A 55848-nucleotide genomic window follows, 5' to 3' on the forward strand; every position below is an offset into this window, starting at 1 on the left:
CCCCAGATGGCGATCTCCTCGCCGCTGCGCGCGCAGCCGAGGCAATAGCCGCTCGCCGGGTCGATCCGGCAGAGCCCGGTGCAGGGGCTCCCCGGGCGTCGCGCCGCCCCCGGCTCCGTCGTTTCGAGAGGTTTGGAAAGGTCGCGCATGGTCCTTTGCGTCCGTCGCGCTCGCTCAGGCATGCGCCTCTTCCGCCACCTCTCGCAGGAGCGCCGCAAGCCGGGCAAGGCGTGGATCGCTCGGTCGGCAGAGCTGCGAGCGCCGAAGCTCCTCACAGGCGGCGTCGGCGGGATCGGCGCCATCGGGCAGCCAGAACAGCCATGCAAGCAGGATCTCTTCGGCAGAGGGCGTCTGGCTCTGGGCAGGTGGGGGCGGCGCGATCATGGAATGTCCTTTCAAGGGCCGGGTGAAGTCGCAGATAACAGCCTTGCCCGCGTGCGAGCGGTGCGTTCGTGTCGTGGTTCGTGGCACGCCGGCGATTCTCCAGTCCTCGCCGAGGCGATGAAGGGTTTCCACCGTCTTCTCCGCCAGGCAGACGATCCTTTCGGGCGGATAGGCGCACATCGTCACCAATCCAGCGTCGGACGGGAGCGAGCGGTCGCAAAAGGCACGATCCGGCCCTGGCCGTTCGCGATTCCCGGCTCGCTTTCCTCCAGAAGCGGTTCGCTCCAGGATCCGGAGGTGCGTTGCCAAGGCACGATGAAACGGCGGCCGCCGTGCACGCCGGTGAGCGAGCGCACCCCGTAGCATTCGGCAAGGTTGTTGTCGGTGAGAACGTCGTCCGGCGCTCCCTCGGCGGCGACCCGGCCGCCACTGAGAAGGATCAGGCGGTCGCAGAAGCGCGACGCGAGCGTCAGATCATGCAGGACGACGACGATGCCCGTGCCGCGATGCGCCGTCCGCCGCAACAGCTCCATGACGTTGAGCTGATGCAGCGGGTCGAGCGCGTCGGTTGGCTCGTCGGCGAGCAGGATCTCCGCCTCCACCGCAAGCGCGCGGGCAAGCAGCACCCGCGCCCGCTCGCCGCCTGAGAGGCTCGTGAACGCGCGCTCAGCGAAGGCGAGGACGTCGGCGGCCTGCATGGCGCGCTTCACCGCGTCGGCGTCGGCCTCGCGGTCCCGAGCCGAGAAGACGCCGGCATGCGGCAGCCGGCCGAGGGCGACGATTTTCTCCACCGCGAGCGGCCAGTCCACCTTGGCGCCCTGCTCAAGGTAGGCGAGGCGACGCGCGAGCTTGCGGCGGGGCACGGAGGCGGCGAGCCTGCCGTCGTAGAAGACATGGCCGAGATCGGGCTTGCGCAGGCCGGCCATCACCTCAATCAGCGTCGATTTCCCCGCGCCGTTCGGTCCGATGAGGCCGACCATTTCGCCGGGGCGGGCGACGGCGTGGACGCTTTCAAGGATGGTGGCGCCGCCGCGTTTCACGCCGATGCCGGAAGCGGAGATGATCATCGCATGTCTCCACGCAGGCGCCAGACGAGCGAGAACAGGAAGGGCGCGCCGATGATGGCCGTGACGACGCCGAGCTTCAGCTCCGGCTGGGTCGGCAGGAGCCTGACTGCGATGTCGGCGGCGAGCGTCAGGACGGCGCCGCCGAGCGCGCTTGCCGGCAGAAGAAGGCTCGGACGGTAGGCGACGAGCGGGCGCAGGATATGCGGCACGACGAGGCCGACGAAGCCGATGGCGCCGCTGACGGCGACCGCGCCGCCGACGGCGAGCGCCACGCCGGAAATCAACAGGATGCGCGTCACGCGCAAGTCGAAGCCGAGGCTCGTTGCCGTATCCTCGCCGAGCGCCAGCGCGTCGAGCGCCCGCGCCGTCGCAAAGAGTGCAAGGCATCCGGCGGCGATCGGCGGAAAGGCGATGGCGACATGCGTCAGGCTGCGGTCGGCGAAGGAGCCCATCAGCCAGAACATGATCTCCGTGGCCGCGAAGGGATTGGGCGAGAGGTTGAGGGCGAGCGAGACGAGGGCGCCGGCGAGGCTGTTCACCGCGATGCCGGCGAGGATGAGCGTTGCCGTGCTGGCGTTCCGCCCGGCGACGGCGAACAGAAGCAGCCCCGCAACGAGTGCCGCCGCGATGCCCCCGACCGGCAGGAGCAGCGAGGAGGCGGCTGCGAGCCCGGAATAGAAGACGAGAACGGCACCGAAGGCGGCAGCCCCGGAGATGCCGATGATGCCGGGCTCGGCGAGCGGGTTGCGCAGGAAAGCCTGCATCACGGCACCCGCCAGGCCGAGCGCGAAGCCGACGAAGAGCCCGAGAAGCGCACGCGGCAGCCTGATTTCCAACAGCACCAGCGCCCCGAGGCTGTCGCGGCCGGAGAGGACATCGGCGAGCGCGGCGGCGAAATCGAGCTGTCCGTAGCCGATCGCCAGCGACAGAAGGAAGGCGAATAGCGCTGCGAGCGAAAGGCCGGCGAGGAGAGCGCGGTAGCTTATTTCGGTGCGGGGAGGGGCGAAGGTCACGTCCGTCACGGTCGAGCCCTCGCTTCCGCCGCCGCCTGGCGCAGGATGTCGACGGCGGCAAACATGTCCGGGCCTGGGCATGCCCAGAGCCGCGGCGGCACGGCCGCAATGTGCATCGGCCGCGGCATGTGCGACAGCACCGGGTGGCGGACGAGCTCCGTCGCGAGCGACGGGAGGCCCCGCGGCGTGCCGACGACAAGCACGTCCGGCGACAGCGCGACGAGCGATTCCAGCGGCAGCCGTCCGTAATTCTGCATGCCTTTTTCCGACGCGAGGTTCTCAAGCCCGGCGAGCGCGAGCAACTCGTCGATGAGCGAGCCGGCACCGACCGTGTAGCCGTTCGGTTCGTAGACGATCGCCGTCGGCCGCTGCGAGGCGTTTTTCTCTTCGGCGGCGGCTTTCATGCTCGCCGCAATCTGGCCGACCAACCGTTCCGCCCGCGCTTCTTGGCCGAGCGCCTCGCCGAGGAGCCGGATCTGCGCCTCGACCTCTTCCATGGTGCGCGGCACGTCGAGCTCCAAGACCGTCACGCCGATCCGCTTCAACAGATCGACGGTGACGCGTTTGGTGTAGCGACCGGCGAGAACGAGGTCGGGCCTGTAACGCATCACTTCCTCCGCAAGGCCGCGGTTTGCCTGAAAATCGCGGGCCGTTTCCGCGAGGTTCGACATGGAATTGTCCCGCGCGAGATAGGTAAGGGAGGCGATCTGCTCCGGGTCTGCCAGTCGCATGAGGAGCTGGTCGGCGCACAGATTGATGGAGACGACGCGCTGCGGCTTTGCCGCCGCCGCCGCGGATGCGGCGGCGGTTGAGAGCAGAAGGACGGTCAGAAAGAACCGCAGCATCAGAAGGTCAGGCGCAGGCCGGCATAGGCGCCGATGCCTTCCGCCCGATAGCCCCAGACATCGTAGTATTCCTCGTCGAGAAGGTTCTGCACGCGCCCAAAAAGCTGCGCGTTTTCGTTGAGGTCGTAGGAGGCGGCGACGTCGACGAGCGTGTAGGCGTCGAGCGAAATCGTCTGCCGGTTCATGTAGAACGGATCGGTCCAGACCCAGTCCTTCCGCTCGCCATTGTACTCGACGCTGAGATTGACGTTGGCCCGCCCGCCGAGGAGGGCATAGTTGACGACGAGGCTTGCAAGGTTCTGCGGCCGGCGGATGAGTTCCGCGCCGGTCGAATCGCGCGCATCGGTGTGGGTATAGGAGCCGGTGACGGTAAGCCCCTCCATCGGCCTTACCGTGAGCGCGACCTCCACGCCGTCGATCTCCGATTCGCCGGGCAGGTTGATGGAGGTTTGCCCCGAACCCGTGATGAGGTTCGATATCTCCTGGTTGAAGTAGGTGACATCCAGCGAGGCGATCTCGCCCCACAGCGCCTGCGTCACGCCGATATCGAAGCCCTTCGCCTCTTCCGGCTGAAGGCTCGGATTGCCGCGATAGGTGTTGGTGAAGCCGTAGAGCTCAAAGAGCGTCGGGTTCTTCACGCCCGTTCCGTAGGAAGCGTGCAGCTTGGTGCCGGTGGGGCGGAAATTGTAGGCGCCGGTCAGCCGGTAGGTGGTGGCGTCGTCGAAGATATCGTTGCTGTCGTGGCGGAGGCCCGCGGTCAGCGACAGGTCCTCAAACAGGCTCAACTGATACTGCCCGATGAGGCCGGTGGAAGCCACCGAACGGTCGAAGGAGGACTAGACGCTTTCGGAAACCGCGCTGTCTTCGTCGCGTTCCACGGCGAGCGTCACGGTATGCGCCGCATCGGCGATTGCCGGCGTATCGAACATGAAGCTCGACCGGTAGTCGAGATGGACGCGCTCGCCTTCGTAGGTGGTGGTGACGACGGTAGGCTTGAGGTCGCGGTAGTCGCGGTTCTGCTGGGCATAGGCGATACCGGCCACCTGCTCCCAATGGCCGTCCAGCAAGGTCACCTTCGCCTGTGCGCGCGTGAAGAGCTGGTCGCTTTTGGCGTCCTGCTTGGCATCGAACGGACCGGTATGGCCGACGGCGGGCAAGAAGCCTTCCGAATCGAGATCGGAGCGCGAGCGCGTGTAGCGCGCGACGCCTGAAAGGTTCAGCCAGTCGGTGACGTCGACGCCGCCCTTGGCGTAGAGCGTGCCGTTCTCGTAGCCGTCTTTCTCCCTATTGCCGAGCCGCTCGTCGGCGATGGAGGTTCCCTCGGTGCGGATACCGCTCGCGCCCGCCAGGAAATCGAAGCGCTCGCCGCCGGCGCTCAGCGAAGCGTTGCCGCTGGCGGTGCCGTGCGAACCGCCTTCGATGCGGCCGGCAAGGCGGGTCCCGGGCGCGCCGCGCCGGGTGACGATGTTGACGACGCCGCCGATGGCGTCGGAGCCGTAGAGGGCGCTCTGCGGTCCGCGCAAGACCTCGATGCGTTCGATATCGTCGACCAGGAGATGGGCGAAGTCGAACTCTGAGCCGCGTGCCGGATCGTTGACCGCAATGCCGTCGATGAAGACTTTCGTCTGGTTGGATTCCGAGCCTCGGATCCTGAGCTGCGTGAACTGGCCGCGCGGCCCGCTCTGGCTGACGGCGACGCCCGGCACCTGGCGCAGCGCTTCGCCGACATAGCGGATTTCCTGCTCTTTCAGCTCCTCGCCGGTGATGATGGTGACGGCGCTGCCGACCTCAGTCAGCGGCGTTTCGGTAAGGTTGGCGGTGACGGATATCTCAGGGAGCACCACCATGTCGTCCTGGGCGAGAGCCGGGGAGGCGACGGCGAGCGCGAATGCGCTGGCGGAAAGGCAAAGGGCAGCGGAAAGCTGCAACAACGCGCCACGGCGCGGCGGGATGGAAAGATACACTGAAAAATGACCTCGATGCGGGCACATGGCCAGATGGCATGTCACCGCGATCGAGGATGCTCCATGCGCTGGGGGCGCATGGATCCACTCCCATCGGCACACCCCGACCGATGTGACCGCGCGTGACCACGGCTGACGGCAGGTCTCCTGACTTGCGGGTCATCATCGCGTCGCCGCCTTCCCGGCGCCGAAGCACCAGTGGCATCGTGACGAGCGATTCGCCGCTCACAGTTGCGGGGACAGTCGCGGCCTTGGGCTTTGCCCGCACCGCGTTCCCTTTTCAGCCTCAAAGAGGCACCGTCGCCATGAACGGATCACGATCTGGCTTGTTTCGTCAAGATGATTTCCCGGGCGCGTCGAACGCCCGGGGGGAAAAGCCTGGCCAGGCGTCAGGCCGATTTCTTCGCGCGGGGAGCCCAGACATCGTCGGCGGCGCCGTTGTCGTTGAGGCGGCGGCTGGCGATGAACATGAAATCGGCGAGGCGGTTGAGATAGGTCAGGACGTTCGGGTTCACCTCTTCCTCCAGCGACAACGCCACGACGCGGCGCTCGGCCCGGCGTATCGTGGTGCGGGCCACATGCGTATGGGCGGCGGCAACCGTGCCGCCCGCCAGCACGAAGTTGGTGATGCGCGGCAGGGCGGCGTTCATCGCTTCCAGCTCCGCTTCGAGGCGCTGAAGCGGCTCCTCGCCGACGCGCAGATGCTCCCCGTGCTTGCCCGGCATGTGCAAATCGGCGGCGAGGTTGAAGAGGTCGATCTGGACGTTGCGGAGCATCTGGCACAATTCGGCGTCCTCGCTGGCCAGCGCACGCACGAGGCCGATCTGCGCGCTCGCCTCGTCGATGGTGCCATAGGCCTCCACCCGCTTGTCGTTCTTCGACACGCGCACACCCCGCCCAAGCGAGGTCTCGCCCTTGTCGCCGCCGCGGGTCACGACGCGCGTCAGGCGCACGCGCTCGCTCTTTTCCTCTCGGTTCTCGTTCATCTCTGGCCTCCGTGCCGATGTGTCGCAGATGAGATCGCTTCCAGCGAACCGCCTTGGCTCGGGGCTCGGCGGGAAGAATCTCCTATCAGGATGCGGGCCGCGCTCCGATTGACAAGCTGCGACGTTCCGGCCGAACGCGCCTGGAGCGCCTCGGCGAGCCCGGCAAAATCGGAGCCGAGACGGGCGGGCGCCGATCCGGTCGAGATGGCTCTAAGCGGCTTGCCTCACCCCGATCGGATGCCAGCAGGCTGCCGCCTGTCGGCCCGCGATCGGCTGGAGCGAGGGGCCCTTGCTGCGGCAGATGTCGCTCGCGGCACGGCAGCGCGAGGCAAAGGCGCAGCCGGGCGGGGGATTGAGCGGGTCGGGAAGCTCCCCCGGCTCTTCCTCCGCCTCGATACGCTTTGCGCCGAGCGCCGGCGCCGAGCGCATGAGGAGCGAGGTGTAGTGATGGCGCGGCTGGCCGTAGATGTCGCGCGCCCTGCCGATCTCCACGATCCGACCGAAATACATCACCGCCACGCGGTCGCAGATCGACTCCACCACGCTGAGATCGTGGCTGATGAAGATGTAGGTCAGGCCGAACGCGCTCTTCAACCGGTCGAGCAGGTTCAGGACCTGCGCCTGTACCGAGACGTCGAGCGCGGAGACCGGCTCGTCGAGCACGATGATGCGCGCATCCGCCGCGAGCGCCCGGGCGATGCCGATGCGCTGCGCCTGGCCGCCGGAGAACTCATGCGGGTAGCGCTCCAGAAATTCCTCGCGCAGGCTGACCGCATCGAGAAGCTCCTTCAGCTTCCTCTCGCGCGCATCGCCGCCGAGCCCCAAAAGCCGCCGCATCGGCGCCTCGAGCGTCTGGCGGATGGTCTTGCGCGGATTGAGCGAGGCCACCGGATCCTGGAAGACGTACTGGATGTGCCGGCCGAGAGCCTTGGCGTCGCGGCCGGCATAGGCGCTTATGTCCTGGTCCCCGAGCCGGATCGTGCCGGCGGTCGGCCGGTCGAGGCCGACGAGCAGGCGCGCGAGCGTCGACTTCCCGCAGCCCGATTCTCCGACGATGCCGAGCGTCTCGCCCGCCTCCACGCGCAGATCGGCCTGCTGCACGGCGTGCACCGCCCGCTTCGGCTTGCCGAGGATCGTCCGCCCGCCGCCGAAAGTCTTGGTCAGGCTTGCCGCTTCAAGCGCCGCGCTCATCCAACCTCTCCCGCCAGGGGCTTGATGCAGCGCGCCTTTCGGCTCTCCGCAACCTGCATGAGGGCGATGTCGCCCTCCCGGCAGGCGAGCTCCACATGCGGACAGCGGTCGGCGAAGGCGCAGCCATGCGGCAAGCGGTCGGCCGCCGGCGGCAGGCCCTCAATCGCGTCGAGCCGCCTTTCCGGCTGGCCGAGGATCGGCACGCAGTCGATCAGCTTCCTGGTATAGGGGTGAGCGGGGTCCTTCAGTACCTCCCGCGTTCGCCCGATCTCCACGATGCGGCCGGCATACATGACGGCGACGCGGTCGCAGAGCTCCGACACCACGCCGAAATCGTGGGTGATGAAGAGCACGGCCGAGCCCTGCGCCTCCGACAATTCCCGCATCAGCTTCAGCACCTGCGCCTGCACCGTGACGTCCAGCGCGGTCGTCGGCTCGTCGGCGATGATGAGTTCCGGCGCGTTGGCGAGCGCCATGGCGATGCACACGCGCTGGCGCATGCCGCCCGACATTTCGTGCGGATAGGCGTTGAAGCGCGCCTTCGCGGATGGGATCTGCACCTTGTGGAGGAGCTTCAAGGCCTGCTTCTCGGCCTCGCGCTTCGATACCTTCTGGTGCGCCCGAACCGCCTCGGCGATCTGCTGGCCGACGGTGAATAGCGGGTGCAGCGTCGTCAGCGGATCCTGGAAGACATAGGCGACCTTACCGCCGCGCAGGCCCCGCAGCTCGTCCTCGCGCGCGGCGAGCTGGTCACGGCCTTCCACCAGGACACGTCCGCCCGTGATGGTGCCGGGCGGCGTCGGCACCAGGCGCAGGAGCGACAGCGCCGTCACCGACTTGCCGCAGCCGGATTCGCCGACGAGCCCGACCCGCTCGCCGGGCTTCAACGTCAGATCGACGCCGCCCACCGCCTTGTAGACCCGCTCGCCGATCCGGAACTCCGTCTTCAGCCCCGTCACGTCCAGCACCGCCTTGGTGCTCTCGGCGAGCGGCACCGCCTCGCGCTTCACCGCCGTCGCCGCTCCCGGCGCGGCGAGCGCGCCCGATTTGAGGCGCGGGTCGAGGACGTCGCGCACCCCGTCGCCGACGAGATTGATCGACATCACCAGCGCGAAGATCATGAGGCCCGGAATGACGGAGACATGCGGTGCGGTGAACAGCAGCTTCCGGCCTTCGCCGAGCATGGAGCCGAGATCGGCCTGCGGCGGCTGTGCGCCGAGGCCCAGGAAGGAGAGACCAGCCGTTTCCAGGATCATCCAGCCGACCGTGGTCGACATGGTCACGACGATCACCGGCAGGACGCTCGGCAGGACGTCGCCGAAGAGGATCACCGGATGCGAGGCGCCCGACAGCCGCGCCGCGTCGACGAATTCGCGTCGGGAAAGCCCGAGCGTGATGCCGCGAATGTTCCTGGCGAAGAAGGGGATGTTGACGATGGCGATGGCGTAGAGCGCGTTGAGGAGGCCGGGGCCCAGAACCGCGACGATGCCGAGCGCGAGCAGGATGTAGGGAAAGGCCATGACGAGGTCGATGCCGCGCATGAGCACGCCGTCGATCCGGCCGCCGGCGTAACCGGAGATAAGGCCGATGAGCGAGCCCACGAGCGCGGCGATCAGCGTCGCCGACAGCCCGACGAGGATGGAGATGCGCGTGCCGAACAGCAGCCGCGAGAGGAGGTCGCGGCCGAGCTCGTCGGTGCCGAGGAGGTGTCCCTCCGCGCCCGGCCGCAAGAGGCGCTGCGCCGGCTCTGTCGCGTTCGGGTCGGGCAGGGGCAAGAGCGGCGTGACGAGCGCCAGGACGAGGATCGCCAACAGCATGACGAGGCCGGCCGCCGAGAGGCGGTTGGCGAGGAGGAGCTGGAAGGAGGACGGGCGCCCGCCGCGCGCCTTCCTCGCCCGGCCGGGAAGTGCGAGCGACACCATGGTCAGGCCCTGCCTTTGACGCGGCGAAAAGCTTGCCGTCGGCTCGGCGCATTCCCTCCAAGGCGGGAATCCGGCGCCCTCCAACGAGCGCCCGCGCCGGGATTGCCGGATCCCGGCCCTCGTCGGCAGGCGCTGCGTGTGGGGCTCGCAGGTAACATGCCTTGAGCCGCTAGCGCAGCCTCGGGTCGACGATCGTCTGCGCGACGTCGGCCAGGAGGTTGAAGACGACGTAGCTCGCCGCCACCACCAGCACGCCGCCCTGCACGAGCAGGAGATCGCGCGTCGAGATCGCCTGGACGAGCATCCGCCCGATGCCGGGCCACTGGAACACCGTCTCGATATAGACCGCGCCGCCGAGCACGAAGCCGGCCTGGATGCCGATCACCGGGATCACCGCCACGAGCGCCGCCTTGAAGGCGTGCCGGTAGATGACGCCGCGTTCCGACACGCCCTTGGCGCGGGCGGTGCGGATATAGTCCTGCCGCAGGACCTCCAGCATCGACGTGCGGGTCAGCCGTGCGATGACGGCGGTGGCGACGATGGCGAGCGTCACCGCCGGCATGGCGAGATGCCTCACAAGGTCGAGCGGCCCGCCGCCGCCGTAGATGGCGTACATGCCCGAGGCCGGCAGCCACTGAAGCTGCACCGCGAAGAGCATGATGAACAGGAGCCCGAGCCAGAAGGACGGCGTGGAGATGCCGATCAGGACGAGGAAGGTGACGATACGGTCCGTCCAGCCGAACTGTCTGACCGCCGCCGCGATCCCGCCGACGAGGCCGAAGATCGAGGCGAGGATGAGCGAGGCACCCGCCAGGATGAGGGTGGCTCCGAAGCGCCCGAACACCTCCTCGGCGACGGGGCGGTTCAGCGAATAGGAGCGCCCCATATCGCCCTGCAGGAGATTTCCGAGCCAGGTCAGGTACTGCCGCGGCAGCGACTGGTCGAGCCCGAGCTGCCGGTTGAGCCGAGCGACGTTCTCCGGCGTCGCGTAGGAGCCGAGGATCGCCGTGGCCGGGTCGCCCGGGATCAGCGCCATCATGGCGAACACGATGACGGAGAGCCCGAACAGGATCGGGATCATCATCAAGAGGCGCTTGAGGATGTAGGCCCACATGCCGGCTCACGTCATGGCGGTGGCGGCAAACGGCTTCAGCCGGCCGGCCGGTGGTGCGTCGACCCGCCGGCTGCGGGCTTCAATTCTTCCTCACGTCGTGCAGCAGCAGGAAGAACGACGGCTGCAGCTCGAAATTCTCCACGCGCGCGCTCGCCGCGGCGTTCTGCTTCCAGTTGGCCACGAATGCCCACGGCGCGTCCTCGTGGACGATCTCCTGCATCTGCTTGTAGAGCCCGGCGCGCTTTTGCTGGTCCGTTTCCCGGCGGGCCTGCTCCAGCAGTCTGTCGACCTCTTCGTTCGCATAGTAGCCGGAATTGAAGCCGCCATTCTCCGGCATCGCCTCGGAGCGCAAGGTCAGATAGGGCAGCGTGTCGGGGTCGTTCGTCATCCACGCCATCTCGGCCATGTCGGCCTTGCCCTCAAGGCCGGGATTCACCTTGCCGAGGAAGGTGTTCCACTCATAGGTCTCGATTTCGGCGTCAAGGCCCACCTCGGCAAGATCGGCCTGGATGGCCGCGCCCATCGCGACGGGATCGAGCATGCCCGAGCCGCCCTCCGTCACGTAGAAGGTTAGGTCGGCGCTCTCCACGCCCGCTTCGGCGAGAAGCTGGCGCGCCTTGTCGGGATCGTGCCGATAGGGCTCAAGGTTCTCGTTGTAAGCCCAGGCGAAGGCCGGCGGCGTCGGCCCGGCGGCGACCTCGGCCGTGCCCTGCAGCACGTTCTCCACCAATGCCTGCTTGTCGATCGCGTAGTTGACCGCCTGGCGCACGCGTTTGTCGGCGAAGGGCCCTTCCTTCGTGTTCAGGATCAGGAACCAGACATGGGGGCCGGCTTGCTCGTGCACGGTGAAGTTGGCGTCGTCGGCGAACTGCGAGACGTTGTCCGGCGGCACCTCGACCATCAGGTCGACGCCGCCCGACAGCATCTCGGCGACGCGCGTATTGGCGTCGGTGATCGGGCGGAAGACCACCGCCTGAAGGTTCGGCGCACCGTCCCAATAATCATCGTTGGCTTCCACCACGACGCGTGAGTTCGATTCCCATTCGGCGAACTTGAACGCGCCGGTGCCGCTCGGATTGCGGCCGAAATCCTTGCCGTGTTCCTGTACCGCTGCCGGCGAGACGATGAGGCCCGTCGGATAGGCGAGGTTGGACAGGAAAGGCGCATACGGCTCCTTCAGGTTGAACACCACCGTGCGCGCATCGGGCGCCTCGATCGTCTCCACGCTGGAGAAGAAGAAGGCGAGCGGGAACGGGCCCGTGTCGTGAAACGGGTGCTCTTCGTCCAGCATGCGCTCGAAATTGAACTTCACCGCCTCCGCGTCGAACGGCGTCCCGTCGTGGAACGTCACGCCCTCGCGGAGCTGGAAGGTGTAGGTCTTGCCGTCGGGCGAGATCTCCCAGGCGGTCGCGAGCGCCGGCTCCGGCTCCAGCGTGCCCGACTTGTAGCGCACGAGCCCGTCATAGACGTTCATCAGGATGCGGAAGTCATTGACGGCGGTGACGGCATGCGGGTCGAGCGACTTCGGTTCGGCGATCTGCGCCACGATCAGCACGCCGGGCGGCGTCTGGGCCTGGGCGCTCGCGTGGAAGGCGACGATCGCGAGCGCGGCGGCGCATGCGATACGGCGGACGTGGCTGAGCATCGGGCGGTCCTCCTGTCGGCACGTCGGCTTGAGATGGCGCAACCATCCGACATAAAACCTGAGAGGTCAAAGACGGCGACAAAGGCGGCTTCCGGCCGCCTCCGCCAGCCGCCCCGGGAGAGTCGATCATGGGCGAGAACGCCGCCGCTTGCCTGCGGATCGATCCGGCCCGCCTGAAGGCCGACATCGAAGCCGTCAACGAGATCGGCCGCATCGAGGGCCTGGCCGGCATCAACCGCGTCAGCTTCTCTGACGAGGACATGGCGGGCCGCCGCTGGCTCATCGGTCGGCTCAAGACGGCTGGGCTCGCCGCGCAGATGGACGGCGTCGGCAATGTCTTCGGTCGGTGGAACGTGGGCGCCGGCCCGGCCGTGCTCGCCGGCTCCCATCTCGACACGGTGCCGATGGGCGGGCCCTTCGACGGCACGCTCGGCGTCTGCGCCGCGCTGGAGGCGGTGCGGGCCATGAAGGAGGCGGGGCTCGCGCCGCGAAGGCCCGTTGAGATCGTCTGCACCGCCGACGAGGAGGGGCGCTTCGGCGGCATGCTGGGCAGCCAGGCGATATGCGGCGAGGTCGGGGCGGACTGGATCGCGTCCGCCGTCGACGACGACGGCTTGCCGCTCGCCGAGGCGCTGCGCGCGCAGGGCCTCGACCCGATGGCCGATGTCGCGCGCGATCGCCGCGAGATCGCCGTCTTCCTCGAACTGCACATCGAGCAGGGGCCGGTGCTTGAGAGGACGAAAGACGAGGTGGGCGTCGTCGATGTCGTCTCCGGCGTCTTCAACTGGACGGTGACGCTCTGCGGCGAGGCCAACCATTCCGGCACCACGCCCATGAGCATGCGCCGCGACGCTTTTCGCGGCCTGGCCGAGTTCGGCGCGGGGCTGTCGGAGATCGTCGACCGCCTCGGCGGCGAGCAGACGCGCCTCACCGTCGGCAAGGTGGCTCTCAGCCCCAACTTCCCGCACTCGATCGCCGGGCAGGCTGTTTTCTCGCTCATCGGGCGCGACACGGACGAGGACGTGATGCGCGCGCTCGCCGACGCCTGCCGCGAGAAAATCGCTCGTGCCGCCGCGCGCCACGGGCTCAAGGTCGATATCGCGCAGCAGAGCTGGCTGCCGCCGACCGCGCTCGATCCGCGCGTCGTGGAGGAGATCGCGCGGCTTGCGCGGGCTGGCGGCCTCAAGGCGCGCATCATGGCCTCCGGTGCCGGCCACGACGCCCAGACCTTCGCCCGCCACGTGCCGGCCGGGCTGATCTTCGTGCCGTCGCTCGGCGGCATCAGCCACGCGCCGGAGGAGTGGACCGCCTGGCCCGACATCGAGCGCGGCGCCACGCTCTTCGCCCGTGCGATCGCCGCCAGCGCGCTCGCCTAGCCGCGATTTCCGTGTGCGGATATCGTCGCCAGCCGGCCGGGCCGACCGGCTTCCTCTCATCGCGAGACGTGCTTGTGCTCGCCTGTTCGGCGCCGCCGCGCGCGTGATCGCGCCTTTTCGCCCTTTCTCGCCTGCCCATGCGCAGGATGCCGCGCCTGCGATGCGCCCGCGCTTGACGGATGGGAGAGCGCTATGCAAAATTCCGTAAAACAATACGAAATTTCGAAAATCGAAACCTTGATGGAGTGGGAAAGATGTCCATTGGGAAGAAGCTATCGTCTCTTGCGCTCGCCGTGGCCGCCTTTGCCGGCCTTTCCTCAGCGCAGGCGCAGGAGGAATTCCGCTGGCGCATCCAGAGCAACCTCAATCCCGGCGAGCCGGGCTATGTGGCGCTGGAGGAGAAGTTCGCCAACCTCGCCACCAAGATGTCGGGCGGGCGCATCACTTTCGAGATCTTTCCCGTCGGCGCGCTCTATTCGGTCAAGGACGGGCTTGAGGGCGTCGGCTCCGGCGTGACGGAGATGGCCGTTTTGACCGGCGGCTACTATGCCGGCAAGCTCGGCCCGATCGCCAATCTGGAAAGCGGCGTGCCCGGCTCTTTGCGCACCCCGATGGAGCGCTTCAACTTCTTCTACAAGCAGGGCTTCATCGACATCGCCCGCGAGGCCTATGAGCCCCACGGCATCTATTATCTCGGCCCGCAGCTCTCCCCCTCCTGGGACATCATGTCGACCAAGCCGATCACGTCGATGGCCGACTTCCAGGGCCTGAAGATCCGTTCCTTCGGCCTTGAGGCGGAATGGTACGAGAAGATGGGCGCCAGCCCCGTCTTCATGGGCGGCGGCGAGATCTATACCGGCCTTGCCACCGGCGTGATCGAGGCGGCGCGCTGGGCAAGCCCCGCCGGCAACATGAACAACTCCTTCCACGAGGTCGCCAAATATTACGTCGAGCCCTCGCCGATGCCGGTGCCGAACAACTTCTTCGCCGTCAACCTGCAGGCCTGGCAAGCGCTTCCCGACGACATCAAGGCGATCCTGGAAGAGGCCGCCGTCGCCTCCTCGCTCGATTACATCGCCATCAGCATGAACAACGACGCCAAGGCGATGCAGGCGATGCAGGAGGCGGGCGTTGAGATCAGCACCATTGCGCCCGAGGAATGGGCGAAGATGGAGGCCGAGGCGCGCGAGCTCTGGCAGGCCTATGCGGACGAGGACGAGCTTGCCAAGCGCGGCGTGGAGCTGCTCAACGGCTTCCTGGCCGATCTCGGCCGTAGCGAGTAGAAACCGCGGAAAGGGGCCCTGAGCAGGGCCCCGTTCCTGGCCTGATCGGATGCTTGACCGTCTCCTCCGCCTGATCGACCGCGCTATCGAGCTTCTCGGCAAGGCGGCGGCGCTCGCCATTCTCGGCATGATCGCCGTGATGGTCTTTGAGATGGTCGCGCGCGGGGTTTTCGGCCAGTCCATGCCCTGGGCGGCGGAGGTGACCTCCTGGCTTCTCGTCGCCATGGTCTTCCTGGGCGGCCCCTGGGCGCTCGCCAGGGGCAATTTCGTGCGCGTCGACGCCATCTATGAGCGCTTCACACCGATGACGAAGGCGCTCATCGATACCTTTGTTTCGACGGCGCTTTTCGTTCTGTTCTGCGGCGTTCTCATCAAGTTCGGCGGCGATTTCGCGATGAAATCCTTCGCCATGGGCGAGCGCTCGGCGACCGGCGGCTGGGGCGGGCCGGTCTGGCTGCCGAAGATGCTGATGCCGCTCGGCGCCGGGCTTCTGGCCATCGGCTGGATCGCCCATCTTCTGCATGCCTGGCGCGGCGACAAGGAGCCGAGCCACGAGGAGGGCCTTTAGGTGGCCGACCCGGTCCTGACGACCTCGCTGCTCTTCGGCGGCATGGTGCTTTTCCTCGGCATTGGCGTGCCGATCGCCATCGCGCTCGGCGGCTTCTCCATCGCCATGATCTATCTGTTCTGGAGCCCGATGGCTCTGAACATGCTGCCGATCAAGGCCTTCGCGACCGCTTCCAGCTTCGAATACGTGGCCATCCCGCTGTTCATCTTCATGGCCGCGATGCTGCAACGCGCGCGCATCGCCGAAGATCTCTACAACACCATGCAGTGCTTCTTCGGCGGCCTGCGCGGCGGGCTGGCCATCGGCACCGTCGTCATCTGCACGCTGTTTGCGGCCATGGCCGGCATCAGCGGCGCGGCGACGATATCCATGGGCATGCTCGCCGTCCCGGCGATGCTGGCGCGCGGCTACGGCAAGAGCGTCGCACTCGGCACGGTGGCGGCCGGCGGCTCGCTCGGCATTCTCATCCCGCCGAGCGTGACGATGATCGTCTACGGCATCGTCGCCAACACCTCCATCGGCAAGCTCTATGCCGGCGGCGTTCTGCCGGGGCTGCTGATCGCCTTCCTCTTCTGCCTCTATCTGTTGATGCGCGGCGTTTTCGATCCGCAGGCGAGCGGCGGTCTCGTCATGGAGCGCTATTCCTGGCGCGACAAGCTGAAGAGCCTGAAGGGGCTGGTGCTGCCGGTTTTGCTCATCGTCGCGGTGATGGGCTCCATCCTGACGGGGACGGCGAGCGTTTCGGAGGCCGGCGCGGTCGGCGCCGCGGGCGCGCTTGTCGCCGCCGCGCTGTTGCGCAACCTCACCTGGGAGAATCTGCGCGGCGCCTGCGAGGAGACCCTGCAGCTCACCTGCATGATCTTCTGGATCATCATCGGCGCCACGGCGCTATCCACCTTCTACACGGCGATGGGCGCGGCAAGGCTGATTGAGGGCCTGGTGCTCGACATGGAGGTGAACCGCTGGATCATTCTTCTGGGCATGCAGGTTATCCTGCTCATCCTTGGCATGTTGCTCGACACGGTCGGCATCATCATGATCACCGCGCCGATCTTCGTGCCGATCATCATCAAGCTCGGCTTCGACCCGGTCTGGTTCGGCATCCTCTACATCATCAACATGGAGATCGGCTTCCTGACGCCGCCCTTCGGCTACAACCTCTTTTATCTGCGGGGCGTGTCGCCGCCTTCCGTCAACATGGTCGACATCTACCGCTCGGTCGTGCCCTTCATCCTGTTGATGCTGCTTGCCGTGGCGATCTGCATGGCCTTCCCGCAGATCATCCTGACGCTGCCGAACGCATTGTTCTGAGCTCGCCCGGCGCCTCTAGCGGATCGGGAAAGGTGTCGAACATCTTCGCCAGCCGCGCCGCCGCCTCGTGCAGCGCTTCCGCATAGCTCTCGCGCGGATGCTGGCGCAGACGCGTGCACGGACCCGTCACGCCGAGCGCATAGATGACGCCGGCCGCTTCCATGTGGATGGGAGCGGCATAGGCCATGATGTTGTCGTCGATCTCCCGGTCGCAGACGGCGAAATCCTGCCGGCGCACTTCGGCCAGCTCTTCGCGGACCCTGCGCGGATCGGTCAGCGTGTGCCCGGTCAGCCTCTCCAGCGGCTCCTTCAGGAAGCGCGCCACCACATCCTCCGGCTGGAAGGCGAGGATCGCTTTGGCGGAGGCGGCCGCATGCGGCGGCAGCTCATCGCCCGGAAGCACATGCAGGCGGTGCCCCTGGTCGGGCGCGTTGCGGGCGATGGAGAAGATGCGTGCCTGTCCGAGGCGAACCACATAACAGGTCTCGCCGAGCTCGGCCGCCAGCTCGTCGACGACGATCTGCGCGTAGCCGGCCGCCACTTCCGGATTCATGCCGAGCTTCAGCATCCGCCACATGCGCGCCCCGATGCGAAAGGTCTTGTACCAGGTGTCGTCGGTGGCCAGCGCCCCGGCCTCCACCAGCGAGCGGGTCAGCCGGTGCGCGGTCGGCTTCGGCAGGCCGGTGAGGCCGGCGATTTCCGTCAAGGTCAGGCCGCGCGTGGAGGCGGCGACCACCTCCAGGATTTGCAGGTAACGCTCGATAGGGCCGGGGCTGTCGCTGGCAGCTTTCATCGCTTCCTCCCGTCCGCGCCGCTGGCGGAGGTTCATCGTGCCTGTCTCTATGCCACGCATTGACCGCGCAAGCATCGTCGATATAATATCGTAAAGCGAAATATTATTCCGAAAAACAAAACATTCAAGGACGAAGGCCCGATGACGATCAGCGTGGGCGTGGATGTGGGCGGCACCTTCACGGACTTCCTTCTCATGGATTGCGGCAAGGCGACGTTTCGCACCGCCAAGGTGCCGACGACGGTGGACGACCGTTCCCGCGGCTTCCTGGAGGGAATTGATCGGCTCGGCCACGACCCGGCCGCCATCGACTGGCTCGTCCACGGCACCACGGCCGGCACCAACGCCGTCCTGGAGCGCAAGGCCGCCTTGAGCGGCCTCATCACCACGCGCGGCTTTCGCGACACGCTGGAGCTCGGCCGCCGCACCCGCCCGAACCCTTATGGGCTCGCCGGCAGCTTCGAGCCGCTGATCGCCCGCCAGCACCGGCTGGAGGTGACCGAGCGCATCGACGCGGAGGGCAGGGTGCTTCTGCCCCTCCACGAGGACGAGGTGCGCGCGGCGGCCCGCGCCCTCATTGCGGCGGGCGTGGAATCGGTGGTGGTGCATTTCCTGCATGCCTATGTGAACGATGCCCACGAGGCCCGCGCGGCGGCGATCGTGCGCGAGATCTGGCCGAACGAGCATGTCGTCGCCGGCCACGAGATCATCCGCGAGGTGCGCGAATTCGAGCGCGCCAGCACCGCCGCCATCCATGCCGGCATCGGCCCCGTCGTCTCGCGCTATATCGGCGCCGTGGCGCGCCGCCTGAAGGACAGGGGCTTTGCCAGCGAGCTTCTCGTCATGCAGGCCAATGGCGGCATGATGGCCTCCTCGCTGGTCGCCGAGCAGGCGGTGCAAACGGTCATGTCGGGTCCCGCGGCGGGCGTCCTGGCCGCGGCCGAGATCGCCAAGGCCGCCAAGGTGGACAACATCATCACCGGCGATATGGGCGGCACCAGCTTCGATGTCGCCCTCGTCGTCGGCGGCGAGCCGGTCATCACGGCGGAGAAGGATCTGGCCTATTCGGTGCCGATCCGCATCCCGATGATCGACATCCACACGGTCGGCGCCGGCGGCGGCTCCATCGCCCATATCGACAATGCCGGCATGTTGAGGGTCGGTCCGGAAAGCGCCGGCTCCTTCCCCGGACCCGTCGGCTTTAACCGCGGCGGCACACGCCCGACGATCACCGACGCCAATTTCCTGCTCGGGCGCCTCAACCCGCAGGCCGTGACCGGCGCCGGGGCGGCGCCGATGGACAAGGTCGCCGCCGCCATCGGCTCTGAGATCGGCGAGGTCCTCCGCATGGACGCGCATGCGGCCGCCGCCGCCATCCTGGAGGTGGCGGTTTCCGAGCTCGCCGGCGCCATCCGTCTCATCTCCATCGAGAAGGGGCACGATCCGCGCGATTTCGCCTTGATGCCCTTCGGCGGCGCCGGCCCGCTCCACGCCGTGGCGATCGCCCGCGAACTCGCCATCCCGCGCGTCGTGGTGCCGCGCTTTCCCGGCCTCACCTCGGCGCTCGGCTGCATCCTCGCCGATGTCCGCCACGATTTCGTGCAGACGCTGGCCGTGCCGCTGCGCGACATCGATCCGGGCTCCGTCGAGGCGGTCATGCGCGAGCAGATGCAGGCCGGCCGGCAACTGCTTGAGCGCGAGAAGGTGCGCGTCAGCGAGGTGGAGGTGCGCCACGAGGTCGACCTTCTCTTCAAGGGCCAGTCGCATGTCCTGCGGGTGCCGCTGCGCGGCGCCAGTTTCGATGCAGGAGAGGTGCTGGAGGCTTTCCTCGCCGCCTATCGCGAGCGCTTCGACCTGGAGCTGCCGGAGATGGTGCCGGTTCTGATGAACCTGCGCACCACGGTCATCGGCCGGCGCGAGCGCGTCGACCTTTCCGCCTTCCGCCCGACCGGCGGCTCGCTCCAGGAGGCGCGCCTTGGCACCCGCAGCGTCTTCTTCTCCGGCACCTGGGTCGACACGCCCATTTTCGCCCGCGACCGCCTTCCCGCCGATGCGCTGATTAAAGGTCCGGCGATCGTCGAGCAGCCCGATTCCACCCTCGTCCTCGATCCGGAGTGCCGCGCCCGCATCGACGACATCGGCAACATCGTCATCGATCTCGGCGCGTGAAGGAGGCCGACCCAATGCAAAAGAGCGTCAATCCCGCCGCCGTCGATCCGGTGACCCTGACGGTGATCGAAAAGGGTCTGCAGCAGGTCTGTTCGGAGATGGATCTGGTGCACGAGAAGACCTCCTTCTCGCCCGTCATCTCCGAAGCCTTCGACCGTTCCAACGGCATCTACCGCAAGAGCGATGGCTCGATGATCGCCCAGGGCGCCCTCGGCCTGCCGATCTTCCTCGGCGTCATGCAGGAGACGACGCGCTCCGTCATGGAGGACCGGGACGACCTTGAGGACGGCGACGTCATCCTGGTCAACGACCCTTATCTCGGCGGCACCCATCTGATGGACGTGAAGATGGTGCGGCCCTTCTACTATCGCGGCAAGCTGTGGTGCTATCTCGCCAATACCGGCCACTGGCCCGATACCGGCGGCATGGTGCCGGGCGGCTTCAACTCCACCGCCACGGAGATCCATCAGGAGGGCCTGCGCATTCCGCCGGTGAAGCTGGTGCGCGCCGGGCGCATGGATCCGGAGCTGGTGCGCCTCGTCCTCGCCAATATCCGCGTCGCAGAGGAGCGCATCGGCGACATCAAGGCGCAGATCGCGGCCCTCGCCACGGGCGCCAGACGCCTCACCGCGCTCCTCGACCGCTATGGCGCCGAGGTCGTGGAGGCGGCCATTGCTGAGCTGGAAGAGCGCTCCGAGCGCATGATGCGCGCCCACCTTGAGACGATCCCGGACGGCACCTACGAGGCGAGCGCCTTCATGGATTCCGACGGCGTCGTCAACGAGCCTTTGGAAGTGCGCGTCGCCGTGACGGTGAAGGGCTCCGACATCGCCTTCGATTTTTCCAGGTCGAGCCCGCCCTGCGCCGGGCCGCTCAACTCCGTCTGGGCGACGACGCTTTCGGCCGTCTATGTCGGGCTGAAGCACATCTTCCCGGACGTGCCGATGAATGCCGGCTGCTTCCGCCCGGTCACGGTGGCAAAGCCGCACGGCACCTTCATTCACGCCGAATATCCGCGGCCCGTCGCCGGCTGCGCCGCGGAAGTCTCCCAGCGCATCATGGAGGCGGTCTTCCTCGCCCTCGCCAAGGCCATCCCGAACAAGCTTTTCGCCGCGCCGGCCGGCACCAGCGGCAATCTCAGCCTCGGCGGGCGGGACCCGGAGCGCGGCGAGAACTACATCATGTATTACTTCTCCGGCGGCGGTTACGGCGGCTGGTGGGCCGGCGACGGCCTCACCAACGGCTGCTCCACCATCGGCATCTCCAAGAGCCAGCCGATCGAGATCCTGGAGCAGCGCTATCCGATCCTGTTCGAGCGCTATGCGCTGCGCGAAGGCTCCGCCGGCGCCGGCGAGTTCCGCGGCGGCTTCGGCGTCGATTATCGCCTGCGCCTGTTGCGCGGCGAGGGCAAGGCCTCCTTCCTGATGGAGCATGGCCGCGTCGGCCCGCCGGGCATTCTTGGCGGCGAGGCGGGCGCGCCGAACGAAATCAGCATCGGCCGTGGCGGCACCACCATCACCCCCGAGCATCTTTCCAAGGGCGAGGGCTTCGTGCTGCAGGAGGGCGACTGGATCGAGGTGAGGACGCCGGGCGGCGGCGGCTACGGCCCGCCGCAGAAGCGTGACGCCAAGGCCGTGGAAGAGGACCGGCGCCGCGGTTATTTCCCCGCGGCGGCGCGGAAATGAGCGCCGTCCTCCACCGGGGCCTTGCCCGCACGCCGCCGGTGGCCGTGGAGGCGAAGGGCCTGTGGGTGCGCGAGGCTTCCGGCAAGGCCTATCTCGATGCCGTCTCCGGCGGCGCCGCCGTCTCCGCCATCGGCCATGGCGATCCGCGCCTTGCCGCGGCGATCGCCGCCCAGCTTGAGAAGCTCGCCTACGCCCATACCTCCTTCTTCACCAGCGAGCCCGCCGAGGAGCTTGCCGAGCATCTCATCGCTAAGGCGCCCGCCGGGCTTTCCAAGGTGCTTTATGCCTCCGGCGGCTCGGAGGCGGTGGAGGCGGCGCTGAAGCTCGCCCGCCAATACTGGCTGGAACGCGGCAGGCCGGAAAAGGCCAGGGTGATCGCCCGCCGCCAGAGCTATCACGGCGCGACGCTCGGCGCGCTCTCCGTCGGCGGCAATCTGCCCCGGCGCGAGGCCTATGCGCCGATGCTCTTCGACGTAACGCTGATTGAGCCCTGCTATGCCTACCGTCTGCGCCGGCCGGGCGAGAGCGACCGGGAATACGGCCTGCGCGCCGCCTCCGAACTGGAACTCGCCATCCTCGCCGCCGGTCCGGAGAATGTCGCCGCCTTCATCGCCGAGCCGGTCGTCGGCGCGACGCTCGGCTGCGCCCCGGCGGTGGAAGGATATCTGAAGCGCATCCGCCAGATCTGCGATCGCTACGAGGTGCTCTTGATCCTCGACGAGGTGATGTGCGGCATGGGCCGCACCGGCTACGCCTATGCCTGCGAGGAGGATGGCGTGGCGCCCGATCTCATCGCCCTCGCCAAGGGTCTTGGCGGCGGCTATCAGCCGATCGGCGCCGTCCTCGTCCACGAGCGCATCGCCGAGGCCATCGCCGCCGGCAGCGGCGCGCTTCGCCACGGCTTCACCTATATGGGCCATCCGGTCGCCTGCGCCGCCGCCCTTCAGGTGCAGAAGATCATCGCCGAGGAGGGGCTCGTTGCCCGCGCGCGAGAGCTCGGCGCCCGTCTGCGGCGGGGGCTGGAGGCGGCCTTCGGCCAGCATCCGCATGTCGGCGACATAAGGGGCAGGGGGCTCTTCCTCGGCCTGGAGCTGGTGGCGGACCGCGACAGCAAGGCGCCGTTCGACCCCGAACTCGCCCTGCATGCGCGCCTCAAGGCGAAGGCGATGGAGAACGGCCTGATGGTCTATCCCTCCGGCGGCACCATCGACGGCCGTTCCGGCGACCATGTGCTTCTGGCCCCGGCCTATACCGCCAGGGAGACGGAGATTGAGGAAATCGTCGCCCGCCTTGAAGCGAGCCTCGATGCGACCCTGAAGGAGATCGGGAGGGGGTAATGCAGGTCGGCGAACGTCTGACGCAGCTGCGCCAGGCCTATGCGGCGCGGCGCCCTGAGAGCCGCAGGCGGATGCAGGAGGCGAAGCGCTGGATGCCCGGCGGCAACACCCGCTCCGTCCTGCATTTCGAGCCCTTTCCGATGGTCATCGCCGCCGGCGAGGGCGACCGCATCCGCGATGTCGACGGCTTCGACTATATCGACTGCGCCGGGGAGTTCTCCGCCGGCCTTTACGGCCATGGCGAGCGGAGCATCCGCGCCGCCCAGGAAAAGGCGCTCGCCGACGGCCTCGTCCTCGTCGGCCCCAATCTCTACGAGGCGGGGCTGGCGCGCGAGCTCTGCGACCGCTTCGCCTCCGTGGAGCGCGTGCGTTTCTGCAATTCCGGCACGGAGGCCAATCTCTTTGCCGTCCTCGCCGCCCGCGCCGTCACCGGCCGGAACCGCATCCTCGTCTTTGAGGGCGCCTATCATGGCGGCGTCATGGTGTTCTCAGGCGCCGAGGCGCCGATGAACGTGCCCTTCGAATACGTGCTGGCCGCCTATAATTGCGAGGAGGACGCCGCCCGCCTCATCCGCGCCTGTGGCGAGGAGCTTGCCGCCGTCCTGGTGGAGCCGGTCCTCGGGGCCGCCGGCAACCTGCCGGCCTCCCATGGTTTCCTTGAGCGTCTTCGCGCCGAGACGCGGGATGTCGGCGCGCTCCTCATCTTCGACGAGGTGAAGACCTCGCGCCTCGGTGCCGGCGGCGTCCAGGGGCTTTGCGGCGTTGCGCCCGACCTCACCACCTTCGGCAAGTATCTGGGCGCCGGGCTCCCCTTCGGCGCCTTCGGCGGGCGCGCCGACATCATGGACCGTTTCGACCCGTCGCGGCCGGGCGCGCTGAAACATGCCGGCACCTTCAACAACAACGTCATGTCGATGGCGGGCGGCCTTGTGGGCCTGCGCGAGGTCTTCACGGCCGAACGGGCCGATTCCTTCCTGGAGCGCGGCGAGGCTTTCCGGCACAGGCTGGAAGAGGCGTTCGCGGCCGCCGGCATTCCGGTGCGCCCGAGCGGCCTTGGCTCCATGATCAGCCTGCATGTCGGAGAAAACGCGCCGGCAAGGCTCGCCGAGCTGCATCCGGCGACGGACGCCATGCGCCGCCTGGTGCATCTGAAATGCCTGGAGGAGGGGCTCGCCACCACCCCGCGCGGCGACATCTTCCTGTCGCTGCCGATGACGGACGACACGCTTGCCAAGATCGAGGACAAGCTGTTGCGGGCCGTGCGCTCCGAAGCGGCGTATTTTCTCAGCGCCTAAGAGCGCCCGCTGTCAGTCGCCGCTCTTGGCATGCTCCTGCAGGAGCTGCTCGGTGGTGCGGCGGAAATGCTCCGTGACCAGCCGGCCGGCGAGGTCGGCATCGCGCGCCAGCACCGCCTCCAGGATGGCCCGGTGCTCGGCGGCAAGGTCGCGCTCGTGCCGTTTCAGGCCGACGGAGGCGCGGCGGTAGCGGTCGCACTGCGCGTGCAAGAGCTGGCGCACATGCAGGAGCCATTTGGAGCCGCAGGCCGAGACCGTGGCGAGATGGAAGGCGCTGTTGGCGCTCTCCCATTCCGACAGCGCGCTCTCATCCTCCGAGCGCAGGCGCGCATCCAGCTTCTCCAGCCGGTAGGCGGCCGCGACGAGCTGCGCCTCCCACTCCGCATCGCCCTTATCGATCGCCATCGCCAGCATCTGCACCTCCACCGTCGTGCGGGCGAGGTTGAGGTCGACGAATTCGTCCATGTCGAGGGGCGCCACGGAGAAGCCGCGATTGCCGGTGGCGATGACGAGCCCGTCGGCGGCAAGCCGCTGCAGCGCCTCGCGCAGCGGCGTCGGGCCGACGCCGTAGAGCCGGCTCAGCCGCTCGATGCGCAGCCGCTCCTTCGGCTGCCGGACGCCGGTGATGATGTCGCGCCTGAGAGCGCGGTAGGCCGCGTCGGTCAGCGTCATGCCCGGCTCAAGAGCGAGCGGCAGGCGCTCCTTCTCCAGTTCCATCGCCTCCATGCTGCCTCCGCGACTTAGCCCGTCCATGCGGCCGCCCTCCTTAGCAAAGCCTGCGCGCCGCACCCAGGTGGCGCGAGCGCGCGATTGACAAGGCATAGCATATATGGTCCGATATTTTATCGAGAAAAAGATGAATTGTCGGTGAAATGAAGCTGATCACCTTTGAGCATGACGGCTCGCTGGGGGCGGGCGTCCTGCTCGGCGAGGCGTTGGTCGTCTGCGAAACGGGCGAGGCGGCCCGGCATGCCGTGCGCGCCATCGCGGAGGGCGACGAGGCGCGGATGCAGGCCTGGGCATGCCGCGCCGCCGACGACGGCGCGCGGCTGCGGCTGAGCGATGTGAGGTTGCTTGCCCCGATCCCCGAGCCGCGGCGCGACATTTTCTGCGTCGGCAAGAACTATCGCGCCCATGCCGCGGAGTTTCACAAGAGCGGCTTCGATTCCGGCGGGCGCGAGGAGGTGCCGGCCCATCCGGTCATCTTCACCAAATCGCTGACCGCCGTCATCGGCCCGCACGCGTCGATCAATGCCGCGCTCGATCCCACCGACACGACCGATTACGAGGGCGAGCTTGCCGTCGTCATCGGCCGCCGGGCCTTCGGCGTGAAGAAGGCCGAGGCGATGGATTACGTCTTCGGCTACGTCGTCTTCAACGACGTGACCGCCCGGCAATTGCAGCGCCAGCACAGCCAATGGGTGATCGGCAAGGGCGTCGACACCTACGCGCCCATGGGCCCGGCGCTGGTGACCCGGGACGAGGTGCCCGACGTCGCCGCGCTCACCCTGACGACCAGGGTGAACGGCCAGACCCGCCAGTCGGCGAGCCTTGCCGACCTCATCTTCGATATTCCGACGCTGATTGAGACGATGAGCGCCACCATGACGCTCTTGCCCGGCGACATCATTGCGACCGGCACGCCTGCCGGCGTGGGGATCGGCTTCGATCCGCCGCGCTACCTGAACAACGGAGACCGCGTGGAGGTCTCCATCACTGGGCTGGGGACGCTGGCGAACGACGTTCGCCGATGACAACCAAAGTCTGAAACCGGGAGGAGAAAGACATGAGACATAAGAGTTTAAGCTACGCCCTGGCGGCGGGGCTCGCGGCCACGCTGACATCGGGCGCCTTGGCGCAGGACAAGACCAGCATCGCCTGGGGCGGCTCCAATCCGGGCGGCGTCATGTACTACATGGTCGGTGTCGCCGGCACCGAGCTCGCCAAGGATCTGCCGGACGTCAACATCACCCAGGTGACGACGGGCGGCTCCACGGAGAACGCCAAGCGGCTGATCAAGGGCGAGCTCGACATGGGCATCGTCTACGGCTCGCATGTCTATATGGCGCAGGAGCCGACCGGGCCTTTTGAGGGCGGTGCGAAGGGCGACATGCTGCGCGGCGTGGCCATGGCCTATCAGGGGCCGACCTATTTCGTCGCCCTCGCCGATGGCGGCATCCAGTCGATGGAAGATCTCGCCGGCAAGAAGGTGGCGCTCGGCCCGCCGGGGTCGGGAACCGTCTTCAACTGCTCCAATATCCTGACGGCGCTCAATCTTCTCGACAAGATCGAGCCGCAGATGATGACCTTCGCCGATGCCGGCCGCGCCCTCGGCAACGGCCAGATCGACGTTCTGTGCCAGTCCTCCTCGCCGGCGGCGGCGGTGACGGAACTCGCCGAGACCCGCGACATCCTTCTCCTGCCCTATAGCGAGGAGGAGCTCGCCACCATCAGCGAGACCTATCCCTTCTACCATCAGGGCACGATGCCGGAGACGGTCTATCGCGGCGTGCCGGCGACCGAGCTTCCCTATACGACGGTCTATTGGGTGGCGCATGAGCGCGTGCCCGAGGACGTGGTGAAGCGCATCGTCGCCTCCGCCTATAAGCGCCAGGAGGCTCTCGCCGCCGGCCACAAGGCCTGGGCGCAGATGAAGCCGGACGTGGAGAATTTCGAAAAGCTCGGCGTTCCCATGCATCCGGGCGCGGCCGCCTATTACGCCGAGCAATCCTCCAACTGACGATAGCTGCGGCGACGGCCGGGGCGTGGCCCGCTTCCTTTTCGGGGGAGGCGGGCCGGCCGGAACCAAACGGGAGATGAAGTGAACGCGTCCTGGCTGTTTCGCGTCGAAGGCACGCGGCGGAGCTTGAAAGGGCCCGCCGCGCTGTTTTTCAACCTCGTCGCCATCGGTTTTTCCGGCTTCTACCTCTACACATCGGGCTTCGGCCTGGTGTCGACGCAGACGAACCGCGGCTTCTACCTGATGCTGACCTCGGTTCTCGTCTTTCTCATCTATCCGGCGCGCAAGGGCTCGCCGAAGGACCGGCCGAGCCTCTTCGACCTTCTGTTCATCGCCGCCACCGTCGCCTCCGTCTGGTACTGGATCGACCAGTATGTCAGCTACGCCATGTTCCGCGTCTCCTCGCCGAACACGGCCGATCTCGTCATGGGCGCCATCGCCATCGTGGCGATGCTGGAGACGAGCCGGCGCGCCCTCGGGCCGATCATTTCCATCATCGCCATCGTCTTCCTGGCGCAGCTCTATTTCGGCGCCTACCTGCCGGGCCGGCTCGCCAATCCCGGCATGTCGGTGGAGCGCATCCTGGAATTCACCTATTCCACCCAGGAGGCGCTGTTCGGCGTCGTCACGGCGACCTTCGCCACCTTCGTCTTTCCGTTCATGATCTTCGGCGCCTTCCTGGAGCGCTCCGGCGCCGGCACCTTCTTCATGGATCTCGGCACGGCGCTGGCCGGCCGCTGGCGCGGCGGCCCGGCCAAGATCGCCGTCATGACCTCCTCGCTCTTCGGCTCCATCTCCGGCTCTTCCGTCGCCAATGTCGTCACCACTGGCGCCTTCACCATTCCCCTGATGAAGCGCACCGGCTTTCGCCCGCACCATGCCGGCGCGATCGAGGCGATCGCCTCCACGGGTGGCCAGTTCATGCCGCCGGTGATGGGCGCCAGCGTCTTCATCCTGGCGACGCTGACGGAGACGAGCTACCTCACCATCGCCCTGATGAACGTCATCCCGGCGGCCGTGTTCTTCATCTTCCTCCTGTCGATGGTCGACCTGGAGGCGGTGCGTCTCGACCTGAAGGGCCTGCCGCGCGAGGAAATCCCGCGCCTGCGCAACGTGCTGGCGCGCGGCTGGCAGTTCTTTGTGCCGCTGGCGACGGTGATCGGGCTCCTCTTCGCCGGCTATTCGGCCGAGTTCTGCGCCTTCTGGGGCACCGTCGCGGCGGCCGCGCTCTCCTGGCTGCGGCGCGACACGCGCATGGGCCCGACGGCGATCGCCCAGGCCATGGTCGGCGGCGCCCAGAGCAACGCCGCCGCAGGCGCTGCCATCGGCACGCTCGGCATCATCATCGGCGGTATCGTGCTCGCCGGCCTCGGGCTGAAATTCTCCGCCATCCTCATCGATTTCTCCGGCGGTTATCTCATCATCGCCCTCATCCTGGTGACGCTCGTCTCCATCATCATCGGCATGGGATCGAGCACCACCGGCTCCTACATCATCCTGTCGGTGGTGGCGGCGCCGGCGCTGATCAATCTCGGCGTGCCGACCATCACCGCCCATCTCGCCGTCTTCTACGCCGCCTGCCTTTCCAACATCACGCCGCCGGTCTGCGTCTCCGCCTTCGCCGGGGCGGCGATTGCCGGCTCCCCGCCGATGAAGACGGGCTTCGCGGCGCTGAAATTCGGCGCCACCCTCGTCCTCATGCCTTTCAGCTTCGTCTATGTGCCGGAGCTTCTCCTGCAGGGCACGGCGCTCGAAATCGCCTATACCACAACGCTTTACGCGCTCGGCTGCATTCTCTTCGCCATCGCCATCCAGGGCACGGAGCCGATCGGCGGCAAAATCTCGCCTGTCCGGCGCGGCCTCTTCGCGCTCGCCGCCTTCTTCCTGATGTTTCCCACCAGCATCTGGATCGACGCGGGCGGCCTGACGCTCTTCGCCCTTGCCGCCGCGCCGACCCTTGCCGCCCGCCGCGCCCATGCGGCCTGATCGGCTCTGCAGGGCAGGGCCGCCTTAGCCGAGGCGGGCGCAGGCGAGGCAGCTGCGGACAATCGGGTCGGCGCGCAGCCGGCCGATGGCGATCGGCTCCTCGCAGGTGAGGCAAAAGCCGTACTCGCCGGCCTCCATGCGCGCCAGCGCCGATTTCAGCCCGCGCAGGCGCGCCTCGCGCCGCTGGCTGGAGGCGAGCGCCATCGCCTGGCGCTGCATGGCGTCCATGCGCGACAGCCGCCCGACGCTCTGCTGGTCGAGCGTCACCGGCCGGCTGTCCTCCGCCGCGGCCGCGCTCACGGCCGTCAGCTCGGCGAGCTCGTCCAAAATGCGCCGGCGCAGTTCCTCCATCTCGGCCGGCTCCAACTCGTCCATCCGATGCCTTTCCGCCGGTCCTTGCGGGCGCCGGCGCCTTTCCATGTCGCGTTCTGCTGCACGGATCCTATCGGCCGCGCTCCGCATCGCAAGGCGCGTGCGCCCATTCGCCGACAGGGTCGACGAGGGAACCGGATCGCCGCGCCGGCCGTTGCGGCGCAAGGGTGCGGCAAGCGCAGGCATTCGCGATGAAAGAAATCACCCAATGAAAGACATCGCCGTCTTCGGCGGCACCGGCTTTCTCGGCCGGCGCATCGTTCGCCATCTCAGCGACAGGGGCTGCCGGGTGCGGGCCGTGGCGCGCCATCCCCCGCATGAGACGCCGCCGAACGTCATGCCGTTGAAGGCGGACATCTCCAGGCCGGAGACGATCGAAGGCGCCATCGCCGGCGCCGATGCGGTGGTCAACGCCGTCAGCCTCTATATGGAGACGGGCGAGGCGACCTTTCGCACCGTGCATGTGGAGGCTGCCGCCCGGCTTGCCGGCGCCTGCGCGGCGGCTGGTATCGGCGAGTATCTGCAGATTTCCGGCGTCGGCGCCGATCCGGCTTCCGATTCCCCCTATATCCGGGCAAGGGGCGAGGGCGAGAAGGCGGTTCTTGCGGCAAAGCCGGATGCGATGATCCTTCGCCCCTGTGTCATGTTCGGGCCCGAGGACGGTTTCCTGTCGACGCTGGCGAGCCTGTTGCCGCGCGTGCCGGCTTTTCCGCTTTTCGGCCGCGGCGAGGCGCGCATGCGGCCCGTCTATGTGGAGGATGTCGCCGAGGCGGTGGCGCGCCGCCTCACCGACGTCGCGCCGGAGCGGCTCTACGAGCTCGCAGGCCCGCGCATCTACACCTACCGCCAGGTGGTGGAGACGGTTGCCGACGAGCTCGGACTGCGCCGTCCGATCCTGGTGCCGACGCCCTTTTCCGCCTGGAAGGCGGCTTCCTTCGCTGCAAGAAGCCTCGGGCGGCGCGGCGTCACCATCACCGAGGTGGAGCTGATGGAGCGCGACAACCTGCCGGGCAACCGGCCGGGTTTCGCCGCGCTCGGCATCGCCCCGACCTCCATCGAGGAGGTTCTGCGCGCCGTCTATCTGAAGCCCGCCTCGTCCGCCGCATAGGTCGGGCGCTCTGGCGGCGAGCGGCCTGCGGCCTGCGGCCGGGCATGCGCGGCGGGTATCGACATCTCGATGGCGGCGGACTATCTGAGCGGCAACGAGGCGGCGCCGGCGAGGCGCCCGGAAAGGCAGATCGGGGGATCGGGCAAGACATGCAGGCGCGCATTTTCAGGCCGGCGCGCACGGCGATGAGTTCCGGCGAGGCGAAGACACGTCAGTGGGTGCTGGAGTTCGAGCCGGAGGCGCGGCGCTCCATCGAGCCCTTGATGGGCTATACGGCCTCCGCCGATATGCGCGCCCAGGTGCGGCTGCGCTTCCCCACCAAGGAAGAGGCGATCGCCTATGCGGAGCGCAACAACATCGCCTACCGGCTGTTCGAGCCGAAGGAGAAGAAGCGCGCCAGCATCTCCTATTCGGACAATTTCCGCTACAATCGCCAGGTGCCCTGGACGCATTGAGACGCGGGCACGGCGACAAGGCACATGGCCGGCATGGCGGGCCGGCCTCAAGCGCAAGAGCTTCGGCCCCGTAGCTCAGTGGATAGAGCACCGGCCTTCTAAGCCGATGGTCGCAGGTTCGAATCCTGCCGGGGTCGCCATTCTCTGACGTGTCCATTCCGCTCGATCACGCCCTGGACCGGCCCGGTATCTGCCTTAGAGCGCGTCATACCTTGCTGGAAGCAGTTCTGTTTTGGTTTCGGCGAGGCGAGCGACAGGAGAGACGCGCAACGCGATGCGGGGCATCGGGCGAGCGGCTCGACGCGGCGAGCGCCCGCCGAAACAAAACCTGAAAGGCCGGGGGCTTTTGCGCCCAATCCTTCGGTGCTCGGCTCGTCCGTAGCCCCGCTACGGCCTCGCCGATCCCCTCGCCCTTGCCGCAAAATCCCCGCGGCAGAACGATTTCATCAAGGCATGACACGCTCTAGCTTCGCCTCGGCGGCCGTCGCCGACCCGAGCTCCGCTCGCCGCGCGCCGTCTTTTCGCCCTAGCATGTCGCCAGCATAGGCACGCCATGGCTTCGACCGTCGATCCTTCGCCCCTTTTGAACGCCGGCCGGCCGGTATTGCGGCGACGGGCGGCGCTCGCGCTCGCCTGTCTTGCCGCCGCCGCGCTCGCATTCCTGGCCGGCGATCCGGCGCCTCGGCTCGCCGCCGACGCGGAGACGGCGCGCCTCCTGCGGGGCATGGCGCTCATCAAGGCGGTCTTCGTCCTGGCGGGTTTCGCGCTTTTGTGGTGGCGGCTGAAGAGCCCGGTCGCGACGCCGGTCCTTGCCGGTTATGTCGCGCTCCTGGCGCTGATGGCCGGCGCTGCCGTCCTCGTCTGGCAGCTCAGCTTTCTTGCCTTCACCTCGCTCGTCTTCCACGCCGCGCTCATCGGGCTTGTGCTTCTCGCCTGGCGCGACGATGGCCTGGACAAGGGCGTGCTCGCCGGCCGCTGAGCCGGCTCGCATTCCGCTTGGCTGGCATCGCCGGCTTGATTCGATTTCTCTCAAAGCGCCAGGATCGCCCTGAAATCGTTGACATTCGTCAGCGTCGGCCCGGTGACGACGAGATCGTCCAGGGCGGCGAAGAAACTGTAGGAATCGTTGCCGGCGAGCGCCGCCTGCGCGTTGAGGCCGAGCGCGGCCGCCCGCGAAAGCGTGTCCGGCCCGGCGAGCGCGCCGGCATTGTCCTGCGAGCCGTCGATGCCGTCGGTATCGCAGGCAATCGCGTAGACGTTCTTTTCGCCCCTCAGCGCCAAAACGAGCGCCAGGAGGTATTCGGTGTTGCGCCCGCCGCGGCCTTTCCCGTCGCCGCTCATCGTCACGGTCGTCTCGCCGCCTGAGAGGAGGACGAAAGGGGTCTGCAGCGTATGTCCGCGCAGCTTGTGCAGGACGAGGCCGGCATGGCTCCTCGCCAGCTCGCGTGCCTCGCCCTGAAGCGCGTCGCCGAGGATGATCGGGAAGACGCCTTCCATGCGCGCCGTCGCCGCCGCGGCCGCCAGCGCGCGTGCCGGCGTGGCAATGAGCCGGAACTCGGCGCGCGCAAGCCGCCTGTCGCCGGGCTTCGGCGTTTCCGCTTCCGCCGAGGCGAGCCAGCCATGCGCCGCATCGGGGATGTCGATTTGGTAGCGCTTCAGGATCTGCAGCGCCTCAGCCGCGCTGGTCGTGTCTCCGACCGTCGGTCCTGAGGCGATTTCGGCCGGATCGTCGCCCGGCACGTCGGAGATGGCCAGCGTCACCGTCCGGGCCGGGAAGGCGGCGGCGGCAAGCCTTCCGCCCTTGATCGCCGACAGATGCTTTCTGACGCAGTTCATCTCCGAGATGGGCGCCCCGCAGCTCAGCAGCGCCCGGCTCAGGGCCTGCTTGTCGGCGAGCGTCAAGCCCGGCGGGGGAAGGGTGAGCAGCGCCGAGCCGCCACCGGAGATCAACGCGATGACGAGGTCGTCCTCGCGAAGGCCGGAAACGAGCTCGAACATCCGGCGGGCCGCATTTTCGCCGGCTGCGTCCGGCACGGGATGGGCCGCTTCCACGATTTCGATTCGCTGGCAGGGGACCGAATGGCCGTAACGGGTCACGACCAGGCCGCCGATCTCGCCCGGCCAGACGCTTTCCAGAGCTTTCGCCATGGCGGCCGAAGCCTTGCCCGCGCCCACGACGATAGTGCGGCCGGCGGGCGGGGCGGGCAGGTGAGGGGACAAGGACAGCCGGGGATCGGCCGCCGCGACGGCTGCGTCGAACAATCCGCGCAGGAAGGTCTTTGGGTCTTTCACGCTCGCCGCTTTCCTCCCCGCCATATCGCCGCGGTCGGTAAACGCTGCGCGCCACGCTTGCGCGCCGGCAAGACCCGGCTTAGCACCAGCCGGCAAGTGACGAAAGGCTGACGGACGCATGGCTCCGGCAACACACCATCCCTCGCCGCTGATCGGCGCGCCTGCGCGCCTGCCGGGCATGGCCGGGCTCATCGTGGTGATCGCCGCGCTGTTTCTCTTCCTGCCGGGCATTTCGGTTCTGCCGCCGATCGACCGCGACGAGGCGCGCTACGTCCAGGCGACGAAGCAGATGCACGAGAGCGGCGACTATATCGACATCCGCTTCCAGGACGAGCCCCGCCACAAGAAGCCCGTCGGCATCTACTGGCTGCAGGCGGCGGCCACCGCGCCCTTCGGCGGCGCCGAGGCGCCGATATGGGCCTACCGCCTGCCTTCGCTCGCCGGCGCCGTGGCGGCCGCGCTCGCCACCTATCTGGCCGGCCTTGCGCTCTTCGGCGCCCGTGCCGCCTTCGCCGGCGCGCTTCTGATGGTCTCCACCATCCTGATGACCGTGGAGGCGCGTCTGGCCAAGACGGATGCGGTGCTGCTGGCTCTCACCGTCTTCGCCATCGCCGTTCTGGCGAGGGCCTGGATGGAGGGCCGGCAAGAGCCGGGCGCTTCGGCTCGCTGGCTGGCGCCGCCGCCGCCGACGCCGCTTTCGCGCCCGCTCGCCCTCGGCTTCTGGGCCGCGCTCGGCGCCGGCATCCTCATCAAGGGCCCCGTCATCGTCATGGTGGTGGGGCTGACGCTTGTCGCCCTTCTTCTCGCCTCGCGCTCGCTGGCGGTCCTGAAAAGGCTGTGGCCGTTGCAGGGCCTCCTCCTCATGCTGGCGATCGCCGTTCCCTGGTTCGTCGCCATCGCCATTCGTTCGGAAGGCGCCTTCTTCACCGCCTCGCTCGGCCAGGACATGCTCGCCAAGGTGGCGAGCGGCCAGGAGAGCCACGGCGCGCCGCCCGGCACCTATCTGGCGCTGTTCTTCGCCACCTCCTGGCCGTTGGCGCCCTTCACCATCCTCGCCGCGCCCTTTCTGCTTTTCGCCTGGCGCCGGCCCGCCGTCTTCTTCGCCCTCGCCTGGCTGGTGCCGAGCTGGCTCGTCTTCGAGGCCGTGCCGACCAAGCTGCCGCATTACGTCCTGCCGCTCTATCCCGCCCTGGCGCTGTTGACGGCCGCCGCCATCGAGGAGGGCTTTCTGGTGGCCCGGCGCGCCTGGCGCTATGTCGCCGGCTTCCTTCTGGCGGCGGTGCCGGTCGTCGTCGCCATCGGCGTCATCGCCCTGCCGCTCTATCTGGAGAAGCGGCTGCCGGCCGGTACCGATCTCGCCGGCATCGGCGCCGCCGTTCTCGGCATCCTCGGCGCGCGCGCCATTCTTGCCGAGCGCGAGGAGCGCGCCATCGTCCTGTCGGTTTTCGCGGCCGCGCTGATGTATCTCGGCGCCCTCCAGCTCGGCTTTCCCACGCTCGATGCCATCCGCGTCTCCGAGCGCGCCGTCGCCGCGGCGCAGGAGGCGGCGCCATGCGAGGCGCCGCGCCTTGCCGCGACCGGCTATACCGAGCCGAGCCTCGTCTTCTTCGCCGGCACCGATACGCTGCTCGCCCCGCCGGCCGACCTTGCCGCCTTCCTTGCCGAGGAAGGCTGCCGCCTCGCCCTGGTGGAGGCGCGCCAGGAGCCGGCCTTCCTTGCTGCGGCGGCTGAGAACGGCATTGCCGTGGAGCGCGGCGAGGCCGTTTCCGGCTTCAACTACTCGCGCGGCCAGAGCGTCACGCTCGCCGTCTACCAGCGCCAGCCGGAGGCCCGATGATCCGACCCACCGAGGGCTGGAACGAGGCCGCCAGGTCCACCTTCCGGCGCGGGCGCGAGCGGGCCTTTCACGTCTCGCGCTTCGTGGCGCGGCGCCGGCGCGACGAGCGCCTGAAGCCGCTGCAGGTGACCCCGCTTACCGTCTTCAACCTCGCCATCCTCCTGGCGAGCCTTCTGCTTCTCGTCTTCGTCCTCGCCGATCCTTATCTCGTCGCCTTCCAGGCCAATATGCAGCCGGAAGTGCGGGGCTTCCTCGTCTTCGTCACCGATCTCGGCAAGTCGGACTGGATGCTCTTTGCCGCCGGCGGCTTCCTCGTCTTCCAGCTCTTCCGCGACGTCTCGTTCTACGGCTTGCGCCAGCGCGCCGCCATCCTGCGGGCCTCCGCCGCCGCCGCCTATGTCTTCGTCGCCGTGGGGGCGACGGGGCTTTTGGCCCTCGTCCTGAAATACGGTATCGGCCGCGCCCGTCCGCGCCATTTCGAGGCGGAGGGCGTGGCCGCCTTCCATCCCTTCTCCACGGAGGCGAGCTGGGCGAGCTTTCCCTCCGGCCACGCCACCAACGTTGCCGCCCTCGCCATGGCCCTGGCGCTGCTTTTTCCCAAGGCGCGCATCGCCGTCCTGGTCTTCGCCTTCTGGATCGCCGTCAGCCGGCTTGCGACGCGCTCGCATTATCCGACCGACGTCATCGCCGGCTTCATCCTCGGCTGCGCCGGCGCCTGGCTGACGGCGCGCCTTTTCGCCAAATGGCGGCTGGTCTTCCGCCTGGATCGCGACGGCAGGCTCCGTCGGCGCCGCATTGCAGAAAGCGACAGGATATGAATGTGAGCCAAACAAAGACGCCGCCGGATATCTCCGTCGTCGTGCCGTGCCGCGACGAGGCCGGCAATATCGGCGGCCTCATCGACGAAATCGCCGCCGCGCTTGCCGGCCGCGCCTTCGAGATCCTCATCGTCGACGACGGCTCGCGCGACGCCACCGGCGAGACGGTGCGCGCCAAGCATCGAACGCTTCCTGCCGTTCGCCTCCTGCGCCACGATGTCAGCGCCGGCCAGAGCGCGGCCATCCGCACCGGGCTGCAAGCGTCCCGCGGCGCCGTCCTCGTCACGCTCGACGGCGACGGGCAGAACGACCCCGCCTACATCCCCGCGCTGCTTGAGGCGCTGGAGGCCGGCGGTGAGGAAACGGCGCTCGCCGCGGGCCAGCGCCTCGGCCGCAAGGCGAGCTTTGCCAAGCGCTACGGCTCGCGCATCGCCAATTGGGCGCGGCGCAGCATGCTCGACGACCGGGTCCGCGACACCGGCTGCGGCCTGAAGGCGATCCGCCGCGCCGTCTTCCTGCGCCTGCCTTATTTCGACGGCTGGCACCGTTTTCTGCCCGCCCTGGTGCGCCGGGAAGGCTTTGACGTGGCGCTCGTTGATGTCGTCGACCGCGAGCGCCGGCACGGTACGTCGAAATACGGCATCTTCGATCGCCTATGGGTCGGCATCGCCGACCTCTTCGGCGTCTGGTGGCTGGCAAGGCGCCGGCGGGTGCGTCCGCAGATCAGCGAGGAGCGAATGGATGGCTGAACTCTGGAACTGGATCGAGCGGGTCTTCATCGACCAGTTCAGCCTATGGATCGTGCTCGGCTTCGTGGCGCAGTTCATGTTCATGATGCGCTTTCTCATCCAGTGGCTGGCGAGCGAGCGGGCGGGGCGGTCCGTCGTGCCGGTCGCCTTCTGGTTCTTCTCCGTCGGCGGCGGCTTTCTCCTCTTCATCTACGCCATCCACCGCCAGGACCCGGTCTTCATCCTCGGCCAGGGGCTGGGCCTCTTCATCTACGGGCGCAACCTCTGGCTCATCTTCAAAGAGCACCGCTCGGCGCTGGAAAAGACCGACTGAGGCCCGCCGGCCTCATCCCTCAGCCGATGGCGGCGAAGGCCGCCTCAAGATCGGCGATCTGATCGGCGACGTCCTCCAGGCCGATATGCAGGCGGATGACCGGGCCGCCCGGCCAGGGGCGCACCGTGCGCGCTGCCGAAAGCTCGCCGTAGGAGGCAAGGCTCTCAAAGCCGCCCCAGGAATAGCCGAGGCCGAAGAGACGGAGGCCGTCGAGGAAGCGCTCGGCGGCAGCCTCGTCCCCCTTGAGCTCGAAGGCGAACAGGCCGGTGGAGCGGCCGAAGAAGCGCTGCCAGTTGGCATGGCCCGGACAGGAGGAGAGGGCAGGGTGCAGCACCCGCGCCACCTCCGGCCGGCCGGCCAGCCAATGGGCGACTTCCAGGGCCTGCTTCTCGTGCTGCTCGATGCGCACCTTCATCGTGCGCATGCCGCGCATGGCGAGATAGATTTCGTCGGGGCCGGCCTGAATGCCGAGTTCGGTATGGGTGCGCGAAAGCCGGGCGGCGTGGCGCTCATTGGCGCTGACGGAGCCGAGGAGAAGATCGGCGTGGCCGCCGACATATTTGGTGCTCGCCTGGATGGAGAAGTCGAAGCCATGCGCGATCGGCCGGTAGATGAGCGGCGTCGCCCAGGTGTTGTCGATCATGGTGATGGCGCCGGCAGCGCGTGCCGCGTTGAGGATTTCCTGCAAATCCGGCGTCTCGAAGGTGATGGAGCCCGGCGCCTCGGCGAAGACGGCGTTCGCGCCGTTCTTCAGCGCTTCCTTCAGGCCCGACAGATCCATCGGGTCGTAATAGGTCGTGCCCATGCCGAGCCGCTTCAGCGTTCCCTCGCAGAAGCGCCGCGTCGGCCCGTAGACATTGTCCGGCACCAGGATTTCCTCGCCCGCCGAGACGCCGGCGAGGATGGCGAGCGAGACCGCCGCGAGCCCGGAGGGTACCAGAACCGTGGCCGCGGCGCCTTCCAGCTCCGACCAGGCCGTGTTCATCGCTTCGATCGTCGGCGTGTTCGTCAGCCCGTAGGAATAGCGGCTGGTGCGCCGATGCTTCATCTCGTCTGCGGAGGCGAAAAGGACGGTGGAGGCGCGCACCAGCGGCGGGTTCACAAAGCCATGGAAATCTGCGGGCCGACGCCCGCCATGGGTGAGGATTGTCGCCGCCTTGCGCGGTTTCTCGCCAGGGTTGCGCCCGTCCTCGTGCTTTGAGCTCATCGAATTCTCCGCCACATGTCGTTGCCTTTCATGGATTTAGAGCCTGTGATCAAGACGATAGTCGAACGCGGCCAGGGGCGTCACAGTCTTGACCGAAGCCTTGAGATAGCTTTCGATGGCCGCACGGACGGGGTCGCGTCAAGCAGCGTCTGGCAGGGAAAAGGTGAGGCGGACAAACTTGCTTTGGTTGGACGATGCCGCACCACCGTTCGAGAAGTAACCGGTGAACAGGAAAATCGTCACATGAAAAAACCTATTCTACCGCTCCTTGCTGGGGCGGCCTTCGCACTGACGGCCGCTTCAGCTTCGGCAGCGACGCTTGATGACATCAAGGCGAAGGGAACGCTCCAGTGCGGCGTGAGCCAGGGCCTGCCTGGCTTCTCCAACCCCGATGCGCAGGGCAACTGGTCCGGCATCGACGTCGATACCTGCAAGGCGATCGCCGCGGCGGTTTTCGGCGACGCCTCCAAGGCGGCCTTCACGCCGCTCTCGGCCAAGGAGCGCTTCACGGCCTTGCAGTCCGGCGAGGTGGATGTGCTGACCCGCAACACCACCTGGACCATGACCCGCGACACCGATCTCGGCCTCAACTTCACGGGCGTCAACTACTATGACGGCCAGGGCTTCATGGTGCGCAAGGATCTCGGCGTATCCTCCGCTCTTGAGCTTTCCGGCGCCAGCGTGTGCACCAACACCGGCACGACCACCGAGCTCAACCTGGCGGATTATTTCCGCAAGAGCGACATGGATTACGAGGTCGTCGCCTTTGAGAAGGCCGACGAGGTCGTCGCCGCCTACGATGCCGGCCGTTGCGACGTCTACACCACCGACGCTTCCGGCCTTTACGCGCAGCGCCTGAAGCTCGCCAATCCGGACGATCATATGATCCTGCCGGAGATCATCTCCAAGGAGCCGCTCGGCCCGGTCGTCCGCCAGGGCGACGATCAGTGGTTCAACGTCGTCAAATGGACGCTGTTTGCCCTCGTCAATGCCGAGGAGCTCGGCGTCAACCAGGAGAATGTCGAGGAGATGAAGGATTCCGACAACCCGGCCATCAAGCGGCTGCTGGGTACGGAAGGCTCGTTCGGCGAATCCATCGGCCTGTCTTCGGACTGGGCGGTGAGCGCCATCAAGGCGGTCGGCAATTACGGCGAGATGTTTGAGCGCAATGTCGGGCCGGACACCGAGCTCGGCATCGACCGAGGCCTGAACCGGCTTTGGACGGACGGCGGCATTCAGTACGCACCGCCCGTACGCTGATGGGAGTTCCAGCCCGGCCGGCTCATCCGGCCGGGCTTTTTGCTGGCGTGTCGCCGCGCCCAAGATGGCGAGCGCCGGCACCTAACATGCAAGCCGAGGGGACATGGCTGTTCAGGATGCATTGCCGGGCCGCGTAGGCTCGGGCGGCAACGCTGTGCTCAACGACCAGCGCGTGCGGGGAGTGATCTTCCAGGTCCTCCTCATCGTTGCCATCGTCAGTTTCGCCTGGTGGATTATCCACAACACGGCCGTCAATCTGCGCGCCCAGGGCATTGAGTTCGGCTTCGACATCATGCTCGATTCAGCCGGCTTTCAGATCAACCAGACGCTGATCGACTATCAGGAGACCTCCTCTTACGTGCGGGTCTATTTCGTCGGCCTGTTCAACACGCTCCTGGTCTCCCTGATCGGCATCATCATGGCGACGATCATCGGCTTCGTCGTCGGCATCGCGCGTCTTTCCAATAACTGGATCGTTGCCAAGGCCGCCTACGTCTACATCGAGGTGCTGCGCAACATCCCGCTGCTCCTGCAGATTTTCATCTGGTATTTCGCCGTCCTGCGGCTGTTGCCGCCCAAGCGGGAGGCGATCGACCTCGGCCCGCTGGGGCTTCTCAACATCGCCGGCTGGTATGCGCCGAGCCCGGTTTTCGGGCCCGGCTTCGACTTCGTCGTCGGGGCCATCCTCCTCGGCCTCGCCGCCTCGTTCCTCATTCGCGCCTGGGCCCGTCGGCGGCAGATGGCGACGGGCGAGCGGTTTCCCGTCTTCTGGACGGCGCTTGCCCTCGTCGTGGCGGTGCCGATCGTGGTCTATTTCCTCGCCGATGCGCTGACGAAGGGCGCGCCGCTGACGATGGAATACGCGACCCAGGGCAATTTCGGCCCGCGCGGCGGCACCCGCATCTTTCCCGAATTCATCGGCCTTCTCTTCGCGCTCTCCTTCTACACGGCCTCCTTCATCGCCGAGATCGTGCGCGCCGGCATCCTTGCCGTGCCGCACGGGCAGACGGAAGCCTCGTTCTCGCTCGGCCTGAGGCCCGGCCACACGCTGCGCCTCGTCGTCATTCCGCAGGCGCTGAGGGTGATCATCCCGCCGCTCACCAGCCAGTATCTGAACCTGACGAAGAACTCCTCCCTGGCGGTGGCGATCGCCTATCCCGATCTCGTCTCGGTCTTCGCCGGCACCGCCCTCAACCAGACCGGCCGGGCGGTGGAGTTCATTCTCATCACCATGGCGACCTATCTGGCGATTTCGCTCGTCACCTCGGCCTTCATGAACTGGTACAACAGCCGCGTCGCCCTGGTGGAGAGATAAGATGTCCGACATCCAGGCCGAATCCGATCTCACCTATGTCCGCGAGGAGATGCTGGCGGAGGCGCCGCCGCCGGTGCGCGACAAGGGCGCCGTGGCGTGGCTGCGCAAGAATCTCTTCTCTTCCTGGCTCAACGGGGCGATGACGGTCCTTGCGCTCTACGTCATCTGGGTCATCGTCCCGCCGCTTCTGAATTTCGCCTTCTTCGACGCGGTTTGGGAGGGGGCGAGCCGCGAGGCATGCGCCACCCAGCAGCAGGGCGGCGTCCAGCCGAACGGCTGGTTCGGCGCCTGCTGGCCCTATATCGGCGACTACTTCGCCCAGTTCGTCTACGGGCGCTATCCGATCGACCAGCGCTGGCGCGTCGACATCGTCTTCGCCCTCTTCGTCATCGGCCTGGTGCCGCTTTTGATCCCCTCCGCGCCCGCCAAAGGCCCCAACATCGTCTATATGGCGGTCATCTTTCCCGTCGTTGCCTTGCTTCTCCTTTCCGGCGGCGATTTTGAGTACGGTTCGTTCATCGGCATCGGAGAGGCGCTGGCCTCGGCCGCATATGACGCCGGCTTCTGGATCGATTATGCGCTTCTGGCGCTGGTATTCCTCGGCTTGGCCTTCGCCTGGGCGAAAGCCACCGGAGCGCATGCGCTGGAGCCGATCAAGCTCGTCCTGGTGATAATGGCGGCGCTTGCCGTTCTTCTCTTCCTCCTCGGTTTCGACTTCGGCCTGGAATCGGTCCCGACCTCGGTCTGGGGCGGCCTGCTGGTCACGCTGGTCATCGCCGTCACCGGCATCGCCGCCTCGCTGCCGCTCGGCATCCTTCTCGCTCTCGGCCGGCGCTCCGACATGCCGATCGTGCGCTTCGTCTGTGTCGTCTTCATCGAGTTCTGGCGCGGCGTGCCCTTGATCACTGTCCTGTTCATGTCCTCCGTGATGCTGCCGCTCTTCCTTCCCGAGGGCGTCTCCTTCGACAAGCTCTTAAGGGCGCTCATCGGCGTCGCGCTCTTCTCCGCCGCCTATATGGCGGAAGTGGTGCGCGGCGGTCTGCAGGCGATCCCGAAAGGCCAGTACGAGGGCGCCGACGCGGTGGGGCTCGCCTATTGGCAGAAGATGCGCCTCATCATCCTGCCGCAGGCGCTGACCCTCGTCATTCCGGGCATCGTCAACACCTTCATCGGCCTGTTCAAGGATACGACGCTCGTTCTCATCATCGGCCTGTTCGACTTTCTCGGCCAGATCCAGTCGAGCTTCACCGATCCGAGCTGGGCGACGCCCGTCCAGGCGGTCACCGCCTATCTCTTCGCCGCCTTCGTCTACTGGGTCTTCTGCTTCGCCATGTCCCGCTATTCGATCTTCACCGAGAACCGCCTGCGGGCGGGCCATCAGCGCTAGGAAACACCCCGATGAGCGACACCCTTGCCGACGACACCATCCCCCAGACCCGGCCTGCCGAAGAACGGTCCGGTCCGGCCATCGAGATGCGCGACGTCAACAAATGGTTCGGCGAGTTCCATGTCCTGCGCGACATCAATCTGAAGGTGCGCCGCGGCGAGCGCATCGTCATCTGCGGGCCCTCCGGCTCCGGCAAGTCGACGATGATCCGCTGCATCAACCGGCTGGAAGAGCATCAAAAGGGCGACATTTTCGTCGACGGCATCGAGCTGACCAACGACCTGAAGAAGATCGACGAGATCCGCCGCGAGGTCGGCATGGTCTTCCAGCACTTCAACCTCTTCCCGCATCTGACGATCATGGAGAACTGCACCCTGGCGCCGATCTGGGTGCGCAAGATGCCCAAGCGCGAGGCCGACGAGATCGCCATGACCTATCTGGAGCGGGTGAAGATTCCCGAGCAGGCGCACAAATATCCCGGCCAGCTTTCCGGCGGTCAGCAGCAGCGCGTGGCCATCGCCCGGGCCTTGTGCATGAGCCCGCGCATCATGCTCTTCGACGAGCCGACCTCCGCCCTCGACCCGGAGATGATCAAGGAAGTGCTCGACGTCATGGTCGATCTCGCCGGCTCCGGCATGACCATGCTCGTCGTCACCCACGAGATGGGCTTTGCCCGGCAGGTGGCCAACCGCGTCATCTTCATGGATGCCGGCCAGATCGTGGAGCAGAACGAGCCGGAAGCCTTCTTCACCAACCCGCAGCACGACCGCACCAAGCTCTTCCTGTCGCAGATCCTGCACTGACCGGCCGCGGGCCGCGACGCGCCTCCGCCGGCGCCGCGGCCCGCGACGCCTAGAGCGATTCTTGCCCTTTCCGCTCGCTCGGCGCACAATCGGGCGTTGCAGCTTGCGGAGGGTAAGCCATGCGCAGGAGCATCTACGCCGTCTTGGCGCTAGCGGCTCTCGCCGCGGCGGCCGTGTTGCTGTGGTCGGAGATGGCGCCCTCGCCGCAAGAGGCGGAGCCCGGCGAAGAGGCGAGCGCCGCCCTTGGCCCCGCGGAAGGCGAGCCCGTGGAAGACGGGCCCATGGAAGGCGAGAACCTCTCGCCGCCGGCGTCGGAGCTGGAAAGCCTGGCCGCGATCGTCTGGGACGAGATCGAGGCTTCCTTCTCCGCCGAACGCTTCACGCAGGCAACGCGCGACACCAGCGAGACGCGACAGACAGAGGTGCGACAGAGCGAGGCCTTCCTTCAGGAGCTGGTGCGCAGCGGCAGGGGTGCGACGGGCGAGCTGGTGGCGCGGCTGGAACGTCCGCGGCCGCCAAGACCGAGCTCGCCCTCCGCGACGGAGATGGCCAGCGCCGACCAGCAAACCATGGCCAACGCCGACCGGCAGAGAACCGCCAACGCCGATGCGGGCGAGGAGACCGCCATCGCCTCCGCCAATCAGGACATCATCGCCAGCCTGCCCGAGCAAGCCGCGCAATCGGCGGTGAACCCGGTCGCCGAGGCCTTCGATCCGCCCTTCGCTCGGCCGGCCCAGCCGGTGGAGGAAAGCGCCCCGGCGGCGCCCGCTCAACCGGCTCTGCCGGTGACGCGGCTCTGTATGGAGGAGCCGGATCGTCTCTTCTGCCGCTATCCGGAAGAGATCCAGCGGCGGGTGGAGGAGCGCGACTACGCCTTCAAGGTCGACGAGGAGATGCTTTACCGCGAGCCGGTGACGGTGACGCTGCTGATCGAGCCCCGGCTCGGCTCGCGCTTTCGCAGCGAGGTCGAAGGGCTCGGCGGCAAGCTGGCAGAGGGCCTCGTCCTGGTGCCGCGGCGCGGCGAGATGGCGGCCGAGCTGACCGGCGGTGCTTTCCACATCGCCCCGGCCGGCCGGGAGCGCCGGCTGCTCGGCTATACCACGGCGATGCAATGGGAATGGCAGGTGACGCCGCAGCGCGGCGGCCGGCATCCTTTGACGCTGCGCATTTTCATGCGGCTCGACACCGAGCAGGGGCTGCAGGAAGACCGCGTTGCCGCCGAAGCGCGTGTCATCGAGATCGAGATTTCGCCGGCGCAGCGCGTGGGGGCCTTCTTCTCCGACAAGAATCCGTGGATTGTCGCGGCCAGCCTGTCGGCCGGGGTCGTCGGCTGCGTCTTCGCCGGCCTTTCCCTGCGCCGGCGCCCCAACGATGCGGGCGGCTTGCGCCGGGCGGAAGCTGAGCGCGCGCCGCTGCGAGGCGCCGCGAGCGAGCCGCAAATTGTGGAGGCCCGTCCGGGGAGCGGGCCGCAGCAGCCGGACGTCGTGGCTCAGCCGGCAAAAACCGTTCCTCCGCCGGCAAGGCAAAGCGAGCCCGAAGCGCCGCCGCGGCCTTCCGCCGAGGCGCGAGACAGGCCCGCCAAACCGTCCCGGCAGGCCTAGGCACGGCGGCGCGGGCGGAACTGTCCGTGTTCTAGCGGCGTTCTAGGCGGAACCGGCCAAGCCCCTGAGTTCCGATGCATTCCAAGACAACGAGGTCGACGCCGAAGGCGCCGAAGCCAGAACCGAGCGGCGATCCCGCGCTGCCCTCTGGCGCCGCCGTGGCCGAGGCGAGGCAAACGCAATCTGCGCCAACCGACCGGCCCGCCGTCATTCTTGGTCCCTCCTGGGCGCTGATCGGCCTCTTCCTCATCGCCGCCGTGGCCGCGCTCTATCTCGCCAAGGGCTTTTTCCTGCCGGTGGTGCTGGCCTTCCTCTTCGCGCTCACCTTGAGCCCGGTCGTGCGCTTTCTCGCCCGCCGGCGCGTGCCGGAATGGCTGAGCGCGGGTGTGCTCGTCGCCTCGGCCTTTCTGGCGCTGCTGCTCGGATCGTACTTCCTCAGCGCGCCCATCGGCGAATGGATCGACCGGGCGCCGAGCATCGTGCGCGAGCTGGAGCGCAAGGTCGGGCATCTGCGCGGCTCGGTGGAGCAGCTGGAGCGCGCTTCTGAGGAGGTGGACAAATTGACCGGCGGCGAGGAGGGCGAGCCGGGCAGGGCCCAGGAAGTGGTGCTGCGCGAGCCGGGGCTCCTCACCAATGTCGCCACCAGCACGCCCGACATATTGGCGCGGATCCTCCTTTGCCTCGTGCTGCTCTTCTTCCTGCTCGCCTATTCGGGGCTCTTCTACATCAAGCTCGTGCGCTCCATGTCCTCGCTCAGCGACAAGAAGCGGGCGCTTCGGATCAGCTACGACATCGAGCGCGAACTTTCGCGCTATCTCTTCACCGTCGCCTTCATCAATACCTGCCTTGGCATCGCCATCGGCATCGGCATGTGGCTCGTCGGCATGCCAAATCCGGTTCTGTGGGGGCTGCTCGCCGCGCTCCTCAATTTCATCCCCTATGTCGGCGCGATGGTCGGCACCGGCCTTGCCGGCATCGTCGGCATCGTCACCTATCCAACGCTCGGCGAGGCGCTCTACGGGCCGCTCGTCTACCTCGCCTGCACTTCCCTTGAGGGCAATTTCATCACGCCCATGGTGGTCGGCCGGCGTCTTGCCGTGAACCCGGTCGCCATCTTTCTGTCGATCGCCTTCTGGGGTTGGCTGTGGGGCTTCGTCGGCATGTTCATCGCCGTGCCGTTGCTGGTGGCGGTGAAAATCTTCTCCGGCCACATCCCGCGCCTGTCGGCGCTGGCGGAATTTCTCTCCGGCGATCCGCGCAAGCTGCCGGAGGAGGAAGAGGCGGAGAGGGAATCGCGGCGCGCGCGCGCACCGCCTGCCGCCGGCTGAGCCCGGCTCTCAAGCCGCGGCGCTCCAAGAATGGCGAAAGGACAGTGAATCGCCAAAAGACAGTGGCGCATCGTGGCGCAAAGGAAAGGCCCGGGCTCGGCCCGGGCCTCGGTTTTTTTGCGCGATGTCGGCCGGCTAGCGCACCTGGCCCTGAACGAGCGGGGTGATCCGGCGCATGGTCACGCGGCGGTTCTGCCGTTCTGGCGCCTCGGTCGGGACTTTCAGATACTGCTCGCCATAGCCCTGGGTGACGAGGTTTTCCGGCGGGATGTCGAAATTCTCCGACAGCACGATCGCCACCGATTCCGCCCGCCGATCCGACAAGGCGAGGTTGTAGAGGTCCGAGCCCACCGCATCCGTATGGCCTTCGATGAGGAAGAGCTCGTTGGGGTTTTGCGCCAGAAGGTCCTCCATGGCGCGGCCGATGCGGGCGAGCTCCGGCACCTCGCTGCGGGCGATGGCGGCGCTGTCGGTGGCGAAGGTGATGGCGTCGAGATCGACGCGCCGCAGCTTGTCGCGCAGCCGGGCGCTGTCGCGCACCTCCTCCAGCGTATAGGCCCGCTCCACCGGCTCCACCGGCGGGGCGGCGAGCGTCTGGCGGAGATCGTCCTGCGATGCCCTGCCGAGATCGACGATATAGCGCTCGCGCGGCAGGTCGTAGCGCAAGGGCGGCAGCGACTGCTCGAAGCGCTCCGCGCGGCGCCGCTCGCGCGGTCCCGCCCAGCGGTCGTCGATCAGCACGATCTCGCGCCCGTCCGGCGTTCGGCGCGTGCGCCGGATGATGCTGCCGTCGTAGTCGCGGATGGTGATGATTTCCGCCCCGTTCGGCCGCGTCACCACGGTGCGCGTGCGGCCCTCGCCGAGATCTTCCACCTCCACGTCGCGGGCCCGGCGCAGCAGCCGGTCGGTCTCGCTGTCGGAGCGGATGTAGCGCTGGCCGTCGCGTTCGATCACGACGCGGTCGCCATAGCTTTCGATGACCCGTCCGGCGAGCGCGCCGGCAGCGGCGCCGAGGGCGGCCGCCGCGCCCGTCCGCAGGGCGTCGTTGTCGTCGTCTCGCCGGCCTTCGGCCTGGCGGCGCTCCGCGCGCAGCTTCTGGCGCAGCTCGCGCATCTGCGGATCGGGCTCCTCGCCGGCGATGCCGAGATTCTCCGGCGCGGCCGCGGCGTCCGGCTGTGCCGTCTCGGCCGGTGATTGCGCGGGGGCGGGGGCCTCCGCGTCGCGCCGGCGCTGGTTGACGGGGACCTGTTCCGGCGCCGTGCCCTGTTGCGTCGTTGCCGGGGCGGCCGGCGCGTTCGCCGCTGGCGCGCGCTCGCCGGCAGGCTCCTCGGCCTGCTGCTGCGCCTCCGGCGTCACCAGGTTGGGTGAGGTCTCTTGCGGCTGCTCGGCGGCCTCGCTCTCTTGCGCGGCAGCGGGCGCTTCTTGCGAAGGCTCCTCTGCCGCCTGTTCCTCGGACTGTTCGGTGAGGGGCGGCTGCTCGTTGACGGGTGCTTCTGCCTCGGCGGCGGGCGGCTCGGCGGCGGGCGATGCTTGTTGCGCAGGCTCCTCGGCGGCCTGTTTTTCCGGCGCCTGCTCGTTGACGGGTGCTTCTGCCTCGGCCGCGGGGGCTGGCTCACCCTGCGGTGCCGCCTGTTCCTGCGCCGCCGGCTCTTCTGCAGCCTCCGGGGCAGGCTGCTCGAGGGTCTGTTCGGCGGGCTGGGGCGGCGCTTCCGCCGCATTGGCGGCCGGCGGCTCTTGCGGCTGCTGCGCCGCCGCCTCGGCGGCCTCCGCCTCCGCCAGAGTTTGGCGCGCGGCCTCCACGGCGGCGCGTGCTTCCTCCACGCCCTGTCCGCTGGCCTCCGCCTCGGCGAGGGCCGCCTCGGCGGCGGCGAGGTTCTGACGCGCCGTCTCTGCTTGCAGCTCTGCCGAAAGATTGGCCTGCGCCAGCACGATCCGGCCCGTATCCGCGGACGCGATGGCCGGGAGCGGCAGCGCCAGCGCGGCGCCGATCATCAAGGTCGAAAATTTCATCGGTTTTCCGTTCGTCCGAGCCCCCTCGGTGAGAGAGGAAACCCGCTGCCGGAAAAATGTTCCGCTTTCAGGGCCGCAGCGCGGCGGCGAGATGGCCGGGCGGCTCGTAGCCCTGCGGCAGGACGAGGCGGTGCTCGCGCCGGCCGACGGGCTGAAAGCCGAGGCGCTGGTAGAGCGGCAGCGCCGCAGGATGGTCCATGGTGCAGGTGTTGAGCGTCATCACCTCCGCGCCGCGCGAGAAGGCCTCGCTGACCGCCGTGCCCAGCAGCCACGGGCCGAGCCGGCGCCCGGTCCATTCCGGCATCAGCCCGAAATAGACGAGATCGACGCGCGGATGGCCGGCGAAATCGAGCTCGAAATAGCCGGCCGGCGCGCCCTGGGCATAGAGGACGGAGATCTCGATACCCTCGCGACGGATGCGCCTGGCAAGCTCCTCGTCGCTGAGGCCGAGCCGCTCCACCCAGACGAAATCGGCGCCGATGGTGGCGTAGAGATAGCGGTAGAAATGCAGCGGGCAGTCCTCCACCCGCATCAGCGCCAGGGAAAAGCCGCTCGGCTGCGGCGGCAGCCGGGTCGGCGGCGCAGTCATCTCAAGGTCGGTGATGATGGTCGCGATGGCGCGCTCGCTCATGCCGGGCCTTGCTCCACCGGCGTGTCGTCGCGCCCGCCCCATTCCGTCCAAGAGCCGTCGTAGAGCGCGGTATCGGCCTTGCCGGCGGCCACCAGCGCGAAGGAGAGGATCGCCGCCGTCACGCCGGAACCGCAGGAGGTCACCACCGGCTTGTCCCAATCGACGCCGGCGGCCTCGAAGATCGCCCGGATGCGCGCCGCCTCCACGAGACGCTGCGGCTCGCCCTCGGCGAAAAGCGCATCGAAGGGAAGGCATTTGGAGCCGGGGATATGCCCGCTTTTAAGGCCCGGTCTCGGCTCAGGCTCCTCGCCGCGGAACCGGCCGGCGGGCCGCGCATCGACGATCTGCTCGCCGCTGCCGTTAAGGCTCCGGCGCACGCGGCCAAGGTCGGCGACGGCCGCCTGCAGGAAACGCGGGTGAAAACGCTTGGGCGTCGGCTGCGGCGCCTCGCTGCTGAGGCGATAGCCTGCCGCCTTCCAGGCCGGCAATCCGCCTTCCAGGATACGCACCTGGCGCGCCCCGAAGACCTTCAGCGTCCACCAGACGCGCGGCGCGGAGAACAGCCCCATCCCGTCATAGACGACGATGGTGTCGCCCTCCGACAGCCCGAGCGCGCCGGCCGCCGCCGCGAAGGCGTCCGGATCGGGTAGCATATGCGGCAGGTCGGTGGAGCGGTCTGCGATCGCGTCGATGTCGAAATAGACGGCGCCGGGAATGTGGCCCGCCGCGTATTCCGCCTTGGCGTCGCGGTTCTGCGCCGGCAGGTACCAGGAGGCGTCGACGACGCGCACCTCGTCAAGATGCGCATGCAGCCATTTTGGGCTCACAAGCAGGTCTGACATTTTCTTTCAGCTCTCAAGTCTCAGTCGGATACGCCGGTTCTGCCGGCCCTTCTTTTCCACCTTGCCGAGGGCGAGGCTCCCGATTTCCCCCGTCGAGAGGACATGCGTTCCCCCGCAGGGCTGAAGGTCGATTTCGCCGTCCTTGCCGATGGCGACCAGCCGCACGCGGCCGCTTCCGCTCGGCGGCTTGACGCTCATGGTGCGCACCAGCTCCGGATTGGCGGCGAGCTCTTCCTCGCTGATCCAGCGGGTCGTCACCGGATGGTCCGCCTCCACCAGCGCGTTGAGCGCCTCCCACAGCGCTTCCTTGTCGATGGCGCCGGCATCGGCGATGTCGAAGTCGAGCCGGCTTTCCTCCGCCCCGATGGAGCCGCCGGTGACGGGATAGGGGATGAGCGAGCACAGAAGATGCAGCGCCGTATGCATGCGCATATGCCGGTTGCGGCGCTCCCAATCGAGCACCGCCTGCACCCGCTCGCCGGGCTCCGGCAGCTTCTCCGCGCTTGTCGGCACATGCACGATGGCGGCGCGGTCCTCGCCATAGACGGTGGCGCCGATCTCCACCTCGCCGCAGGCGGCGAGTAGCTTGCCGGTATCGCCGGGCTGGCCGCCGCCGGTGGCGTAGAAGACGGTACGGTCAAGGATGATACCGCCGCGATCGTTGACGGCGAGGACTTCGGCCTCGCAGCTTTGCAGATACGGCTCGTCGCGGAACAGGGGCTCGCTGGGCCCGCTCATGCCGGAACCTCCTCAAAGGGTATCTCGATCTCGGGCCGACGCTCCAGCCAGGCCGGGACCGGCAGCTCCTTGGAGCGCAGGAAGTCGGGATTGAACAGCTTGCTGGCATAGCGCGCGCCATAGTCGCACAAGACCGTCACGATGGTATGGCCCGGGCCCATCTCCTCAGCCATGCGGATGGCGCCGGCGACGTTCATGCCGGAGGAGCCGCCGAGGCACAGCCCCTCGCGCTCCACCATGTCGAAGACGAGCGGGATCGCCTCCTTGTCGGGGATGTTGAAGGGCATGTCGATGGGCGCGCCCTCCAGATTGGCGGTGATGCGGCCCTGGCCGATGCCTTCGGTGATGGAGGAGCCGGAAGATTTCAGCTCGCCATGGGCGTAATAATGATAGAGCGCCGCCCCGTCGGGATCGGCGAGGCCGATCTTGATTCCGGGGTTCTTCTCCTTCAGGAACATGCCGCAGCCGGCCAGCGTGCCGCCCGTGCCGACGGCGCAGATGAAGCCGTCGATCTTGCCGTCCGTATGGCGCCAGAGCTCCGGGCCGGTGCCTTCGAGATGTGCCTTGCGGTTGGCGGTGTTGTCGAACTGGTTCGCCCAGATGGCGCCGTTCGCCTCCTCGCGGGCGAGGCGCTCGGCAATACGGCCGGAGATTTTCACGTAATTGTTGGGATTGCGGTAGGGCACGGCCGGCACCTCGATGAGTTCAGCGCCGGCGATGCGCAGCGCCTGCTTCTTCTCCTCCGATTGCGTCTCGGGGATGACGATGACGGCGCGGTAGCCGAGCGCCTTGGCGACGAGGGCAAGGCCGATGCCGGTATTGCCCGCCGTGCCCTCCACGATGGTGCCACCGGGCTTCAAAAGCCCGCGTTCGACCGCATCGCGCACGATGTACAGCGCCGCCCGGTCCTTCACCGACTGCCCCGGATTGAGGAACTCCGCCTTGCCGAGGATCTCGCAGCCGGTGCGCTCCGAAGCGTGGCGGAGGCGGATCAAGGGGGTATTGCCGATCGTCTCAAGGACGGAGGCGGCGATTTCCGGCATCGGGTACTCCTCGCTTCTCCCGGCTTTGCAGGGCAGGCGAAGCTAGGCCGGCGAAAGGGCGGGTGCAAGGCGGCGATGGAGGCGGGACGTCATCTTTGGGCCCTGGCGATCCACGGCGCAACGGCGCCCCGCTTTAAGGCGTGCGCACAAGCCCGCTTGCCTGCGCGAGGCGTGATGTGTGGGGGGTCCGCGCTGCGCTCGGCATGGCTCCGGCCGTCATCTCCCATTAACGCTAGAACACGGATATACTTGCGGTTTTCGTCCAGACGACGCCTAGATTTCGTTTCAAATTGAAGCGGTGCGGCATGCCGAGACCGGCTGCCGGGACATCACCCATGGCGGAGGGCGAACGGTGGCGAGCGACGCAATTCTGGTGGATTGGCAGGACAGGCATGCCGAGCTCTTCGGCAAGCATCTCATCCGGTTGCGGCATCGGCTGCACGAATCGCCGCTTTTCAGCGACGAGGCGCTGGCGCGGCTCATCGAGCGCGTGCCGCGGGCGCATTATCACGTCAACACCATGAACCGGAGCTTCCACGACCCGGCGAGCTGGCGCGACGGCGAGATCGGCGACGCGCGCGGCGAGGAGGTGCTGGAGGCGGTCAGGAACGGCAATATCTGGGTGCTGCTGCAGCGCGTCGCCGAGCTCGATCCTGACTACCGGGCCGCGTTGGAAAGGATCTTCGCCGAGTTCGAGGACAAGGTGCCTGGCCTCAAGACCTTCAAGCGGAAGATGAGCATCCTCATCTCCTCGCCGAAGGTGCAGGTCTATTACCATTGCGACATCCCCGGCCAGTCGCTGTGGCAGATCAAGGGCCGCAAAAGGGTCTACGTCTATCCGAACACGGAGCCCTTTCTGCGCCAGGAGGCGATGGAGAAAATCATCCTCAACGAGGCGGACGAGCAGGAGACGCCCTATGAGCCCTGGTTCGACGAATATGCCGAGGCGATCGATCTGGAGCCGGGACAGATGCTGCACTGGCCGATCAACGGCCCGCACCGCGTCGTCAACGAGGACTGCCTCAACGTCTCCTTCACCACCGAGCATTGGACGAGGGAGCTGCGCAACCGTTACGCCAACCACTACGCCAACGGCGTATTGCGGCGCTCTTTCGGCGTGCGCCAGCCGCGCATCGTGGAATCCGGCCCGGCCCTTTGGGGCAAGCTCGCCCTTGCCGCCGCGCATCGCTATTCGGGCCTGCAGAGGAAGAACCGCATGACCTTCAAGGTCGACTTCCGCGTCGATCCCAAGGCGCCGATGGGCATGCGCGACATCGACGCCTACGAACTGGCGAAATAGCGCCGTCCGCCACGCAACACCATCTCAGGAGACAGATTGCCGTGAGCTTTCAAGCGGCGCCCAAGGATCAGGCCGCATCCCCTGCATGGAGGATTGCCCGGATAGATTCGCTCGCCGGCATGGAGGCGGTCGCGGAACAATGGCGCGCCCTGGAAGAGCGCGCCAAAGACAGCCTGACATTCTTCCAGAGCTACGATTGGTGCCGCACCTGGTGCGGATTTTATGCCTCTCAGCCGGGCGAGGGGCCCTGCATCCGTATCTATGCCGCCTATCAAGGCGAGCGCTTGATATTCGTCTGGCCGCTGATGATCGCCGACGATAGCTGGTCGATCCGTCGCCTCGTGGCCTTGACGGTGCCGCATGGCCAATACGGCAATGTCCTCGTCGACGCGGATGTCGCCGCTTGTGGCACTGTGCCCGCCATCATGCAGAGCTGCTGCGAGGCGATCCGCGACGAAGGAGAGGTCGACGCGGTGTCTTTCGCCAGCGTGCCGGCGGGTGCCGTTCCCGGCCGTTTGCGCAAGCTCTCCAAGGTCTCCGCCAGTAGGACCGGCGTCATCTCGGCGATGGAGCTTGCCCGTTTCGGCGGCTCCTACGAAGCCTATCGAAAAACCCTGAAATCGACGACCCGCCGGGCGCGCAACAAGCGCCGCAACAAGCTCGCCGCGCTGGGCGAGCTCGGCTATGAGGTGCATATGGGAGGCAGCGACGCATACGCCGCCCTGGCGGGCCAGGCCGTCTCCATGAAGCGCCAATGGCTGCAACGCACGGGCCGGGCGACGCGGGGGCTGAATACGCCCCATGTGGCGAAATTCCTCGCCAGCCTGCCTTACCGGCCGGCCGTCGAAGGCCGGCACGGCCATGGTGCCATCGCCGCGGCGCTGACCCTGGACGGGCGGCCGATCGCCATTGAGATCGGCTTTCTCTACCACGGCCGCTTCTATTCCTATCTCGGCGCCTTCGACTGGCAGCTGCGTGCCTATTCGCCCGGCAAGGTGCAGCTTGAAGAGGCCCTGCGCTGGTGCATCGAGCACGGGGTGAAGACCTTCGACCTTCTCGGCGATCCGTCCGGCTACAAGGTCGATTGGTGCAACACCACCATGCCGCTCTACGCCTTCCAGGAAGCGCATTCCTTCACCGGAAAAGCCTATCTCGACGTCTGGCAGGATCGCCTCAGACCAGCCTTGAAGCGCAGCTTCGAAAGCCTGCCGCTGGCCGTGCGCGCACGCCTTCTGACGCGGCTGGAGGCCGCGGCCGAGCCGCTGCCGCAGGCCGCCTCGCGATGAGGCGCCGGGCGCCGCCTTTGCAGGAGGAAGGGCGGTGAGCGCGGTCGCCGGCCTTGCCGCCCGCGTCAGCGCCCTGCCGCTGCCGGCGGGGTTGCGCAGGCGTCTGGCGCATGTCTCGGCCGATAGCGGCGTCTATCTCGGCCATGCCGGCACGGCCTTTCTCATCCGCACCTTCGGCGCCGCCATCGGCTTCGCCCTGCAGGTGCTCCTGGCGCGGCTTCTCTCGCTCACCGACTACGGCCTCTACGTCACCTTCTGGACCTGGCTTTTCCTTGCCGGCCAGATCGCCGCGCTCGGCTTCAACGATTCCTGCCTGCGCTTTCTGCCGCGCTATCTGGCGCGCGGGCGCCTTGAGGAGGCGCGGGCCTTCCTCAGAACCGGCTTCGCCATGGTCGTCGCCGGCTCGCTCGCCATCGCCGCGGCCGGGCTCACGGGCCTGTGGGCGATGTCGTTCCTCTTGCCCGCCGGCGATCCGCGCTGGCTGCTGTTGATCCTCTTTTTCGCCGGCATCCCTTTCATGGCGGTGGAGCTCTATCTGGACGGCATCGCCCGCAGCTTCGGTCTCTTCGTGCTGTCGGCGGCGCCCGCCTTCATCGTGCGGCCCGTGCTTCTGGCCCTGGCGGTGATCGCGGTCGCGCTTCTCGGCCTCCATCTCAGCGCCGTGACGGCGCTCGCCCTGGCCATCGCCGTGACCGGCGTCGTGACGATCGGCCAGGCGGTGATGATCCGCCGGCGCATTACCCGCCAGATCGGGCCGGACCTGTCGATCTCCGAAAGGCCCCGCAAACAGCGGCGCCTGTGGCTCGCCGCGACGCTGCCGCTGACGCTCGTCTACGGCATCGAGGAAATCTATCTCGTCTCCGACATCCTGCTTCTCGGCCTGTTCGCCGAGCCGGCCGAGGTCGGCATCTACTTCGCCGCCGTGCGGCTGATGACGCTCGCCGGCTACGTTTATTACGCCTTCATGCTGATCTCGAGCCGGGAATTCTCGCTGGCGCGTGCCGGGCGCGATCACGCCGACCTGCAGGGCAGGGTGAGCCGCGCCACCAGCTGGACCTTCTGGCTCACGGTGCCGACGGTCGCGGGCATCGTCGCCCTCGGCTACCCGCTGCTTTCCATGTTCGGCCCCGATTACGTCGCCGGCTACGGCGTGCTGGCGGTTCTCGGCCTCGGTCTCATCGCCCGCGCCTCCGTCGGCCAGGCGGGCGACCTTCTGGTCGTGCTCGGCCACCAGAAGGCCAATCTGTGGGTGGCGCTCGCCAGCCTGGTCCTGAACGCGCTGGTCACGCTCGCTTTGCTGCCTTGGCTGGGAATTCTCGCCGCGGCGATCGGCACCGCCGTCTCGCAGGCTGCGAGGGCGGCGGCGCTCGCCTACTATGCCAGACGCCTCGCCAGCCTCGACACCTTCGTCTTCGCCGGCGGCCTTTTGGGCCGGCATGCCGGCCCGGCACATTCCGCCTAGGTTCAGGCGGCCTCGTCGACGGTTTCCGCCGCGGGCGCGTTCTTCTGCACCGAGGCGATCGCCTTCTTGGCGCTGGCCTTGGCTTTGTAGGTTTCGGAGCGCACCATGGTTTCGCCGTTGGAGGCGACGAAGCGCACGAAGGTCTGGCCGTCCTTGGAGGGAGCGATCTCGAAGCGGTAGCCCTTACCGGTCTCCTCCTTGGTCAGATCGATCACCGGCGCCTTGGGGGCGTTCTTTTTCAAGGAGGCGATGCAGTTCTTGGCGCCGGCCTTGTTCGCATAGCTTTCCGACCAGACGATCACTTCGCGGTTATAGACGAACTGCACGCCGAATTGCTCTTTGGCGCGGCTGACGATCTTGAACTTGTGCGGCATTCCCATCCTCCCGGCATTGACCAGCCCTTAGGCTGCAAACGCGCCGAGAGTAGCTTCAACTTGCCGGAAGGGAAGCCTGCTTCGGTTCTTTCTTGCGCAAGCAATGACCGCTTGCCGGAGACTGCGGCGGCAGAACGGCGCTTTCACGCCGGCCCGCGAGGCCGCCCGGATGGCCGCTTGCGCCCGTCCGGCCGAAAGGTCAGCCCGAGATCGACGCCGTGCTCGCCGAAGCGCCGGCGGATATCGTCGACGGCGTGCTCGACCTTGGCGCGGCGCGCCGCCGAAGGGTCGAGCAGATCGTCCGGATCGGCGGCCGAAAGCTCCTGCAATTCGCTGACGCCGATGCCGATGAGCCGGTAGGCGGTCCCGTCGATTTCCTTGACGAGAAGGTCCCGGCCGGCGCGAAAGATACGGTCGGCGAGCGCCGTCGGATCGGTGAGGGTCCGGCTTCGTGTCAGCGTGCTGAAATCGGAGGTTTTCAGCTTCAGCGTGACCGTCTGGCCCGACAATCCGGCGGCCTTCAGCCGCGCCGACACCTTCTCCGCCAGGCGGCGCAGGACCGGCAGAAGCTCGCCCTCGCCGGCAAGGTCCGTCTCGAAGGTCGTTTCGCCCGAAACGCTCTTGGTGGCCCGCTCCGGCTTCA

At 67.6% G+C, this 55848-nt stretch carries 51 protein-coding genes, 1 tRNA gene and 1 riboswitch (1 of these 53 only partly in view); of the genes, 28 read left to right on the plus strand and 24 right to left on the minus strand.

Going from position 1 to position 55848, the window contains the following annotated elements:
- From Q331_RS24405 to Q331_RS0111520, 12 genes are all read right to left on the minus strand, one after another.
- On the minus strand, positions 1–182 hold a 182-nt coding region (locus tag Q331_RS24405), incomplete at its 3' end, for a DUF1289 domain-containing protein (RefSeq protein WP_156953328.1).
- The gene (locus Q331_RS24410; RefSeq protein ID WP_034491933.1) at positions 175–564 is read right to left on the minus strand and encodes a hypothetical protein; all 390 of its coding nucleotides are present in this window, start codon (positions 562–564) and stop codon (positions 175–177) included. The genes Q331_RS24410 and Q331_RS24405, both read right to left, overlap by 8 nt.
- A 2-nt stretch (positions 565–566) precedes the next feature.
- The gene (locus Q331_RS21250) at positions 567–1451 is read right to left on the minus strand and encodes an ABC transporter ATP-binding protein (protein ID WP_084175007.1); all 885 of its coding nucleotides are present in this window, start codon (positions 1449–1451) and stop codon (positions 567–569) included.
- Positions 1448–2473: a FecCD family ABC transporter permease gene (locus tag Q331_RS0111485; protein ID WP_051631069.1), complete on the minus strand. Its 1026-nt coding sequence runs from the start codon at positions 2471–2473 to the stop codon at positions 1448–1450. Before Q331_RS0111485 ends, Q331_RS21250 begins: the two co-directional genes overlap by 4 nt.
- A complete protein-coding gene (locus Q331_RS0111490; RefSeq protein ID WP_051631070.1) occupies positions 2470–3309 on the minus strand; it encodes an ABC transporter substrate-binding protein in 840 nt (279 codons plus the stop codon). Before Q331_RS0111490 ends, Q331_RS0111485 begins: the two co-directional genes overlap by 4 nt.
- A complete protein-coding gene (locus tag Q331_RS23065) occupies positions 3309–4127 on the minus strand; it encodes a TonB-dependent receptor (protein ID WP_051631071.1) in 819 nt (272 codons plus the stop codon). The genes Q331_RS0111490 and Q331_RS23065 overlap by 1 nt, the downstream gene beginning before the upstream one ends.
- A gap of 18 nt (positions 4128–4145) precedes the next feature.
- On the minus strand, positions 4146–5273 hold the full coding sequence (locus tag Q331_RS23070; protein WP_051631072.1) for a TonB-dependent receptor: 1128 nt from the start codon (positions 5271–5273) through the stop codon (positions 4146–4148).
- Positions 5274–5393: 120 nt separating this feature from the next.
- Positions 5394–5589: riboswitch (cobalamin riboswitch) on the minus strand.
- A 73-nt stretch (positions 5590–5662) separates the two neighbouring features.
- Complete coding sequence (locus Q331_RS0111500; RefSeq protein ID WP_034491935.1) at positions 5663–6259, minus strand: cob(I)yrinic acid a,c-diamide adenosyltransferase; 597 nt, start codon at positions 6257–6259, stop codon at positions 5663–5665.
- A 210-nt stretch (positions 6260–6469) separates the two neighbouring features.
- Positions 6470–7450, minus strand: a complete 981-nt coding sequence (locus tag Q331_RS0111505) for an ABC transporter ATP-binding protein (protein ID WP_026380806.1) — start codon at positions 7448–7450, stop codon at positions 6470–6472.
- Entirely contained in the window at positions 7447–9372 is a 1926-nt protein-coding gene (locus Q331_RS0111510; protein ID WP_034491936.1) for a dipeptide/oligopeptide/nickel ABC transporter permease/ATP-binding protein, read from the minus strand. The genes Q331_RS0111505 and Q331_RS0111510 overlap by 4 nt, the downstream gene beginning before the upstream one ends.
- Before the next feature lie 169 nt (positions 9373–9541).
- Positions 9542–10486: an ABC transporter permease gene (locus Q331_RS0111515; protein ID WP_026380808.1), complete on the minus strand. Its 945-nt coding sequence runs from the start codon at positions 10484–10486 to the stop codon at positions 9542–9544.
- A 79-nt stretch (positions 10487–10565) separates the two neighbouring features.
- Positions 10566–12131: an ABC transporter substrate-binding protein gene (locus Q331_RS0111520; protein WP_026380809.1), complete on the minus strand. Its 1566-nt coding sequence runs from the start codon at positions 12129–12131 to the stop codon at positions 10566–10568.
- A gap of 128 nt (positions 12132–12259) precedes the next feature.
- Between Q331_RS0111520 and Q331_RS0111525 the strand changes: the two genes are divergently transcribed.
- The 4 genes from Q331_RS0111525 to Q331_RS0111540 all read left to right on the plus strand — a co-directional run bounded on the left by Q331_RS0111525 (position 12260) and on the right by Q331_RS0111540 (position 16669).
- Positions 12260–13507: a Zn-dependent hydrolase gene (locus Q331_RS0111525; protein ID WP_051631073.1), complete on the plus strand. Its 1248-nt coding sequence runs from the start codon at positions 12260–12262 to the stop codon at positions 13505–13507.
- Positions 13508–13761: 254 nt separating this feature from the next.
- On the plus strand, positions 13762–14790 hold the full coding sequence (gene dctP / locus Q331_RS0111530) for a TRAP transporter substrate-binding protein DctP (RefSeq protein ID WP_026380811.1): 1029 nt from the start codon (positions 13762–13764) through the stop codon (positions 14788–14790).
- Positions 14791–14839: 49 nt separating this feature from the next.
- The gene (locus Q331_RS0111535; RefSeq protein WP_026380812.1) at positions 14840–15358 is read left to right on the plus strand and encodes a TRAP transporter small permease subunit; all 519 of its coding nucleotides are present in this window, start codon (positions 14840–14842) and stop codon (positions 15356–15358) included.
- Positions 15359–16669 carry a TRAP transporter large permease gene (locus Q331_RS0111540; RefSeq protein ID WP_026380813.1) on the plus strand — a complete coding sequence of 437 codons (1311 nt, stop codon included), beginning with the start codon at positions 15359–15361 and terminating at the stop codon, positions 16667–16669.
- Here Q331_RS0111540 and Q331_RS0111545 read toward each other — a convergent pair.
- Complete coding sequence (locus tag Q331_RS0111545; protein ID WP_169738496.1) at positions 16638–17462, minus strand: IclR family transcriptional regulator; 825 nt, start codon at positions 17460–17462, stop codon at positions 16638–16640. The genes Q331_RS0111540 and Q331_RS0111545 overlap by 32 nt on opposite strands.
- A 141-nt stretch (positions 17463–17603) precedes the next feature.
- On the opposite strand from Q331_RS0111545, the gene Q331_RS0111550 reads away from it, so the two are divergent.
- The 4 genes from Q331_RS0111550 to Q331_RS21260 are packed head-to-tail and all read left to right on the plus strand — an operon-like array spanning position 17604 to position 23948.
- The gene (locus tag Q331_RS0111550) at positions 17604–19631 is read left to right on the plus strand and encodes a hydantoinase/oxoprolinase family protein (RefSeq protein ID WP_026380815.1); all 2028 of its coding nucleotides are present in this window, start codon (positions 17604–17606) and stop codon (positions 19629–19631) included.
- A gap of 14 nt (positions 19632–19645) precedes the next feature.
- Entirely contained in the window at positions 19646–21316 is a 1671-nt protein-coding gene (locus Q331_RS0111555; protein WP_026380816.1) for a hydantoinase B/oxoprolinase family protein, read from the plus strand.
- Positions 21313–22653 carry an aspartate aminotransferase family protein gene (locus Q331_RS0111560; protein ID WP_026380817.1) on the plus strand — a complete coding sequence of 447 codons (1341 nt, stop codon included), beginning with the start codon at positions 21313–21315 and terminating at the stop codon, positions 22651–22653. The genes Q331_RS0111555 and Q331_RS0111560 overlap by 4 nt, the downstream gene beginning before the upstream one ends.
- Positions 22653–23948 carry an aspartate aminotransferase family protein gene (locus tag Q331_RS21260; protein WP_034491941.1) on the plus strand — a complete coding sequence of 432 codons (1296 nt, stop codon included), beginning with the start codon at positions 22653–22655 and terminating at the stop codon, positions 23946–23948. Before Q331_RS0111560 ends, Q331_RS21260 begins: the two co-directional genes overlap by 1 nt.
- A gap of 12 nt (positions 23949–23960) precedes the next feature.
- On the opposite strand, the gene Q331_RS0111570 is transcribed toward Q331_RS21260, so the two are convergent.
- Positions 23961–24701, minus strand: a complete 741-nt coding sequence (locus Q331_RS0111570) for a GntR family transcriptional regulator (RefSeq protein ID WP_051631074.1) — start codon at positions 24699–24701, stop codon at positions 23961–23963.
- A gap of 119 nt (positions 24702–24820) precedes the next feature.
- On the opposite strand from Q331_RS0111570, the gene Q331_RS0111575 reads away from it, so the two are divergent.
- The 3 genes from Q331_RS0111575 to Q331_RS0111585 all read left to right on the plus strand — a co-directional run bounded on the left by Q331_RS0111575 (position 24821) and on the right by Q331_RS0111585 (position 28674).
- On the plus strand, positions 24821–25702 hold the full coding sequence (locus Q331_RS0111575) for a fumarylacetoacetate hydrolase family protein (protein ID WP_026380819.1): 882 nt from the start codon (positions 24821–24823) through the stop codon (positions 25700–25702).
- A 32-nt stretch (positions 25703–25734) separates the two neighbouring features.
- Complete coding sequence (locus tag Q331_RS0111580) at positions 25735–26688, plus strand: TAXI family TRAP transporter solute-binding subunit (RefSeq protein ID WP_026380820.1); 954 nt, start codon at positions 25735–25737, stop codon at positions 26686–26688.
- A gap of 81 nt (positions 26689–26769) precedes the next feature.
- On the plus strand, positions 26770–28674 hold the full coding sequence (locus Q331_RS0111585) for a TRAP transporter permease (RefSeq protein ID WP_051631075.1): 1905 nt from the start codon (positions 26770–26772) through the stop codon (positions 28672–28674).
- Positions 28675–28698: 24 nt separating this feature from the next.
- Here Q331_RS0111585 and Q331_RS0111590 read toward each other — a convergent pair whose 3' ends face one another.
- Positions 28699–29049 carry a TraR/DksA family transcriptional regulator gene (locus tag Q331_RS0111590; RefSeq protein ID WP_034491943.1) on the minus strand — a complete coding sequence of 117 codons (351 nt, stop codon included), beginning with the start codon at positions 29047–29049 and terminating at the stop codon, positions 28699–28701.
- Positions 29050–29254: 205 nt separating this feature from the next.
- On the opposite strand from Q331_RS0111590, the gene Q331_RS21265 reads away from it, so the two are divergent.
- From Q331_RS21265 to Q331_RS21270, 4 genes are all read left to right on the plus strand, one after another.
- The gene (locus Q331_RS21265) at positions 29255–30154 is read left to right on the plus strand and encodes a complex I NDUFA9 subunit family protein (protein WP_034491945.1); all 900 of its coding nucleotides are present in this window, start codon (positions 29255–29257) and stop codon (positions 30152–30154) included.
- Positions 30155–30303: 149 nt separating this feature from the next.
- Positions 30304–30609 carry an ETC complex I subunit gene (locus tag Q331_RS0111600; protein ID WP_026380823.1) on the plus strand — a complete coding sequence of 102 codons (306 nt, stop codon included), beginning with the start codon at positions 30304–30306 and terminating at the stop codon, positions 30607–30609.
- Positions 30610–30673: 64 nt separating this feature from the next.
- Positions 30674–30749, plus strand: a tRNA-Arg gene (locus tag Q331_RS0111605).
- Positions 30750–31162: 413 nt separating this feature from the next.
- Entirely contained in the window at positions 31163–31588 is a 426-nt protein-coding gene (locus tag Q331_RS21270) for a hypothetical protein (RefSeq protein WP_051631076.1), read from the plus strand.
- A gap of 50 nt (positions 31589–31638) precedes the next feature.
- On the opposite strand, the gene Q331_RS0111615 is transcribed toward Q331_RS21270, so the two are convergent.
- Positions 31639–32901, minus strand: coding sequence for a glycerate kinase type-2 family protein (locus Q331_RS0111615; RefSeq protein WP_026380824.1), 1263 nt, complete (start codon positions 32899–32901; stop codon positions 31639–31641).
- 118 nt (positions 32902–33019) lie between these two features.
- On the opposite strand from Q331_RS0111615, the gene Q331_RS0111620 reads away from it, so the two are divergent.
- From Q331_RS0111620 to Q331_RS0111635, 4 genes are read left to right on the plus strand one after another with little or no spacing between them, the layout of a single operon-like run.
- Complete coding sequence (locus Q331_RS0111620; RefSeq protein WP_026380825.1) at positions 33020–34738, plus strand: ArnT family glycosyltransferase; 1719 nt, start codon at positions 33020–33022, stop codon at positions 34736–34738.
- Positions 34735–35556 carry a phosphatase PAP2 family protein gene (locus Q331_RS23075; protein WP_051631077.1) on the plus strand — a complete coding sequence of 274 codons (822 nt, stop codon included), beginning with the start codon at positions 34735–34737 and terminating at the stop codon, positions 35554–35556. Before Q331_RS0111620 ends, Q331_RS23075 begins: the two co-directional genes overlap by 4 nt.
- Complete coding sequence (locus tag Q331_RS0111630) at positions 35553–36305, plus strand: glycosyltransferase family 2 protein (protein ID WP_026380826.1); 753 nt, start codon at positions 35553–35555, stop codon at positions 36303–36305. Before Q331_RS23075 ends, Q331_RS0111630 begins: the two co-directional genes overlap by 4 nt.
- The gene (locus Q331_RS0111635; protein ID WP_026380827.1) at positions 36298–36618 is read left to right on the plus strand and encodes a lipid-A-disaccharide synthase N-terminal domain-containing protein; all 321 of its coding nucleotides are present in this window, start codon (positions 36298–36300) and stop codon (positions 36616–36618) included. Before Q331_RS0111630 ends, Q331_RS0111635 begins: the two co-directional genes overlap by 8 nt.
- Before the next feature lie 19 nt (positions 36619–36637).
- Here the strand turns inward: Q331_RS0111635 and metC are convergent, their stop codons facing one another.
- The gene (gene metC / locus Q331_RS21280) at positions 36638–37825 is read right to left on the minus strand and encodes a cystathionine beta-lyase (RefSeq protein WP_034491966.1); all 1188 of its coding nucleotides are present in this window, start codon (positions 37823–37825) and stop codon (positions 36638–36640) included.
- Between the two features lie 243 nt (positions 37826–38068).
- Between metC and Q331_RS0111645 the strand changes: the two genes are divergently transcribed.
- The 6 genes from Q331_RS0111645 to Q331_RS21285 all read left to right on the plus strand — a co-directional run bounded on the left by Q331_RS0111645 (position 38069) and on the right by Q331_RS21285 (position 45519).
- The gene (locus tag Q331_RS0111645; RefSeq protein WP_034491949.1) at positions 38069–39085 is read left to right on the plus strand and encodes an amino acid ABC transporter substrate-binding protein; all 1017 of its coding nucleotides are present in this window, start codon (positions 38069–38071) and stop codon (positions 39083–39085) included.
- 103 nt (positions 39086–39188) lie between these two features.
- Positions 39189–40400 (plus strand): amino acid ABC transporter permease, encoded by a 1212-nt coding sequence (locus Q331_RS0111650; protein WP_026380829.1) that lies wholly within the window; start codon positions 39189–39191, stop codon positions 40398–40400.
- 1 nt (position 40401) lies between these two features.
- Complete coding sequence (locus Q331_RS0111655; protein WP_026380830.1) at positions 40402–41787, plus strand: amino acid ABC transporter permease; 1386 nt, start codon at positions 40402–40404, stop codon at positions 41785–41787.
- Between the two features lie 86 nt (positions 41788–41873).
- Positions 41874–42590 (plus strand): amino acid ABC transporter ATP-binding protein, encoded by a 717-nt coding sequence (locus Q331_RS0111660; protein ID WP_245615628.1) that lies wholly within the window; start codon positions 41874–41876, stop codon positions 42588–42590.
- 119 nt (positions 42591–42709) lie between these two features.
- Positions 42710–44191 carry a hypothetical protein gene (locus tag Q331_RS0111665; protein WP_026380832.1) on the plus strand — a complete coding sequence of 494 codons (1482 nt, stop codon included), beginning with the start codon at positions 42710–42712 and terminating at the stop codon, positions 44189–44191.
- Between the two features lie 74 nt (positions 44192–44265).
- Positions 44266–45519, plus strand: coding sequence for an AI-2E family transporter (locus Q331_RS21285; RefSeq protein ID WP_051631078.1), 1254 nt, complete (start codon positions 44266–44268; stop codon positions 45517–45519).
- 135 nt (positions 45520–45654) lie between these two features.
- Here Q331_RS21285 and Q331_RS21290 read toward each other — a convergent pair whose 3' ends face one another.
- The 5 genes from Q331_RS21290 to Q331_RS0111700 form a co-directional block, all read right to left on the minus strand.
- The gene (locus Q331_RS21290; RefSeq protein ID WP_034491951.1) at positions 45655–47529 is read right to left on the minus strand and encodes an OmpA family protein; all 1875 of its coding nucleotides are present in this window, start codon (positions 47527–47529) and stop codon (positions 45655–45657) included.
- Between the two features lie 67 nt (positions 47530–47596).
- Positions 47597–48160: a GNAT family N-acetyltransferase gene (locus Q331_RS0111680; RefSeq protein ID WP_026380833.1), complete on the minus strand. Its 564-nt coding sequence runs from the start codon at positions 48158–48160 to the stop codon at positions 47597–47599.
- Positions 48157–49002, minus strand: coding sequence for a 3-mercaptopyruvate sulfurtransferase (sseA, locus tag Q331_RS23715; protein ID WP_034491953.1), 846 nt, complete (start codon positions 49000–49002; stop codon positions 48157–48159). The genes Q331_RS0111680 and sseA overlap by 4 nt, the downstream gene beginning before the upstream one ends.
- 6 nt (positions 49003–49008) lie before the next feature.
- Entirely contained in the window at positions 49009–49740 is a 732-nt protein-coding gene (locus Q331_RS23720; protein ID WP_026380835.1) for an alanyl-tRNA editing protein, read from the minus strand.
- Positions 49737–50783, minus strand: coding sequence for a cysteine synthase A (locus Q331_RS0111700; RefSeq protein WP_026380836.1), 1047 nt, complete (start codon positions 50781–50783; stop codon positions 49737–49739). The genes Q331_RS23720 and Q331_RS0111700 overlap by 4 nt, the downstream gene beginning before the upstream one ends.
- A gap of 352 nt (positions 50784–51135) precedes the next feature.
- Here Q331_RS0111700 and Q331_RS0111705 point away from each other — a divergent pair, with 352 nt between their 5' ends.
- The 3 genes from Q331_RS0111705 to Q331_RS0111715 are packed head-to-tail and all read left to right on the plus strand — an operon-like array spanning position 51136 to position 54831.
- Positions 51136–52083, plus strand: a complete 948-nt coding sequence (locus tag Q331_RS0111705) for a hypothetical protein (RefSeq protein WP_026380837.1) — start codon at positions 51136–51138, stop codon at positions 52081–52083.
- Between the two features lie 41 nt (positions 52084–52124).
- Positions 52125–53369, plus strand: coding sequence for a GNAT family N-acetyltransferase (locus Q331_RS0111710; protein WP_156953329.1), 1245 nt, complete (start codon positions 52125–52127; stop codon positions 53367–53369).
- A gap of 34 nt (positions 53370–53403) precedes the next feature.
- Complete coding sequence (locus Q331_RS0111715; protein WP_026380839.1) at positions 53404–54831, plus strand: oligosaccharide flippase family protein; 1428 nt, start codon at positions 53404–53406, stop codon at positions 54829–54831.
- 2 nt (positions 54832–54833) lie between these two features.
- Here the strand turns inward: Q331_RS0111715 and Q331_RS24415 are convergent, their stop codons facing one another.
- Both Q331_RS24415 and Q331_RS0111725 read right to left on the minus strand, forming a co-directional pair.
- Positions 54834–55205 (minus strand): YegP family protein, encoded by a 372-nt coding sequence (locus tag Q331_RS24415; protein ID WP_034491955.1) that lies wholly within the window; start codon positions 55203–55205, stop codon positions 54834–54836.
- A gap of 143 nt (positions 55206–55348) precedes the next feature.
- Positions 55349–55848, minus strand: the final stretch of a protein-coding gene (locus tag Q331_RS0111725) for a DNA polymerase IV (RefSeq protein WP_026380841.1). The gene runs 808 nt beyond the window's last position; only the last 500 of its 1308 coding nucleotides appear in the window; its start codon lies off the right edge, out of view; the stop codon is at positions 55349–55351.

Source organism: Afifella pfennigii DSM 17143, from assembly GCF_000688515.1.
GTDB lineage: Bacteria > Pseudomonadota > Alphaproteobacteria > Rhizobiales > Afifellaceae > Afifella > Afifella pfennigii.

Excerpts from the sequence above, each read along its gene's own strand:
- Q331_RS24410 (WP_034491933.1), bottom strand. The coding sequence starts at position 564 with ATGTGCGCCTATCCGCCCGAAAGGATCGTCTGCCTGGCGGAGAAGACG.
- Q331_RS21250 (WP_084175007.1), bottom strand. The coding sequence starts at position 1,451 with ATGATCATCTCCGCTTCCGGCATCGGCGTGAAACGCGGCGGCGCCACC.
- Q331_RS0111490 (WP_051631070.1), bottom strand. The coding sequence starts at position 3,309 with ATGCTGCGGTTCTTTCTGACCGTCCTTCTGCTCTCAACCGCCGCCGCA.
- Q331_RS0111500 (WP_034491935.1), bottom strand. The coding sequence starts at position 6,259 with ATGAACGAGAACCGAGAGGAAAAGAGCGAGCGCGTGCGCCTGACGCGC.
- Q331_RS0111505 (WP_026380806.1), bottom strand. The coding sequence starts at position 7,450 with ATGAGCGCGGCGCTTGAAGCGGCAAGCCTGACCAAGACTTTCGGCGGC.
- Q331_RS0111510 (WP_034491936.1), bottom strand. The coding sequence starts at position 9,372 with ATGGTGTCGCTCGCACTTCCCGGCCGGGCGAGGAAGGCGCGCGGCGGG.
- Q331_RS0111515 (WP_026380808.1), bottom strand. The coding sequence starts at position 10,486 with ATGTGGGCCTACATCCTCAAGCGCCTCTTGATGATGATCCCGATCCTG.
- Q331_RS0111520 (WP_026380809.1), bottom strand. The coding sequence starts at position 12,131 with ATGCTCAGCCACGTCCGCCGTATCGCATGCGCCGCCGCGCTCGCGATC.
- Q331_RS0111525 (WP_051631073.1), top strand. The coding sequence starts at position 12,260 with ATGGGCGAGAACGCCGCCGCTTGCCTGCGGATCGATCCGGCCCGCCTG.
- dctP (WP_026380811.1), top strand. The coding sequence starts at position 13,762 with ATGTCCATTGGGAAGAAGCTATCGTCTCTTGCGCTCGCCGTGGCCGCC.
- Q331_RS0111535 (WP_026380812.1), top strand. The coding sequence starts at position 14,840 with ATGCTTGACCGTCTCCTCCGCCTGATCGACCGCGCTATCGAGCTTCTC.
- Q331_RS0111545 (WP_169738496.1), bottom strand. The coding sequence starts at position 17,462 with ATGAAAGCTGCCAGCGACAGCCCCGGCCCTATCGAGCGTTACCTGCAA.
- Q331_RS0111550 (WP_026380815.1), top strand. The coding sequence starts at position 17,604 with ATGACGATCAGCGTGGGCGTGGATGTGGGCGGCACCTTCACGGACTTC.
- Q331_RS0111555 (WP_026380816.1), top strand. The coding sequence starts at position 19,646 with ATGCAAAAGAGCGTCAATCCCGCCGCCGTCGATCCGGTGACCCTGACG.
- Q331_RS0111560 (WP_026380817.1), top strand. The coding sequence starts at position 21,313 with ATGAGCGCCGTCCTCCACCGGGGCCTTGCCCGCACGCCGCCGGTGGCC.
- Q331_RS21260 (WP_034491941.1), top strand. The coding sequence starts at position 22,653 with ATGCAGGTCGGCGAACGTCTGACGCAGCTGCGCCAGGCCTATGCGGCG.
- Q331_RS0111570 (WP_051631074.1), bottom strand. The coding sequence starts at position 24,701 with ATGGACGGGCTAAGTCGCGGAGGCAGCATGGAGGCGATGGAACTGGAG.
- Q331_RS0111575 (WP_026380819.1), top strand. The coding sequence starts at position 24,821 with ATGAAGCTGATCACCTTTGAGCATGACGGCTCGCTGGGGGCGGGCGTC.
- Q331_RS0111580 (WP_026380820.1), top strand. The coding sequence starts at position 25,735 with ATGAGACATAAGAGTTTAAGCTACGCCCTGGCGGCGGGGCTCGCGGCC.
- Q331_RS0111590 (WP_034491943.1), bottom strand. The coding sequence starts at position 29,049 with ATGGACGAGTTGGAGCCGGCCGAGATGGAGGAACTGCGCCGGCGCATT.
- Q331_RS21265 (WP_034491945.1), top strand. The coding sequence starts at position 29,255 with ATGAAAGACATCGCCGTCTTCGGCGGCACCGGCTTTCTCGGCCGGCGC.
- Q331_RS0111600 (WP_026380823.1), top strand. The coding sequence starts at position 30,304 with ATGCAGGCGCGCATTTTCAGGCCGGCGCGCACGGCGATGAGTTCCGGC.
- Q331_RS21270 (WP_051631076.1), top strand. The coding sequence starts at position 31,163 with ATGGCTTCGACCGTCGATCCTTCGCCCCTTTTGAACGCCGGCCGGCCG.
- Q331_RS0111620 (WP_026380825.1), top strand. The coding sequence starts at position 33,020 with ATGGCTCCGGCAACACACCATCCCTCGCCGCTGATCGGCGCGCCTGCG.
- Q331_RS23075 (WP_051631077.1), top strand. The coding sequence starts at position 34,735 with ATGATCCGACCCACCGAGGGCTGGAACGAGGCCGCCAGGTCCACCTTC.
- Q331_RS0111630 (WP_026380826.1), top strand. The coding sequence starts at position 35,553 with ATGAATGTGAGCCAAACAAAGACGCCGCCGGATATCTCCGTCGTCGTG.
- Q331_RS0111635 (WP_026380827.1), top strand. The coding sequence starts at position 36,298 with ATGGCTGAACTCTGGAACTGGATCGAGCGGGTCTTCATCGACCAGTTC.
- metC (WP_034491966.1), bottom strand. The coding sequence starts at position 37,825 with ATGAGCTCAAAGCACGAGGACGGGCGCAACCCTGGCGAGAAACCGCGC.
- Q331_RS0111645 (WP_034491949.1), top strand. The coding sequence starts at position 38,069 with ATGAAAAAACCTATTCTACCGCTCCTTGCTGGGGCGGCCTTCGCACTG.
- Q331_RS0111650 (WP_026380829.1), top strand. The coding sequence starts at position 39,189 with ATGGCTGTTCAGGATGCATTGCCGGGCCGCGTAGGCTCGGGCGGCAAC.
- Q331_RS0111655 (WP_026380830.1), top strand. The coding sequence starts at position 40,402 with ATGTCCGACATCCAGGCCGAATCCGATCTCACCTATGTCCGCGAGGAG.
- Q331_RS0111660 (WP_245615628.1), top strand. The coding sequence starts at position 41,874 with ATGCGCGACGTCAACAAATGGTTCGGCGAGTTCCATGTCCTGCGCGAC.
- Q331_RS0111665 (WP_026380832.1), top strand. The coding sequence starts at position 42,710 with ATGCGCAGGAGCATCTACGCCGTCTTGGCGCTAGCGGCTCTCGCCGCG.
- Q331_RS21285 (WP_051631078.1), top strand. The coding sequence starts at position 44,266 with ATGCATTCCAAGACAACGAGGTCGACGCCGAAGGCGCCGAAGCCAGAA.
- Q331_RS21290 (WP_034491951.1), bottom strand. The coding sequence starts at position 47,529 with ATGAAATTTTCGACCTTGATGATCGGCGCCGCGCTGGCGCTGCCGCTC.
- Q331_RS0111680 (WP_026380833.1), bottom strand. The coding sequence starts at position 48,160 with ATGAGCGAGCGCGCCATCGCGACCATCATCACCGACCTTGAGATGACT.
- sseA (WP_034491953.1), bottom strand. The coding sequence starts at position 49,002 with ATGTCAGACCTGCTTGTGAGCCCAAAATGGCTGCATGCGCATCTTGAC.
- Q331_RS23720 (WP_026380835.1), bottom strand. The coding sequence starts at position 49,740 with ATGAGCGGGCCCAGCGAGCCCCTGTTCCGCGACGAGCCGTATCTGCAA.
- Q331_RS0111700 (WP_026380836.1), bottom strand. The coding sequence starts at position 50,783 with ATGCCGGAAATCGCCGCCTCCGTCCTTGAGACGATCGGCAATACCCCC.
- Q331_RS24415 (WP_034491955.1), bottom strand. The coding sequence starts at position 55,205 with ATGCCGCACAAGTTCAAGATCGTCAGCCGCGCCAAAGAGCAATTCGGC.